The organism is uncultured Ruegeria sp. (assembly GCF_947504215.1).
GTDB lineage: Bacteria > Pseudomonadota > Alphaproteobacteria > Rhodobacterales > Rhodobacteraceae > Ruegeria.
Genome location: NZ_CANNGO010000001.1, coordinates 339284 through 396954 on the forward strand (window position 1 = coordinate 339284; position 57671 = coordinate 396954).

54 protein-coding genes and 2 tRNA genes (2 of these 56 running past the window's edge) are annotated in these 57671 nt (G+C 55.9%); 28 read left to right on the forward strand and 28 right to left on the reverse strand.

Annotated elements, in window-relative coordinates; all coding sequences use genetic code 11:
• The 10 genes from ribD to Q1B21_RS01730 all read right to left on the reverse strand — a co-directional run.
• Nucleotides 1-47, reverse strand: the beginning of a protein-coding gene (gene ribD, locus Q1B21_RS01685) for a bifunctional diaminohydroxyphosphoribosylaminopyrimidine deaminase/5-amino-6-(5-phosphoribosylamino)uracil reductase RibD (RefSeq protein ID WP_299885151.1). The gene continues 1054 nt to the left of window position 1, outside the view; only the first 47 of its 1101 coding nucleotides appear in the window; the start codon lies at nucleotides 45-47; its stop codon lies beyond the left edge, outside the window.
• Nucleotides 44-514 carry a transcriptional regulator NrdR gene (nrdR, locus tag Q1B21_RS01690; protein WP_117869416.1) on the reverse strand — a complete coding sequence of 157 codons (471 nt, stop codon included), beginning with the start codon at nucleotides 512-514 and terminating at the stop codon, nucleotides 44-46. Before nrdR ends, ribD begins: the two co-directional genes overlap by 4 nt.
• 120 nt (nucleotides 515-634) lie before the next feature.
• On the reverse strand, nucleotides 635-1048 hold the full coding sequence (locus Q1B21_RS01695) for a secondary thiamine-phosphate synthase enzyme YjbQ (protein ID WP_299885155.1): 414 nt from the start codon (nucleotides 1046-1048) through the stop codon (nucleotides 635-637).
• A 21-nt stretch (nucleotides 1049-1069) separates the two neighbouring features.
• Entirely contained in the window at nucleotides 1070-1471 is a 402-nt protein-coding gene (locus tag Q1B21_RS01700) for a hypothetical protein (protein ID WP_298932696.1), read from the reverse strand.
• A gap of 79 nt (nucleotides 1472-1550) precedes the next feature.
• The gene (locus tag Q1B21_RS01705; RefSeq protein WP_299885159.1) at nucleotides 1551-2138 is read right to left on the reverse strand and encodes a DUF4166 domain-containing protein; all 588 of its coding nucleotides are present in this window, start codon (nucleotides 2136-2138) and stop codon (nucleotides 1551-1553) included.
• Nucleotides 2089-2511 (reverse strand): thiol-disulfide oxidoreductase DCC family protein, encoded by a 423-nt coding sequence (locus Q1B21_RS01710; protein WP_299885162.1) that lies wholly within the window; start codon nucleotides 2509-2511, stop codon nucleotides 2089-2091. The genes Q1B21_RS01705 and Q1B21_RS01710 overlap by 50 nt, the downstream gene beginning before the upstream one ends.
• A 408-nt stretch (nucleotides 2512-2919) precedes the next feature.
• Nucleotides 2920-4908, reverse strand: coding sequence for an RNA polymerase sigma factor RpoD (gene rpoD / locus Q1B21_RS01715; protein ID WP_298932702.1), 1989 nt, complete (start codon nucleotides 4906-4908; stop codon nucleotides 2920-2922).
• 114 nt (nucleotides 4909-5022) lie between these two features.
• Nucleotides 5023-6972: a DNA primase gene (gene dnaG / locus Q1B21_RS01720; protein WP_299885166.1), complete on the reverse strand. Its 1950-nt coding sequence runs from the start codon at nucleotides 6970-6972 to the stop codon at nucleotides 5023-5025.
• A gap of 80 nt (nucleotides 6973-7052) precedes the next feature.
• Complete coding sequence (locus Q1B21_RS01725) at nucleotides 7053-7349, reverse strand: hypothetical protein (RefSeq protein ID WP_299885169.1); 297 nt, start codon at nucleotides 7347-7349, stop codon at nucleotides 7053-7055.
• Between the two features lie 124 nt (nucleotides 7350-7473).
• Complete coding sequence (locus Q1B21_RS01730; protein WP_299078152.1) at nucleotides 7474-8904, reverse strand: Glu/Leu/Phe/Val dehydrogenase; 1431 nt, start codon at nucleotides 8902-8904, stop codon at nucleotides 7474-7476.
• A gap of 404 nt (nucleotides 8905-9308) precedes the next feature.
• Here Q1B21_RS01730 and Q1B21_RS01735 point away from each other — a divergent pair, with 404 nt between their 5' ends.
• From Q1B21_RS01735 to Q1B21_RS01745, 3 genes are all read left to right on the forward strand, one after another.
• Nucleotides 9309-11111 (forward strand): pilus assembly protein TadG-related protein, encoded by a 1803-nt coding sequence (locus Q1B21_RS01735; protein WP_299885173.1) that lies wholly within the window; start codon nucleotides 9309-9311, stop codon nucleotides 11109-11111.
• Nucleotides 11108-11677: a TadE/TadG family type IV pilus assembly protein gene (locus tag Q1B21_RS01740; RefSeq protein WP_299885176.1), complete on the forward strand. Its 570-nt coding sequence runs from the start codon at nucleotides 11108-11110 to the stop codon at nucleotides 11675-11677. The genes Q1B21_RS01735 and Q1B21_RS01740 overlap by 4 nt, the downstream gene beginning before the upstream one ends.
• 82 nt (nucleotides 11678-11759) lie before the next feature.
• Complete coding sequence (locus Q1B21_RS01745; RefSeq protein ID WP_299885178.1) at nucleotides 11760-12251, forward strand: hypothetical protein; 492 nt, start codon at nucleotides 11760-11762, stop codon at nucleotides 12249-12251.
• Here the strand turns inward: Q1B21_RS01745 and Q1B21_RS01750 are convergent.
• Nucleotides 12248-12724 (reverse strand): hypothetical protein, encoded by a 477-nt coding sequence (locus tag Q1B21_RS01750; RefSeq protein WP_299885180.1) that lies wholly within the window; start codon nucleotides 12722-12724, stop codon nucleotides 12248-12250. The two genes, Q1B21_RS01745 and Q1B21_RS01750, sit on opposite strands and share 4 nt — an antisense overlap.
• 157 nt (nucleotides 12725-12881) lie before the next feature.
• Here Q1B21_RS01750 and Q1B21_RS01755 point away from each other — a divergent pair, with 157 nt between their 5' ends.
• Nucleotides 12882-13793 (forward strand): pirin family protein, encoded by a 912-nt coding sequence (locus Q1B21_RS01755; RefSeq protein ID WP_299885182.1) that lies wholly within the window; start codon nucleotides 12882-12884, stop codon nucleotides 13791-13793.
• A gap of 27 nt (nucleotides 13794-13820) precedes the next feature.
• Here the strand turns inward: Q1B21_RS01755 and Q1B21_RS01760 are convergent, their stop codons facing one another.
• On the reverse strand, nucleotides 13821-14408 hold the full coding sequence (locus Q1B21_RS01760) for a TetR/AcrR family transcriptional regulator (RefSeq protein ID WP_299885183.1): 588 nt from the start codon (nucleotides 14406-14408) through the stop codon (nucleotides 13821-13823).
• A 101-nt stretch (nucleotides 14409-14509) separates the two neighbouring features.
• Here Q1B21_RS01760 and Q1B21_RS01765 point away from each other — a divergent pair, with 101 nt between their 5' ends.
• From Q1B21_RS01765 to Q1B21_RS01830, 14 genes are all read left to right on the forward strand, one after another.
• Nucleotides 14510-14758: a hypothetical protein gene (locus Q1B21_RS01765; protein WP_299885184.1), complete on the forward strand. Its 249-nt coding sequence runs from the start codon at nucleotides 14510-14512 to the stop codon at nucleotides 14756-14758.
• A gap of 127 nt (nucleotides 14759-14885) precedes the next feature.
• Entirely contained in the window at nucleotides 14886-16172 is a 1287-nt protein-coding gene (locus Q1B21_RS01770) for a homoserine dehydrogenase (protein ID WP_299885185.1), read from the forward strand.
• 71 nt (nucleotides 16173-16243) lie between these two features.
• Nucleotides 16244-17227, forward strand: a complete 984-nt coding sequence (glpX, locus tag Q1B21_RS01775) for a class II fructose-bisphosphatase (protein WP_299078135.1) — start codon at nucleotides 16244-16246, stop codon at nucleotides 17225-17227.
• A gap of 92 nt (nucleotides 17228-17319) precedes the next feature.
• Nucleotides 17320-19062 carry a single-stranded-DNA-specific exonuclease RecJ gene (gene recJ, locus Q1B21_RS01780; protein WP_299885187.1) on the forward strand — a complete coding sequence of 581 codons (1743 nt, stop codon included), beginning with the start codon at nucleotides 17320-17322 and terminating at the stop codon, nucleotides 19060-19062.
• Between the two features lie 108 nt (nucleotides 19063-19170).
• Nucleotides 19171-19245, forward strand: a tRNA-Glu gene (locus tag Q1B21_RS01785).
• Between the two features lie 70 nt (nucleotides 19246-19315).
• Nucleotides 19316-19390: transfer RNA gene (locus tag Q1B21_RS01790), tRNA-Glu, on the forward strand.
• 236 nt (nucleotides 19391-19626) lie between these two features.
• Nucleotides 19627-21366: an ABC transporter substrate-binding protein gene (locus Q1B21_RS01795; RefSeq protein ID WP_298932728.1), complete on the forward strand. Its 1740-nt coding sequence runs from the start codon at nucleotides 19627-19629 to the stop codon at nucleotides 21364-21366.
• An 85-nt stretch (nucleotides 21367-21451) separates the two neighbouring features.
• Nucleotides 21452-22501 (forward strand): ABC transporter ATP-binding protein, encoded by a 1050-nt coding sequence (locus Q1B21_RS01800; protein WP_299078130.1) that lies wholly within the window; start codon nucleotides 21452-21454, stop codon nucleotides 22499-22501.
• A 1-nt stretch (nucleotide 22502) separates the two neighbouring features.
• Entirely contained in the window at nucleotides 22503-23579 is a 1077-nt protein-coding gene (locus tag Q1B21_RS01805; protein ID WP_299078127.1) for an ABC transporter ATP-binding protein, read from the forward strand.
• The gene (locus Q1B21_RS01810; protein ID WP_085821869.1) at nucleotides 23576-24439 is read left to right on the forward strand and encodes a carbohydrate ABC transporter permease; all 864 of its coding nucleotides are present in this window, start codon (nucleotides 23576-23578) and stop codon (nucleotides 24437-24439) included. Before Q1B21_RS01805 ends, Q1B21_RS01810 begins: the two co-directional genes overlap by 4 nt.
• Nucleotides 24436-25233, forward strand: a complete 798-nt coding sequence (locus Q1B21_RS01815) for a carbohydrate ABC transporter permease (protein WP_170346512.1) — start codon at nucleotides 24436-24438, stop codon at nucleotides 25231-25233. The genes Q1B21_RS01810 and Q1B21_RS01815 overlap by 4 nt, the downstream gene beginning before the upstream one ends.
• Nucleotides 25234-25241: 8 nt before the next feature.
• Complete coding sequence (locus Q1B21_RS01820) at nucleotides 25242-25649, forward strand: DUF2160 domain-containing protein (RefSeq protein WP_298932741.1); 408 nt, start codon at nucleotides 25242-25244, stop codon at nucleotides 25647-25649.
• A 68-nt stretch (nucleotides 25650-25717) separates the two neighbouring features.
• Complete coding sequence (locus Q1B21_RS01825; protein WP_298932743.1) at nucleotides 25718-26113, forward strand: BlaI/MecI/CopY family transcriptional regulator; 396 nt, start codon at nucleotides 25718-25720, stop codon at nucleotides 26111-26113.
• The gene (locus tag Q1B21_RS01830; protein WP_299885191.1) at nucleotides 26100-27197 is read left to right on the forward strand and encodes a M56 family metallopeptidase; all 1098 of its coding nucleotides are present in this window, start codon (nucleotides 26100-26102) and stop codon (nucleotides 27195-27197) included. Before Q1B21_RS01825 ends, Q1B21_RS01830 begins: the two co-directional genes overlap by 14 nt.
• Nucleotides 27198-27204: 7 nt before the next feature.
• Here Q1B21_RS01830 and Q1B21_RS01835 read toward each other — a convergent pair whose 3' ends face one another.
• The 12 genes from Q1B21_RS01835 to Q1B21_RS01890 form a co-directional block, all read right to left on the reverse strand.
• A complete protein-coding gene (locus Q1B21_RS01835; protein WP_299885193.1) occupies nucleotides 27205-28608 on the reverse strand; it encodes an MATE family efflux transporter in 1404 nt (467 codons plus the stop codon).
• Nucleotides 28609-28722: 114 nt separating this feature from the next.
• On the reverse strand, nucleotides 28723-29817 hold the full coding sequence (locus tag Q1B21_RS01840) for an alpha-hydroxy acid oxidase (RefSeq protein WP_298932750.1): 1095 nt from the start codon (nucleotides 29815-29817) through the stop codon (nucleotides 28723-28725).
• Nucleotides 29817-30371, reverse strand: coding sequence for a sulfopyruvate decarboxylase subunit beta (gene comE / locus Q1B21_RS01845; RefSeq protein ID WP_298932752.1), 555 nt, complete (start codon nucleotides 30369-30371; stop codon nucleotides 29817-29819). The genes Q1B21_RS01840 and comE overlap by 1 nt, the downstream gene beginning before the upstream one ends.
• Nucleotides 30368-30874: a sulfopyruvate decarboxylase subunit alpha gene (gene comD / locus Q1B21_RS01850; RefSeq protein WP_298932754.1), complete on the reverse strand. Its 507-nt coding sequence runs from the start codon at nucleotides 30872-30874 to the stop codon at nucleotides 30368-30370. Before comD ends, comE begins: the two co-directional genes overlap by 4 nt.
• A 48-nt stretch (nucleotides 30875-30922) precedes the next feature.
• Nucleotides 30923-31333 (reverse strand): universal stress protein, encoded by a 411-nt coding sequence (locus Q1B21_RS01855; RefSeq protein ID WP_298932756.1) that lies wholly within the window; start codon nucleotides 31331-31333, stop codon nucleotides 30923-30925.
• A 23-nt stretch (nucleotides 31334-31356) separates the two neighbouring features.
• Nucleotides 31357-32337 carry an alcohol dehydrogenase catalytic domain-containing protein gene (locus Q1B21_RS01860; protein ID WP_299885196.1) on the reverse strand — a complete coding sequence of 327 codons (981 nt, stop codon included), beginning with the start codon at nucleotides 32335-32337 and terminating at the stop codon, nucleotides 31357-31359.
• Complete coding sequence (locus Q1B21_RS01865) at nucleotides 32334-33095, reverse strand: SDR family oxidoreductase (protein WP_299885198.1); 762 nt, start codon at nucleotides 33093-33095, stop codon at nucleotides 32334-32336. Before Q1B21_RS01865 ends, Q1B21_RS01860 begins: the two co-directional genes overlap by 4 nt.
• On the reverse strand, nucleotides 33088-34395 hold the full coding sequence (gene hisD, locus Q1B21_RS01870) for a histidinol dehydrogenase (RefSeq protein ID WP_299885200.1): 1308 nt from the start codon (nucleotides 34393-34395) through the stop codon (nucleotides 33088-33090). Before hisD ends, Q1B21_RS01865 begins: the two co-directional genes overlap by 8 nt.
• 12 nt (nucleotides 34396-34407) lie before the next feature.
• Nucleotides 34408-35736, reverse strand: a complete 1329-nt coding sequence (locus Q1B21_RS01875; RefSeq protein ID WP_299078105.1) for a TRAP transporter large permease — start codon at nucleotides 35734-35736, stop codon at nucleotides 34408-34410.
• A gap of 11 nt (nucleotides 35737-35747) precedes the next feature.
• Nucleotides 35748-36260 carry a TRAP transporter small permease gene (locus tag Q1B21_RS01880; protein WP_298932765.1) on the reverse strand — a complete coding sequence of 171 codons (513 nt, stop codon included), beginning with the start codon at nucleotides 36258-36260 and terminating at the stop codon, nucleotides 35748-35750.
• Between the two features lie 113 nt (nucleotides 36261-36373).
• Nucleotides 36374-37519: a TRAP transporter substrate-binding protein gene (locus Q1B21_RS01885; RefSeq protein ID WP_298932767.1), complete on the reverse strand. Its 1146-nt coding sequence runs from the start codon at nucleotides 37517-37519 to the stop codon at nucleotides 36374-36376.
• A 23-nt stretch (nucleotides 37520-37542) separates the two neighbouring features.
• Nucleotides 37543-37740 (reverse strand): hypothetical protein, encoded by a 198-nt coding sequence (locus Q1B21_RS01890; RefSeq protein ID WP_298932769.1) that lies wholly within the window; start codon nucleotides 37738-37740, stop codon nucleotides 37543-37545.
• 135 nt (nucleotides 37741-37875) lie between these two features.
• Here Q1B21_RS01890 and Q1B21_RS01895 point away from each other — a divergent pair, with 135 nt between their 5' ends.
• From Q1B21_RS01895 to Q1B21_RS01915, 5 genes are all read left to right on the forward strand, one after another.
• Nucleotides 37876-38895, forward strand: a complete 1020-nt coding sequence (locus tag Q1B21_RS01895) for a LacI family DNA-binding transcriptional regulator (RefSeq protein ID WP_299885203.1) — start codon at nucleotides 37876-37878, stop codon at nucleotides 38893-38895.
• A gap of 270 nt (nucleotides 38896-39165) precedes the next feature.
• On the forward strand, nucleotides 39166-39951 hold the full coding sequence (locus Q1B21_RS01900; protein ID WP_299885205.1) for a family 16 glycosylhydrolase: 786 nt from the start codon (nucleotides 39166-39168) through the stop codon (nucleotides 39949-39951).
• Nucleotides 39952-40306: 355 nt separating this feature from the next.
• The gene (locus tag Q1B21_RS01905) at nucleotides 40307-41602 is read left to right on the forward strand and encodes an O-antigen ligase (protein WP_299885206.1); all 1296 of its coding nucleotides are present in this window, start codon (nucleotides 40307-40309) and stop codon (nucleotides 41600-41602) included.
• A gap of 64 nt (nucleotides 41603-41666) precedes the next feature.
• Complete coding sequence (locus tag Q1B21_RS01910) at nucleotides 41667-43883, forward strand: GumC family protein (RefSeq protein ID WP_299885208.1); 2217 nt, start codon at nucleotides 41667-41669, stop codon at nucleotides 43881-43883.
• Complete coding sequence (locus Q1B21_RS01915) at nucleotides 43876-45210, forward strand: polysaccharide biosynthesis/export family protein (RefSeq protein ID WP_299885210.1); 1335 nt, start codon at nucleotides 43876-43878, stop codon at nucleotides 45208-45210. The genes Q1B21_RS01910 and Q1B21_RS01915 overlap by 8 nt, the downstream gene beginning before the upstream one ends.
• Before the next feature lie 61 nt (nucleotides 45211-45271).
• Here the strand turns inward: Q1B21_RS01915 and Q1B21_RS01920 are convergent, their stop codons facing one another.
• Nucleotides 45272-46330: a glycosyltransferase gene (locus tag Q1B21_RS01920; protein WP_299885212.1), complete on the reverse strand. Its 1059-nt coding sequence runs from the start codon at nucleotides 46328-46330 to the stop codon at nucleotides 45272-45274.
• Nucleotides 46331-46937: 607 nt separating this feature from the next.
• On the opposite strand from Q1B21_RS01920, the gene Q1B21_RS01925 reads away from it, so the two are divergent.
• The gene (locus Q1B21_RS01925; protein ID WP_299885215.1) at nucleotides 46938-47654 is read left to right on the forward strand and encodes a sugar transferase; all 717 of its coding nucleotides are present in this window, start codon (nucleotides 46938-46940) and stop codon (nucleotides 47652-47654) included.
• A 148-nt stretch (nucleotides 47655-47802) separates the two neighbouring features.
• Nucleotides 47803-49029: a glycosyltransferase gene (locus tag Q1B21_RS01930; protein WP_299885218.1), complete on the forward strand. Its 1227-nt coding sequence runs from the start codon at nucleotides 47803-47805 to the stop codon at nucleotides 49027-49029.
• A 17-nt stretch (nucleotides 49030-49046) separates the two neighbouring features.
• Here the strand turns inward: Q1B21_RS01930 and Q1B21_RS01935 are convergent, their stop codons facing one another.
• The 3 genes from Q1B21_RS01935 to Q1B21_RS01945 form a co-directional block, all read right to left on the reverse strand.
• Entirely contained in the window at nucleotides 49047-50030 is a 984-nt protein-coding gene (locus tag Q1B21_RS01935; RefSeq protein WP_299885221.1) for a glycosyltransferase family 2 protein, read from the reverse strand.
• Nucleotides 50031-50205: 175 nt separating this feature from the next.
• Entirely contained in the window at nucleotides 50206-50454 is a 249-nt protein-coding gene (locus Q1B21_RS01940) for a hypothetical protein (RefSeq protein ID WP_299885224.1), read from the reverse strand.
• A 204-nt stretch (nucleotides 50455-50658) separates the two neighbouring features.
• Nucleotides 50659-53844 (reverse strand): glycosyltransferase, encoded by a 3186-nt coding sequence (locus tag Q1B21_RS01945; protein ID WP_299885227.1) that lies wholly within the window; start codon nucleotides 53842-53844, stop codon nucleotides 50659-50661.
• Nucleotides 53845-54198: 354 nt separating this feature from the next.
• Here Q1B21_RS01945 and Q1B21_RS01950 point away from each other — a divergent pair, with 354 nt between their 5' ends.
• From Q1B21_RS01950 to Q1B21_RS01960, 3 genes are all read left to right on the forward strand, one after another.
• Complete coding sequence (locus Q1B21_RS01950) at nucleotides 54199-55719, forward strand: lipopolysaccharide biosynthesis protein (protein ID WP_299885230.1); 1521 nt, start codon at nucleotides 54199-54201, stop codon at nucleotides 55717-55719.
• A gap of 70 nt (nucleotides 55720-55789) precedes the next feature.
• Complete coding sequence (locus Q1B21_RS01955; RefSeq protein WP_299885233.1) at nucleotides 55790-56533, forward strand: sulfotransferase family 2 domain-containing protein; 744 nt, start codon at nucleotides 55790-55792, stop codon at nucleotides 56531-56533.
• A gap of 79 nt (nucleotides 56534-56612) precedes the next feature.
• Nucleotides 56613-57671: the 5' portion of a glycosyltransferase gene (locus Q1B21_RS01960; protein ID WP_299885236.1), read on the forward strand. 30 nt of this gene lie beyond the right edge of the window; 1059 of the gene's 1089 nt are visible here — the first part of the coding sequence; the start codon lies at nucleotides 56613-56615; its stop codon lies off the right edge, out of view.

The window sequence follows — 57671 nt, forward strand, 5'->3', positions numbered from 1 at the left end:
CCCAAAGACAAGGCCAACGCCATAAATCGCTTATCTGTGTCGCTCACTCGTCCGTCGAAGGCTGCGGCGGGCGCAGTTCGTGGACAAACTCCTCGAAATCATCGGCCGCCTGGAAATTCTTGTATACGCTCGCAAAGCGAACATAGGCAACGGTATCGATCCGCGCCAGAGCTTCCATGACGATTTCTCCGATCTTGTTGGAGGGAATATCGGTATCCCCCATGCTTTCCAATCGGCGCACGATGCCCGAGATCATCTGATCGATCCGTTCAGGATCCACCGGACGCTTTTGCATCGAGATGCGGATCGAGCGTTCCAGCTTGTCCCGATCAAAATCTTCCCGTTTACCGTTGGTTTTGATAACGACCAAGTCGCGCAGTTGAACGCGCTCATATGTCGTGAACCGGCCCCCACAGGCCGGGCAGAACCTGCGCCGACGGATCGCGACGTGATCCTCTGCCGGGCGTGAATCCTTGACCTGAGTATCGATGTTTCCGCAAAACGGGCAGCGCATCCGCCGTCTCCTCGTCCCTTGTTCGGCCTCTTTTTGTAAGCGCTACGGCTTACTTATCCACAACTATAGGGCAGCCGCTAGGATTTGGGTAGTCGGAATTTTGCACCGCTAAATAAAGTGTCAGCCCAGATGGGCCGCAACCAAGCGTGTATGGGGTGAAGCGCGATGTTCGGCCAGGTAAATCCCCTGCCATGTGCCAAGAAGTGGGCGCCCTTGAGACACTGGTATCGACAGTGACACGGGCATCAAAGCGGCTTTGATATGCGCCGGCATATCGTCTGGTCCTTCATAGGTGTGCCGCAGATACGCCATGGACGGGTGGTCAGACGGGGGAACAAGCCTATCGAAAAACGCCCGCAGATCGGTTTGCACTTCCGGATCGGCATTCTCTTGTATCAGCAAGGAACAGGACGTGTGGCGAACGAACAGGGTCAACACGCCATCCGTCGCCACTAAATTTGACCACCGAACTATCTCATCAGTGAATTCATACAGACCCGGCCCCTGCGTTTGAATTGTGAATTCTGCCTGCAATGCGAACCTCCCATGCGCTCCTTAGCGGAGAAACGGACGAATGTTACAGCGGCCATTGGCGCCTTGAACCGACATGCTGTAGCCCACCGGGAAGCCAACCGTGATGAAGCTGCTTTGCTGAGGAACGCCCCCAGCCGGGGGTTTAAGTGAAAACTGCACCGCTGTTCTGCGCCCAGTCGTCACGCTAGGTCCATATCCGCGCAACACATAGATGCGCTGCTGCCATCCTGCCCCCAACTTGCGTCGGGCAAAATCCGCCGCGGCGCACCAATATCCATCTGTATCTTGACGCGCCCTAGGAATAACTTCGAATTCTGTGCTGTTTATCGGCTCGGTCCGATATCCGTTTGGTGCGGCATCAGCAGTCGCAGGAATGCTGAACGCAAAGGCAGCGAGAGTGGCGCTTACAATAATCTGTTTCATAGCTATCATCTTCCCTAATTGCGTGTGCCTAAGACGTTAGATCACGGATTAACCCTGCATAGTGGGGATCACAATCAATTCAGCTTTGACCCGATGCTCCGTGAACTGGCGTGAGCCAGCCTTGATATCGGATCAACAATCCCAGACCGGGCGCCTCTGCCGCAACATCAAACCTAAAACGCCCGCGATCGTCCTGCCATTCAATTGTATCGGAACGAGGCAAAAGAAACTTCGGGACTGGAAGTCCCAGTATGGTCAATCGGTGAATCGAAATTCCAAGCCGCCGCCCGTCGAAAGACGGTTGCAACCATATCGACATCGGGCCGAAATCTTCGCGGACGCATCCTGTGTCGTGATCATATGTCAGGCTGGATTGCATCCTATGGCCATTGAAATCGCGTACCCAGTACCATCTCTGACCGTCCCCACTGATCGTGACCTGAACGGGTGTGTTTCTGCCCGCCGGGGGAAATCGACCCAGACGCAACGCCATGGCAACCAGCCTTCCTTGACCGCGTTCAATCCGACAACGCCCGGTGAAGCACCCTCCAGTACTGTGCAGGGTACACACTGCTGTTGGCAATTCCGTCGCAGCCGGCAGAGCAGTTAGAAATGGATCACTCACTCTGAAACCCCTGCGGTGCAAAACGCGATCGCATATCTGCATCCGGCACAAAGCAGAGCTCAGCGCGCCCAAAAATCGCGTATCTGTTTCGGGCAATCGCGTTATAGAACGGATCTTTCAACATGGCAGGAAGAAACCGGCAAAGTGACAACACTGGCCACGCCATCGGCAATTGCTGCATAGCTGCAGCGAATGCGTCCAGGCGCTGGTAGACCTTACCGTCGACAAAAACCAGGTTGGTCTGAAAATCTCGCGTCGGCAGTCCAAGCTGCCGAAACAGATACTGACCCAACGGTGACTGCGCCGTCGCAAACTGAAACCGCCGCGATCGATCCCGCTTGAGCATGAATTGAAAAAACCTCGAACACAAAACGCATTCGCCATCAAAAACAATCAGGTTTTTCCCATCGAACATCTCTGGACTCGTACCACATTCCATATCCCTGACATCCCTGCCGAGAAGAATTTTTTTCAGGATGTCATGCGGTACTGACAACGGCAATGCGACAAGAAAGAACCACAAGGAATGTGTGAATACAGTCAGAAGCCGTTGGTTAGGCGTTGAAGTTTCAACGTCGGCCTAGTCCAGTCGAAATGGCCCTTGTGGCGCGACAGGAGTTGTCGAAGAGAGGAAGCGCCCTGCCTGAAACCAGGGTCATTAGCAATTTCTACCTCGCCCCGGCCCGTCCCATAAGTGGACAAGCCGAACATAGAAACGGAGCAATTCAGGTTCTTTTGATTTCCTGCCAAGGTTTTTGGCAATGCCGCCAAATTGCTGTTTCCTAAAACAAAAAAAAGGCGCCTCAATCCGAGGCGCCTTTTTCTATTGATCCAGGAACGACCGCAGTTTGCGCGATCTGCTGGGATGTTTTAGTTTTCGCAGCGCTTTCGCTTCGATCTGACGGATCCGTTCACGGGTCACGCTGAACTGTTGGCCCACCTCTTCCAGTGTGTGGTCGGTGTTCATACCAATGCCGAACCGCATCCGCAGAACCCGTTCCTCGCGTGGGGTGAGCGAGGCCAGAACCCGAGTCGTGGTTTCCTTGAGGTTCTCCTGAATGGCGCTGTCGAGCGGCAGCACGGCATTCTTGTCCTCGATGAAATCGCCAAGCTGGCTGTCTTCCTCGTCGCCGATGGGCGTTTCCAGAGAGATCGGTTCCTTAGCGATTTTCATCACCTTGCGAACCTTCTCAAGCGGCATCTGCAGCTTTTCAGCCAGTTCTTCTGGCGTCGGCTCACGGCCAATCTCATGCAGCATCTGACGACCGGTGCGGACCAGCTTGTTGATCGTCTCGATCATATGGACCGGAATACGGATGGTCCGGGCCTGATCCGCGATAGACCGCGTGATCGCCTGACGGATCCACCAAGTCGCATAGGTCGAGAACTTGTACCCACGACGGTATTCGAACTTGTCGACCGCCTTCATCAATCCGATGTTACCTTCCTGAATAAGATCAAGGAATTGCAGGCCACGGTTCGTGTACTTTTTGGCAATCGAGATCACCAGACGAAGGTTAGCTTCGACCATCTCTTTCTTGGCCTGACGGGCCTCTTTTTCGCCCTTCTGAACCTGCTGCACGATGCGGCGGAATTCAGGGATGTCCAGGCCGATATACTGACCAACCTGAGCCATATCGTTGCGCAGTTCTTCAACCTTATCGGTCGAGCGTTCGATGAACATCTGCCAGCCGCGTCCCGGCTTTTCAGCCATCTCAGCCAGCCAATTCGGGTCCAATTCGCGTCCACGATAGGCATCGATGAACTCACGCCGGTTAATACGGGCCTGATCGGCCAATTTCACCATCGAACTGTCCAACGACATGATGCGGCGGTTGATACCATAAAGCTGGTCGATCAACGCTTCGATCCGGTTGTTGTGAAGATGAAGTCCGTTCACCAACTCAACGATTTCAGCGCGCAGTTTCTGATAGGTCTCTTCGTCTTTCGCGCTGAACGTGTCGTCTTCGTTCAGAGTGGCCGAAATCCGGCTGTCCTGCATTTCAGAAAGCATCGCAAAATCGGTCGAGATCCGTTCCAAAGTGGTCAGAACCTGATCCTTCAGCGCGGCTTCCATCGCAGCGAGCGACATGTTGGCCTGTTCGTCTTCGTCATCATCGTCGTCCTGAGCAATCGGATTTCCATCCGCATCTAACTCTGGCCCGGTGTCCTTTTCAGGCTTTGCCGCCGAAACGGCCGATGTGTCGACAACCGGCTCTTCAACGTCGCCGTCTTCGTCCATCTGGTTGCCAAACGTTGTTTCCAGATCGATGACGTCACGCAGCAGAATATCTTCGGACAGCAATTCGTCGTGCCAGATCGTAATCGCCTGGAAGGTCAGCGGGCTTTCGCACAGCCCCAGGATCATTGTGTTTCGACCTGCTTCGATCCGCTTGGCGATGGCAATTTCGCCCTCGCGGCTCAGCAGTTCGACGCTGCCCATCTCACGCAGATACATGCGGACGGGGTCGTCTGTACGGTCGAGCTTTTCCGTCTGCGAACCAGCCAGGGTTACTTCGCGATTCGTATCGGTGGTGACCAGATCGGTCGAGCCTTTCTGCTCTTCCTCTTCGGCCTCTTCGTCTTCGATGATATTAATGCCCATTTCGGACAGCATCGACATTACATCTTCTATCTGTTCCGAGCTGACCTGATCAGGCGGCAGAACCTGATTGAGCTGGTCGTAGGTTATGTAACCTTTCTCGCGGGCCTCGGCGATCATCTTCTTGACGTTGGCCTGGCTCATGTCCAGCGAGATTTCCTGTTCCTGCTCGTCGGATTTGCGGTCTTCGTTCGTATCCTTGGCGGCCATTCAATGCTCCTGCAGGGATGGGTGATTCGTTAGAGCCGAATCATTAGCGCGTTGAAGTGATTCGGCCACCCGTTTACCTGTTTTTCTTTTCCAGTGCCTTACGAAAACATCACTTTAACGACGTTTCCGCTCGAAATTGATACCTGATGTGATCGCCTTGAACGCGTCTTTCTCGTCGCGGTTGATTCGCGCACCGTTATCCGCGATGTCGAAAACGGCCTTGTCTTCGTTCTGGCTACGGCTTGCTCGGTTGCGCTCTTCGGCGGCCTGAGCCAACCGATAGGTCAACGCTTCGTCTGCCAGATCGGACAGTTCCTCTTCGGCTTCGGCAATCTCGGCATCCAACCCCCGGAGCGCTTTGATTTTCGCGAGTTCTTCGGCCAGAGTCATCTCGGCCTTTTCAACGTCGCCTGGTTTGAACACACAGGGGATGACTGCCACATGGCGAAGGCTCAGCAAGTTTTCAAGGGCTTCGGCCCCCAAAGTTTCGACGATTTGGTCCTCAAGGTTTTTCGGGTCATCGATCGCATGCCGCAAGATGGCCTGGCGCAGGGCCGCATGATCAGGATCATGGCAATCCATGTCCTCAAGCTGATGTTCAAATTGCACCACGACCTGCGGGTTCAGGATAGAGATTGCCAAAATGGCTGCCTCCCGCATCTGAATATCCGCATTCTCAGAAGACGCCAGGAAAGACGCACGGGCCCCAGGCGTGGCGGGTTGTTTCGGCGGTGTCCACTTCCCGCGCGGCTGCCACGGTTTGTTGTGCGACTGCCGTTGGGGCCGGAACAATTGCCAACGCAGGTCTTTAATTTCCTGCCCATAATGGGATCGGATTGATGGGTCGCGGATCAGCTTGATTTTGTCACGCAGAGCCTTGTCCAAAGCTGCCTTGCGTTCAGGGCTGTCAAAGACCCTGTCTTCAGTCTCTCGCTGCCACAAAAGCTTGACCATTGGAACGGCACTGTCCAGCACTGTTTGGACGGCCTTCGAACCCTCAGCGCGCAGCAGATCGTCCGGATCCTTGCCTTCCGGCATTAGCGCAAAGCGCAGCGATTTCCCGGCCTCAATCAAAGGCAGAGCAAGATCGACGGCGCGCATCGCGGCGCGCAGACCCGCCGTATCACCATCCAGCGCAATAATCGGCTCGTCTGAAATCCGCCAAAGCAATTGTAGCTGATGCTCGGTTATTGCGGTTCCCAAAGGCGCGACTGACGCGCCAAAGCCAGCCTCGGCCAGCGCGATGACGTCCATATACCCTTCGGCCACAATCAGCGGCTGCCCTTTGCCTGCCGCCTGCCGGGCTGGTCCCTGATTGTATAGGCTACGCCCCTTGTCGAACAATTCGGTTTCAGGCGAGTTCAGGTATTTCGCATTGTCATTTGGGTCCATTGCCCGACCGCCAAAGGCAATGCACCGACCACGCGCATCGCGGATCGGGTACATGATACGGTTTCGGAAAGTGTCATAGGGTTTCTTCCCCTTGTTCGAAGGCTTGGCCAGCCCTGCCCCAAGGATCAGGTCCTCGTCGACATTCTTGCCGCGCAGATGATCCCACAGACCTTGCCAGCCATCCGGCGCGAATCCGATTTCCCAGCGATCCAACGCCTCCGCATCCAGACCCCGGCGCGACAGATAGTCCCGCGCATCCGCCCCTGCTCCAGTTTTCAGTTGAAGCCGGAAAAACTGCACCGCCTGCTCCATCACTTCGGCAAGCTGCGTTCGGCGGTCTTGTTTTTCCTGTGCTTTGGGGTCACGAGCAGGCATCGGCATGCCAGCCTCGCGCGTCAAAATCTCTACGGCTTCGATGAACGAGACATTCTCGGTCTCTTTCACAAAGCTGATCGCATCCCCTTTGGCGTGGCATCCGAAGCAGTAATAGAAGCCCTTTTGGTCATCAACATGGAACGACGCGGTCTTTTCTTGGTGAAACGGGCAAGGCGCCCACATGTCACCTTTGCCCTGGTTCGATTTCCGCGCATCCCACATGACTTTGCGCCCAACGACCTGAGACAGGCTGAGCCGGGTGCGCAATTCATCCAGAAATCCAGGGGGCAGTGACATGGGTCAAACCTGACAGAAACGGAAACGCGCGCCAAGGGGATGACGCGCGGTTGTCCACAAAGAAATGACGTCGTTGTGGATTACTGCTGCAGACACAACTCCAACCAAGCCGCACCCAGATCTTTTTTGCGCACATCGCGCATCTTTTGTTCGTAGACCCAGGGCGTGATCAACGGAACAGCGGCATTGTAGCTCTCGGGCCATGTCGGCTCCGTATCAGAAACCGCCTTTGGCACGTCGCGTTCTTTGACTCTGTCCAGCCGTGCTTGCTGAACTGCGGCGACCACGTCAGCCTGATACTGGCAGCTTTGTTCCTTAGTCTCGGCGGCAGCCAGAGGGGTGGCCAGCACGGCGGCAGCGATGGCAATACGCAACATTGGGATCTCCCGGAATCGTTTCTTGGCACAGCTTACCCGGGCAAGGCGTGGCCTTCCATCGTCCTTTTTACGAGACGGCAAAGGTTGGGCAATCCAGCATAGCGGGAATGCCCAACTTAAAAGCTCAAAGCCCTTTGGCGCGGTAGCTGCTTGAGACCCGATCAATCGCCACGATATACGCTGCAGTTCGCAGATCCTCAACGTCGTCACGGCTATGCCAAACTTCGCGCATCGACTGGTATGCAATGCGCATGGTGTCATCCAGGCCAGAGCGGACCAGTTCAAGCTCATCAGCACCTTTTAGGTACTTCGACTTGAAGTTTGGTGACATTGTCCAGGCATCTCCAAGGTAGCGGTCCAACCGCTCCAATTCACTGACGATCAGTTCATGCCGAGCTTCTTCCTGACGGCGCTGCATGCGGCCAAACCGGATATGGCTAAGGTTTTTGACCCATTCAAAGTACGACACGGTCACACCGCCGGCATTGGCATACATATCCGGAATGATAACCGTGCCTTTTTTCCGAAGCACTTCATCAGCACCCGCCGTCACCGGGCCGTTCGCTGCCTCAATGATCAGAGGTGCCTTTATGCGATCCGCGTTATCCAGGTTGATCACGCCCTCCAAAGCAGCTGGGATCAAGATGTCGCACTCTTCCTCCAACACTGCGGCTCCCTCGGCGGAATGCGTCGCATCCGGGTAGTCACTGACGCCACCATGTTTGACGATCCACTGCCGCACCGCTTCGACATCAATGCCTTCGGGATTATACAGCGCGCCATCCCATTCGATGATGCCAACGATGATCGCGCCGTCTTCTTCACTCAGGAATTTGGCGGCGTGATACCCCACGTTGCCAAGACCCTGAACGACAATGCGCTTGCCATCCAGCTTACCGGACAGGCCAGCCTTGGCGATATCTTCCGGGTGACGGAAGAACTCGCGCAGCGCATATTGGACTCCACGCCCGGTTGCCTCGACCCGCCCTGCGATGCCACCTGCATTCAATGGCTTGCCCGTTACGCAAGCACGGGCATTGATATCGGTCGTGTTCATCCGTGCGTATTGGTCTGCCATCCAGGCCATTTCACGCTCACCCGTACCCATGTCTGGAGCTGGGACGTTTTGCGACGGGTTGATCAGGTCACGCTTCGCGAGTTCATAGGCAAAGCGCCGGGTGATCTGCTCCAATTCGTGTTCTTCGTATTGCCGGGGGTCAATGCAGAGCCCACCTTTCGACCCCCCGAACGGAGTTTCAACCAAAGCGCATTTATAAGTCATCAACGCAGCAAGCGCTTCAACTTCGTCCTGGTTCACGGCCATTGCATAGCGAATACCGCCCTTGACCGGCTCCATATGTTCAGAGTGGACAGATCGATAACCAGTGAACGTGTGGATCTCACCGCGCAGGCGGACACCAAAACGAACAGTGTAAGTGGCGTTGCAGACTCGGATTTTTTGTTCCAGCCCAGGCGGCAAATCCATCAGGGACGCCGCCCTGTTGAACATCAGATCAACACTTTCACGAAAGCTAGGTTCTTTAGTGCCGGTCATAAAATCCTCCGTGCCGGTAACTGACAAATGTCATGACGTTTTGTCGCACCACTGAACAAATGCTGCAATCTTCAAATGTACATTTTTTAATCATTTTATGAACGAGGTCTTACCAAAATCATCCCTGAGTCGTTTTTTACTCGCCCGACGGGCATTGTTCCCGGAGGCGAAACAAACCCAATCCTCCACCAAGAACTACGGCCAATTTTCATTCAATAATAGCACCATAGTGGCGACACTGCCCAAATCTTGCCACGATCAAAGTCTAAATAGTTAAACTTGCCAAGAACTGGGATCAGTGCGCCTGACCGGTAGAGGGACAAGTTATGAAAAATTTCGTTTGTAAGTTAAAATTGACAAAAACTAAGCAAGCGGACAGCTGTCGGCCCATATCGGACTCCTTCGTGAAATCCGAAGAAGGTCTTATGACTATCCTGGTTCTTTTTCTGATCATGATCATCTTCACTGTAGGCGGATTTGCCGTCGATATCATGCGCTTCGATCATGAGCGCGCCAGACTTCAGTATTCTCTCGACCGGGCCGTTCTGGCAGCCGCCGACCTCGAACAGGATCTTTGCCCCGCGGTTGTGATAAGAGATTATCTCGAGAAGGAGGGGCTGGCTGACTATCTGGTCGGAGAACCAATCGTTACTCCGGACCTCTGCGGCTCGCAGGCCGTCACCGTCCAAGGCTACCGTCGTGTTGAAGCAAGCGCCAAAATGGACGTGAAGATGCACTTCATGCAGTGGTGGGAAGTTGACTCGATCGCAACCTCGGTGGTCAGCGTCGCGGAAGAAGCTATTGGTAACGTTGAGATTTCAATGGTTCTCGACGTGTCCGGATCGATGAACAGCAACAACCGCCTGACCACACTCAAATTGGCAGCTCAGAATTTCGTGCAAGAGATGGTCGACAAAACCGAAGACGGCAAGCTGTCTATCTCGATCGTCCCTTACGCCACGCAAGTGTCTTTGCCAGACACGCTGATGGCCGAATTGCCCACGACAGGCACAAACCCTCATGCAAACTGCATAAACTTCGAGGACACTGAGTTTTCGACAAGCAGTTTTGATCGGAACTTGATCCGCGAACGGACGTTGCATTTCACCCATTGGGGCGACTATGACCGGCGTCCCGACAACACTCTTGTTTATAGTGAAATTTGCGAGAGTGATACGAATCGTGAGGTTATGGTTCACCAAAAAGACGCCAACATTCTAAAGCAGAAGATTGCTGATTTCCAAGCTGGCGGAAACACTTCTATCGACTTGGGTGTCAAGTGGGGGCTTACCCTGCTGGACGAAAGCTTTAGACCCGTCGTCGCCTCGCTCGCTGCAAAAGGCGATGTACCTGCCGAGTTCGCGACACGCCCTTCTAACGTTGCAAGCGGCGACACCATGAAAGTCATGGTTCTTATGACAGATGGCGCCAACACCTCGCAGTACTGGGTAAATGATCCTCACCGTGCTGGTAAGTCCGGTATCTGGTGGAATGACGACGAAGGCGTGGATGGCGAGTATGTTTCATACGCCCAACTTGTAGATGGTAAAATCTACACTGGAAATAACGCCCGGTACTACTGGCCCAATGTTGATATTTGGGAGTGGGATAGTGATCTCAACTTCTATTGGGCGCGCGATCAACTTCAACCCGCAGGGTATGGCAGCACTTTTGTTGATCCGAGCACTATGACTGTTATCGAAGAAGCAGATGCTGAAGTGTCAACCGACGGCTACGAACGAGGTTTCATTCAGTACCGCTGCCTTTCATTTACCGACGGGATTTGCAGCGCATTCGACTATAGTACGTCCCGCCTTGTTAAATATGCTGACATGACGCCACCGGTTACGCCATCCGAGCACCTCACGTGGCCGAGCCTTTGGGAAAGCACCACCCGATACCAAATCTATGAAGATTTCCGCGATTATTATGGTTCGACCTTCGCATACAACTGGTACTACGATGCCGTATCCTCAAGCGGGCGCTCGACCAAAGACCCGCGCGTTACCGCCATGTGCGCCTACGCGAGGGACGTGAAGAAGGTCGTGATCTTTACGATTGCTCTGGAAGCACCGAGCGCTGGCAAGGCAATCCTTAAGACGTGCAAAAGTGATGATGGCGCCTACTATGAAGCGACCGTGGGCAACCTTCCGGATGTCTTTGCGTCGATCGGTTCAAGCATCCGCAACCTGAGGCTGACCCAATGATGAAACGCTTGACCAAAAAGTTACGCCTGTTTCGTCGCGACGAAGAAGGCATGGCAACCATTGAATTCATAATGTGGTTCCCGATTTTCATGATGACCACCTACTCAGGCGTCGAGTTGGGCATTGTCGCCTATAACCATGCGAACCTGGAGCGCGCGCTTGATGAAACGATCCAGGATGTTCGGATGAACCACATCGCGAAGTATGACGCGAGTGACGGCGCGATTTGGACGCACACGCTTCTCAAGCAGATCATTTGCGACAAAGCTGGGGCGCTTCCGGATTGCAACGACAATCTGGCTCTGGAGATGAAGTCGATTGATCCCCGATCCAACAATCCTGTGTTGAACGCCAATCCATTTTGTGTCGATACCCCGGAAGACGTGCGGGGCAAAGACGATCAGATATTCACTCCAGGAAGCTCTAATGAGTTGATGATCATCCGAGCCTGCATCGAAATCTATCCGCTTTTCAATGGCACTACGCTTGGGAAACTGGCGGCCCGGGATCCCGATGGCCAGTATGAACTGCATGCAACAACGGTGTTTGTCCATGAACCGGCTTAAGCGCATACCTTTCACATCTTCTTCAGGGTTTTTCGGTCGATTTTTCCGAAAGCAAGACGGCGTTGTGAGCATTGAGGCCATTATGGTTTTTCCGTTGCTCTTCTGGTCCATGTGGACGTCGTACACGTATTTTGACGGCTATCGTCAGAGTGCGCGAAACCTGAAGGCGGCCTATGCCATCGCGGATATCCTTTCCCGCGAGAAAAACGAAGTGAATGCCCAGTATATAACCACGATGTATGATCTGCAAAAGTTCATGATTGCAGATCGGTCGGCGGTTTCAATGCGCGTTTCGTTTGTAAGGTGGGATCAGCCCGATGAACGTCACTATGTCTTGTGGTCGTGTGAGCGCGGAGAAAACTACGAAGAACTAACCGATGCGACCGTTCTGGACTACAAAGATCGTATTCCGGTTATGGCTGACAACGCGACAATGATCTTGGTGGAAACCACAGACCACTACACGCGTCCGTTCAAGATTGGTTTTGGCGACAACGAGTTTTCGATTGAAAAATTCATCTTCACCCAGCCGCGCGGATATCACCAAATCGCTGAGGCACCTGCGGGCTGCTAGCCCCCTGCCCGCTCGACCAGCATCGCAGTCAGCATTTCTGACATGAACTTGGCTTCTGAGGCGGCTGTAACACCGCCCACGCCAATGCGATGACCCATCCGCCACCACAAGCCCGGAGCCCACGTGTTTGGGCCCTTGGTTCGAGTGCGAACCAGAAATCCGTTTGACGGTTTGAAGGCAAAAACACCACGATCAACGGATTCAATATCGGCAACCTCGGCAATTACACACCCGGTGGCGGTGCGCAATTCCGAACGCGTCAGTTCGATGCGATCAAGCGTCGACTGCCACATACGAAGCGCCAACCACAGCGTGGCGGCACCAACGCCCAAAAGAAAGACCTGCCAAACCAGTTCGGGCGGTGAGGCAAGTGCGACGTAAATCACCAAGGCACCAACAGTGGTCAGCATTCCGACCCCAGCCCATCGTCTGGGCGATGACGCCTGGACCGTCGCCAGCACTTCGTCTTGCATTGATGCCTCCTGTTTGCCTGGCCTTCACCTAACTGCTTTTTTTCGTGAACAACAGGCCCCATAAACCCTGACAATTTTGCACAGGCATGGTGTGTCTCCGCAAATTGACCGTGATGACAAAGAGAATAAGTGCAGGTCAAACAAATAGGAGGCCGACATGTCCTTACGACCCACATTGGAAACCCGACGCGCCGTACCCACGATGGAGGGAGCTGGCGTAAAACTACATCGCGCATTTGGGTTTCAGGATCCGTCGGAACTTGATCCATTTCTTCTATTTGATGACTTCCGCAATGAACGGCCACAAGACTACCAAGCTGGTTTTCCCTGGCATCCACACCGGGGTATCGAGACGATTACCTATGTATTGTCCGGCACGGTCGAGCATTCAGATTCGCTGGGCAACAGCGGCACGCTGGGCGCTGGAGATGTGCAATGGATGACAGCCGGGTCGGGCATTCTGCATCAGGAAATGCCCCACGGAAACACCTCCGGCCAGATGCATGGATTTCAGCTATGGGGCAACCTGCCCTCGGATCAGAAAATGACGGCGCCAAGGTATCAGGATGTGCAAGGCAAGGACATCCCCGAGATCACGGACGACGATGGAACAACCGTGCGGGTGATAGTGGGAGAGTTCTGGGGGAAAACCGGGCCGGTCGATGGTATCGCCGCGGATCCTCAATACCTGGACATTCACATCCCGGCGGGCGTCAAGAAAACCTTTCGCATCGATACCTATCGCCGCGCCTTCGCATATGTGTTCCAGGGTCAGGCCGCCTTTGCCGATGCCTCTCAGCCCTCTGGGGTTTTGTTGGAAAAAGAGGTTGCCGGGCAAGAGGTCAACATCCGCGACATGTCAGGAGACAGAACGCTAGTCCGCTTTGGCACCGGGGATGAGATTACCGTTCAGGCCGGCCCGGAGGGCACGCGCTTTTTGTTGATCTCTGGCGCTCCGATTGATGAGCCGGTCGCCTGGCACGGCCCAATCGTCATGAATACCCAAGCGGAACTGGAACAAGCGTTTCGGGAACTGCGCAATGGATCTTTTATTCGGCCAGCACACTGACGAAACAACGGCTTGATCCAAAGTGGATCAGGCCGTCACTGACCGTCGCACCATATCCCAATAGGCTTGCTCGACCTCGTCCAGCGACAATCGTCCACCGGATCGGTACCAGGTCATCACGCCGTTCAGCATGGCGATCACCGCCAAAGTGGCGATCTTGGTATCTGCAATCGAAAACAGCCCGGATTGCTGCCCTTGGTGCAGAATGCCTTCAAGCTCGTTTTCGTACTTCCGGCGCAAATCCTCGATCTCGGCAAAATTGTCCGGAGTTAGATTGCGAAGCTCCATGTAGGCGATAAAAACTTCGTCTGGGCGTTCAAGATGAAAACGTATGTGAAACCCGACAAAACGGCGCAACGCATCCTGTGCATCACCGCCCTGCCCCAATGCGTCATAGGCCGCCAGCAATTCCCGCATGTGATCGCGCATCAACCGATACAACAGGCTCTGTTTGTCGGGTGTGTAATTGTACAGGGCACCTGCCTGCACACCTACGTCCTTCGCAATCTGGCGCATTGAGACCGCAGCATAGCCGTGACGCGCAAAAAGCCTGATAGCGGCTTCGCGAATTCGCGGGCCTGTTATGTCGGAATGTGAACCTTGGGTGCGTGCCATTCGGTGACCGTATCTGAACACATGTTCAAATAGAACCCCGCTTGAACCAACCCTACAAAACGTGCATCACAGTTGGACGATGGACTTTGAAAGGGTTCACCATGAAATCCCTGCCTCTTCTGGCCTTACTGCTGGTCTGCGCCGGATGCGCCGACATACCCGAGCTTGACGGCAGCGAACCGAAATCTTTGAAATCTGCCGCCTATCCGCGCCTTATTCCGTTGCAGGAGATTATTGAAACCCCCGCTGACCCGGTCAGCGAAGCCGCTGAGGTTGAACAGGATTTGACAGCCCGCAGCGAAGCGTTGGCAAAAAAGGCCCAAGCGCTGCAAAATGCACAAACCAATTAAAGATCAGGGTTTCGAAGCCTCAACCGACCGGTGACGGATTGAACCCTTGCGCCGAACCGGCTAAGGCAGCGCTGAACGGACAACGCGTCCGAATTCAGAGAAATTCGAGCGGAAAGGAACCCACGGAATGACACAGGCGCTGCGGCTAGGAATTGCGGGCTTGGGAACGGTCGGCGTGGGTGTCGTCAGGATCGTCCGACGCCAAGCAGCGCTGCTGCACGCCCGCACGGGCCGCCCGATTGAGATTGTGGCCGTTTCCGCGCGGGACCCGAACAAAGATCGCGGTGTCAGCTTGTCCGAATATGCATGGGAAACCGACCCAGTTGCTTTGGCAAACCGCGATGATATCGACGTGTTCGTCGAATTGATGGGGGGCGAAAACGGCCCCGCCAAAGCATCGGTCGAAGCAGCGTTGTCAAGCGGCAAGGATGTGGTAACCGCAAACAAGGCTTTGCTGGCGATCCACGGTCAGGATCTGGCGGAAAAGGCCGAAGCTTCAGGTCGCGTTATCCGGTTCGAAGCGGCGGTGGCCGGTGGTATCCCCGTAATCAAGGCGCTGACCGAAGGGTTGGCCGGAAACGACATCACCCGCGTCATGGGCGTTATGAACGGCACGTGCAATTACATTCTGACCCGGATGCAAGCGCAGGAACTGGGCTATAACGCGCTGTTCGACGAATGCGCGCAGCTGGGGTATCTCGAAGCGGATCCCAACCTTGATGTGGGCGGTATTGACGCTGCGCATAAGCTGGCACTTTTGTCGTCGATCGCCTTTGGCACAAAACCCAATTTTGACGGGATTGAGATCGAAGGCATCCAGCAGATCAGCTTGGATGACATCCATCAGGCGGCTGATATGGGTTATCGGATCAAGCTGTTGGGGGTTGCGCAGCGCACAGCGCGTGGCCTGGAACAACGGATGCAACCGTGTCTGGTGCCCAGCGACTCGCCCCTTGGGCAGCTTGAAGGCGGTACGAACATGGTCGTGATCGAAGGCGACGCGGTCGAGCAGGTGGTTCTACGCGGCCCTGGCGCTGGCGAAGGCCCGACCGCAAGCGCTGTGATGGGTGATGTGTGTGATCTGGCACGTGGCTTGCAGATTCCAACATTCGGGCGCCCTGCTGCGTCACTGGAAGAGGCGACGCCTGCGCGTACCGGCCTACCGGCCCCTTACTACCTGCGCCTCGCGTTGCTGGACAAGCCCGGGGCGCTGGCCAAGGTTGCCGCGATTCTGGGCGATGCGGGCGTGTCGATTGACCGAATGCGCCAATACGCACATTCCGAAAATACCGCCCCGGTATTGATTGTGACACACAAAACCACCCGAACCACACTGGATCACGCGCTTGAAGGCCTGCACGCGACCGATGTGGTGTCGGGCGAACCCGTTGCACTTCGGATCGAACAGGTCTGACCCCTTGCAGCCTGCGCCATCTGCAGGCTATGCCAGACATAACGTCTTTGCTGACCAAAGGATTACATCGCATGACCGCTGCCAAAATTGATTTCAACGACCGCTTGCTGTCTCTGGGCCTTGCGCGGGTCGCAGAGCAGGCTGCGCTTGCCTCAGCCTCTCTGGTCGGGCGCGGTGACGAAAAAGCTGCGGATCAGGCCGCCGTGAACGCGATGCGTGAGCAGTTGAACCTGCTGGATATTGCGGGTGTCGTCGTCATCGGTGAAGGAGAACGGGACGAAGCGCCGATGCTGTATATTGGCGAAGAGGTTGGAACCGGAAACGGTCCTGGCGTCGATATCGCGTTGGATCCGCTTGAAGGCACCACTCTCACCGCAAAGGATATGCCCAACGCGCTGACCGTGATTGCCATGGGGCCGCGCGGTTCCATGCTGCACGCGCCCGATGTTTACATGGACAAACTGGCCGTCGGTCCGGGCTATCCGGACGGCGTTGTCAATCTGGACATGAGCCCGCGCGAGCGGGTCGAAGCGCTGGCCAAAGCCAAAAACTGCGCGCCTGCAGACATCACGGTCTGCATTCTGGAACGCCCGCGCCACGAAGCGATGATCGCCGAAGTGCGCGAGACAGGCGCTGCTATCCGGTTGATCACGGACGGCGACGTTGCCGGTGTGATGCATTGCGCCGAAAGCGAAGAAACCGGAATCGATATGTATATGGGCCAGGGTGGCGCGCCCGAAGGCGTGTTGGCCGCGGCGGCTCTGAAATGTATGGGCGGGCAGATTTTTGGCCGTCTGCTGTTTCGCAACGATGACGAACGTGGCCGTGCAGCCAAGGCTGGCATCACCGATCTAAACCGCGTGTATACGCGGGATGAAATGGTGACCGCTGACGTGATCTTTGCCGCGACCGGCGTCACCGGTGGGTCGCTGCTGCCACGTATCAAGCGCGAGCCCGGCTGGGTTGAAACCACAACGCTGCTTATGCGTTCTAAGACCGGATCGGTGCGCCGCATGTCTTACCGCACGCCAATGTGGTCACACACTGACGCATAGTGGCTTGCGCCACTGCCTTCGGCGAGAGTATTTGTAAAAAGATGAAAAGGCCGGGCCCGTAAGGTCCCGGCCTTATCGTATAGGGGGTAGCGATGGGCTTTCTTGGAGTTGAACAGTCATTATCCGGTCGGCGCTGGATTGGGCCCACGCCCGAGGTTGAGCGGGCGACGGATATGCTGGCGCAACAGGCCGACCTGCCGCGTGCGGTCTGTCAGGTGCTTGCCCAGCGCGGGGTGCCGCCAATGGAAGCACAAAGCTTTCTGGAGCCCAAGCTGAAAGAACTCCTGCCTGACCCGCGCAATCTGAAAGACATGGAGATTGCGGCAGCCCGGTTTCTGCATGCTGCTCACCAAAAGCAAAGCATCGCAGTTTTTGCGGATTACGACGTGGACGGTGGCAGTTCCGCCGCCTTGTTATTGGTTTGGTTGCGCCAGATGGGCATGCAGGCGACCCTTTATGTGCCCGACCGGATCGACGAAGGCTATGGTCCGAATGTACCGGCTATGCAAGCGCTGGCAAAGTCGCATGACCTGATCATTTGCGTGGACTGCGGCACGCTGAGTCACGAGCCGATCGCCGCGGTCAAAGGAGCCGATGTCATCGTTCTGGATCACCATCTTGGGGGAGAAACCCTGCCCGACTGCGTGGCGGTAGTGAACCCTAACCGTCAGGATGAAAGCGGCGATCTGGGATATCTTTGCGCGGCAGGCGTGGTCTTCTTAATGCTTGTCGAAGCTGGCCGTCAGATGCGTGAGGCCGGGACCAAAGGCCCTGATTTGATCTCTCTGCTTGATCTCGTGGCGCTTGCGACTGTCGCGGATGTCGCGCCTTTGATCGGTGCCAATCGAGCACTGGTGCGGCAGGGGCTGAAGGTGATGGCCGCGCGCAAACGACCGGGGCTGATGGCTCTGTCAGATGTGGCAAGAATGGATTCCGCCCCAAACAGTTATCACTTAGGCTTTCTTCTGGGGCCGAGGGTGAACGCCGGCGGACGAATTGGTCAGGCCGAACTTGGCGCACGGCTGCTAAGCACCGAGTCCATGAGCGAGGCTGAAGCCCTGGCCGAGCGTTTGGACGAATTGAACTCTGAACGCCGGGATATCGAAAACGCGGTGCGAGCCGCCGCGCTGGAACAAGCCGAAGATCGTGGGCTGGATGCGCCGCTTGTCTGGGCCGCCGGTGAAGGCTGGCATCCCGGCGTCGTTGGGATCGTTGCCTCACGCCTGAAAGAAACCGCAAACCGCCCCGCCATCGTCATCGGACTTGATGGGGATGAGGGCAAAGGCTCGGGTCGATCCGTCTCGGGTGTCGATCTCGGCGCGTCGATCCAAAGGTTGGCCGCCGAAGGGTTACTGGTGAAAGGCGGTGGCCACAAAATGGCGGCGGGTCTGACAGTAAAGCGTGACCAGTTGGAACCGGCCATGGAACGACTGAGCGTGCTGTTGGCCAAGCAAGGCGCTGGACAAGGGGGACTAGCGGATTTGAAGCTGGACGGTACCCTGATGCCCGATTCAGCGACGGTTGATTTGATCGAACAGATTGAAAAGGCTGGCCCTTTCGGAGCCAGCGCCCCGGCGCCCCGCTACGTTCTGCCTGATCTTCAGGTGCGATTTGCCAAGCGCGTGGGCGAGTCTCATTTGAAACTGTCCTTGTCTGACGGCATGAGCAGTGGGCTTGATGCGATAGCCTTTGGTGCGTTTGATGGGCCGATCGGACAACGGCTGTCAAATCACGGCGGTGCGCGGTTCCATTTTGCGGGTCGGCTCGAGATCAATTCATGGGGCGGTCGGCAAAATGTACAGCTGCGTCTCGAGGACGCGGCAGAGGCCAGTTAACCCTTGTTTCAGGCCTCGTGCTGCATGCCAAAAAACTTTCACATCCCTGCACTTTTCGGCTTGCGGGGGTCCGAGTGAAACCGTAAAAGGCCCACCACAAGCCAGCGTGGCCCGTTCGTCTATCGGTTAGGACGCCAGGTTTTCAACCTGGAAAGAGGGGTTCGATTCCCCTACGGGCTACCAGCTTGTATTTTTATATATTTTCCAGCGTCTTATTGATGGTTGATCAACCGTCTTGCTGGTTTGCCAATGTGGCCCGTTCGTCTATCGGTTAGGACGCCAGGTTTTCAACCTGGAAAGAGGGGTTCGATTCCCCTACGGGCTACCATTCCACCCTAAATCCGAAGAACTCTTTAAATCAAACCGCTTACCAAACGTGTAACGCGCCTTGTTCAGGGATGCCCAGACACCCAAACCTGACGGGAAATGACGCTGAATTTGGCTAGCGAAAACCAGTGAGATTTCATTTACTAAATTTTTAGTTTGACACGCAGGCAGAAAATCGCTGATGTTGTTCGTCATCCGGTCTGCGCCGGGTAACCATAATTTTTTGGGAGGAAACAGATGCGGAGACATCTACTTTCCGCAGTGGCGGCGGCTGCCGTCATTGCGGGGCATGGTCCTGTTTGGGCCGACGAAGCCGCAGCACAGCGCTGGATCGACGACGAATTCCAGCCATCGACACTGTCGAAAGACGAACAGATGGCGGAAATGCAATGGTTCATCGAAGCTGCTCAGCCTTACAATGGCATGGAAATCAACGTTCTGTCCGAAGGCATTCCAACCCACTCCTACGAATCCGAGGTTCTGACCAAAGCGTTCGAGGAAATCACGGGTATCAAGGTCAATCACCAGATCCTCGGTGAGGGCGAAGTGGTTCAGGCTGTTCAGACTCAGCTTCAGACAGGTCGGAACCTGTATGATGGCTATGTCAATGACAGCGACTTGATCGGCACGCACTCGCGTCTTCAACTGGCCTATCCGCTGACCGACATGATGGGTGGTGACTGGGCGGCGTCGACTTCGCCGACGCTGGATCTGGATGACTTCATGGGCATTCAGTTCACCACCGGCCCGGACGGCAAGCTGTATCAACTGCCCGACCAGCAGTTCGCCAACCTCTACTGGTTCCGCAAGGACTGGTTCGATGATGAGGCCAACAAAGCCGCCTTCAAGGAAAAGTACGGCTATGATCTGGGTGTTCCAGTCAACTGGTCTGCTTACGAAGACATCGCCGATTTCTTCACCAACGACGTGAAAGAAGTCGACGGCACCACGATCTATGGCCACATGGATTACGGCAAGCGCGCGCCTGACCTGGGCTGGCGTATGACCGACGCCTGGCTGTCGATGGCTGGTGCTGGCGATGTGGGCGAACCCAACGGTATCCCGGTCGACGAATGGGGCATCCGTATGGAAGCTGGCACCTGTAACCCGGTCGGTGCTTCGGTATCGCGCGGCGGTGCCGCTAACGGCCCGGCTGCGGTCTATGCGATCCGTAAGTGGGACGAATGGCTGCGGAACTACGCTCCTCCGGGTGCGGCGTCTTATGACTTTTACCAGTCTCTGCCTGCGCTGAGCCAGGGCAACGTAGCCCAGCAGATCTTCTGGTACACCGCCTTTACCGCCGACATGGTGAAGCCGAAGTCCGAAGGCAACAACACCGTGGATGACGAAGGCACGCCGCTGTGGCGAATGGCGCCCAGCCCGCACGGCCCTTATTGGGAAGAAGGCCAAAAGGTTGGGTATCAGGACGTGGGTTCCTGGACCTTCCTGAAATCGACCCCTGCGGATCGTGCGCAGGCGGCTTGGCTCTACGCTCAGTTCGTGACGTCCAAAACTGTCGATGTGAAGAAGTCCCATGTGGGTCTGACCTTCATCCGCGACAGCTCGGTCAACCACGAGTCGTTCACCGAGCGCGCACCCAAACTGGGTGGTCTGGTCGAGTTCTACCGCTCGCCTGATCGTGTGGCATGGTCGCCGACCGGCATCAACGTGCCGGACTATCCGAAGCTGGCCCAGATCTGGTGGCAGCAGATCGGTGACGTGAACTCGGGCGCGTTCACCCCGCAAGAGGCGATGGACCGTCTGGCTGAAGAGATGGACATCACCATGGCCCGTATGCAAGCCGCGGATGAAAGTGCCGGTGTCTACGGTGGCTGCGGCCCCCGCCTGAACGAGCCGCAGGATGCGTCCTTCTGGCTGGAAAAAGCAGGCTCGCCCAAGGCCAAGCTGGAGAACGAAAAGCCGCAAGGCCAGACCGTCAACTATGACGAACTGGTGCAGCGCTGGCAGTCCCAGTAAGCCGCAAAAACAGGGGATGCCGTCTCAGGCATCCCCATCCAAGACTAAAACAGCGCTTGGCGCTGCGGGATCGGAACCCACAGACATGATCGAATTACAAGACGCGACCAAACGGGTCGGCAACGTCATCCATATCAAACCCACGTCCCTGACTTTGCACACCGGTCACTTCAACGTGCTGCTGGGGGCCACCGGCTCAGGCAAGACCTCTTTGATCAAAATGATGGCCGGGCTTGACCCGATCGCCTCGGGTAAGGTCCTGATGGATGGACAGGACGTAACGAGGCTGAACACACAGAAACGCAAAATCAGCCTCGTGCACCAGTTCTTTGTGAATTACCCGCATATGAGTGTTTTCGACAACATCGCCTCGCCGCTTCGCGTGGCAGGCATGGCGCAAAGCGAAGTTGAAGGTCGAGTCGAAGAGGCCGCCGACCTGCTGCAACTGCGCCCGATGTTGCTCCGCCGCCCGCATGAACTGTCGGGTGGCCAACAACAACGCACCGCGCTGGCGCGTGCGATTGCCAAGGAAAGCCGCGCAGTGTTCCTGGACGAACCGCTCGCGAACCTGGACTACAAACTGCGCGAGGAACTGCGTGAGCAATTGCCGGATCTGTTTGCCGGGCGCGGCGCTGTGGTAGTCTACGCTACCTCAGAACCCGAGGAGGCGCTGCTGTTGGGAGGCCATACCGCCCTGATGGAGGACGGCAACGTAACCCAGTTTGGCCCGACGGCTGATATCTACCGCAACCCAGAAAACATCGCTGCTGCACGGGTGTTCTCGGACCCGCCAATCAACGTGGCGCAGATCACTGTCTCTGGTGAACAGGCGCAACTGGCCGGCGGCGGCGGTTGGTCTGTCAGCGATATCGCCGACGGCGATTACATGGTCGCTGTCCGCCCGCATCGGGTGACACCGTTCCGCACCTCGGATGCAGATGTGGAACTGACAGGCCGCGTAATCGTGACCGAGCTGTCGGGCTCGGATTCCAGCGCGCATTTCCAGCATGGCAATGACGCATGGGTTTCTTTGGCCGCTGGTGTGCACCCTTATGAGGTGGGCGAAGATCACAGTTTCTACATGAACCCGGCACATTGCCGGTATTTCGGCCAAGACGGCCAAAGGGTGGCCTGACATGGCTCAGATCAAGCTTTCAAACCTTCGCCACAGCTATATGCCTTCACCGAAAGGTCGCGAGGATTATGCGCTAAAGGAAATCGACGTGACTTGGCGTGATGGCGGTGCGTATGCGTTGCTGGGCCCCTCGGGCTGTGGAAAATCCACGCTGCTCAACATCATCTCGGGTCTGCTAACGCCGTCCGAGGGGCAGATTCTGTTCGATGATCGCGATGTGACCACCCTGCCCCCCGATCAGCGCAACATCGCGCAGGTTTTTCAATTCCCTGTGATCTACGACACGATGACCGTGGGCGAAAACCTTGCATTTCCTCTAAAAAACAGGGGCGTGAATGCGAGCACGATCAAACGCCGTGTTGATGAGATCGCCGAGATGCTGGATGTGACGGATATGCTGGGCACTAAGGCCTCGGGTCTGAGCCCAGACAACAAACAGAAAATCTCGATGGGTCGCGGTCTGGTTCGAGATGACGTAAACGCAGTGATGTTCGACGAGCCTCTGACCGTGATCGACCCGCATCTGAAATGGAAACTGCGGTCCAAGCTGAAAGAGTTGCACCAGCGTGTCAAAGCCACGATGATCTACGTGACCCACGACCAGACCGAGGCGCTAACCTTCGCAGATGAAGTGGTCGTGATGCAGGACGGTGAAGTTGTGCAGATCGGCACGCCCGTCGAACTGTTCGAACGGCCGCAGCACACATTTGTCGGCCATTTCATCGGCTCTCCTGGTATGAACGTCCTACCCTGCGAAGCCATAGGTGATCGCGCGGTTTTCGAGGGGCATGAGGTAGCGCTAGAGGGACCCACTAAAGGCGATGGAGGTCGCACAGATCTGGGTATCCGCCCTGAATATGTGGGCTTTGGTGATACCGGCATTCCGGCGCACGTCACCAAGGTCTCTGATATTGGCCGCCACTATGTGGTCAGCGCCATGGTCGGCAATATTGCCCTGAAGGCGGTAACCGAACACAGCGTCCCCGAGCCTGGATCACAAGTGTTCCTGCAATTCAAACCCGAACAATCGCGCGTGTACCGCGACGGCTGGATCGCGACCGAGGAGCGAGCCCAATGAGAACGGAAAATCAACGAGCCTGGTTCTTTGTCCTGCCAGTTTTGGCGCTGGTCGCGTTCAACGCACTGGTGCCGATGATGACGGTGGTCAACTATTCGGTGCAGGAAACCTTTGGCAACAACCAGTTCTTCTGGGAAGGGCTTGGTTGGTTTGAACAAATCCTGCGCTCTGATCGCTTCCAAGCCGCTTTGGGACGGCAGTTCCTGTTTACCTTCATGATCCTGATCATCGAGGTCCCTTTGGGCATCATCGTCGCCCTTTCCATGCCGCGCAAAGGCTTTTGGGTGCCGGTCTGTCTGGTTCTGATGGCCCTGCCGATGCTGATCCCGTGGAACGTGGTGGGGTCGATGTGGAACATATTTACCCTGCCCAAGATCGGCCTGCTTGGATACTTCCTAAATGACGTTCTGGGCATCAATTATGACATGACCCAACAGCCTCTGTCGGCCTGGATCACCGTCATTGTGATGGATGTCTGGCACTGGACGTCGCTGGTGGTGCTGCTGTGCTATGCGGGCCTCGTGTCGATCCCGGACGCCTATTACCAGGCGGCCAAGATCGACGGTGCCAGCCCTTGGTCGGTGTTCCGCTATATCCAACTGCCCAAGATGAAGACAGTTCTGACCATCGCAATCCTTTTGCGGTTCATGGACAGCTTCAACATCTATACCGAGCCGTTTGTTCTGACCGGCGGTGGCCCTGGCAACTCGACCACCTTGTTGTCGATCGACCTGGTGAAGATCGCGTTGGGACAGTTCGACCTTGGCCCTGCGGCGGCGATGAGTCTGATCTATTTCGCCATCACATTACTTGTGTCGTGGCTCTTCTACACTCTGATGACAAAGGATGACGCAGAATGAAAAAGCGTTCCCTCATCCCGATCCTGTACATCGCGTTCCTGATGCTGCCGATCTATTGGCTGGTGGCGATGTCCTTCAAGACCACGAACGAGATTCTGTCGGGCTTTTCCCTGTTTCCTCAGACCTTTACGCTGGAGAATTACATCACAATCTTCACCGATCCGACCTGGTATTGGGGCTACATCAACTCAATCACCTATGTGACGCTGAACACGGTGCTTTCGGTCTGTGTCGCCCTTCCCGCGGCCTATGCGTTCTCGCGCTATCGGTTCCTGGGCGACAAGCAGCTGTTCTTCTGGCTGCTGACCAACCGGATGGCCCCAGCGGCGGTATTTGCCCTGCCGTTCTTTCAGCTCTATTCCTCGATCGGTCTGTTCGACACCTATCTGGCCGTGGCTCTGGCGCACACATTGTTCAACGTGCCGCTTGCCGTTTGGATCTTGGAGGGCTTCATGCGCGGCATTCCAAAGGAACTGGATGAAACCGCCTATGTCGACGGCTACTCTTTCCCGCGGTTTTTCGTGACGATCTTCCTGCCCAACATCAAGGCCGGGGTCGGCGTGGCGGCCTTTTTCTGCTTCATGTTCTCATGGGTGGAAATGCTGCTGGCGAAAACCCTGACGGCGGTCGAGGCCAAACCCATTGCTGCTGTGATGACCCGCACCGCCTCCAGCGCTGGGTATGAGTTGGGCTTGCTGGCCGCCGCTGGCACGCTAACCATTATCCCCGGCGCCATCGTCATTTGGTTTGTCCGCAACTACATCGCGCGTGGTTTCGCGATGGGACGCGTGTGAGGTTCAATATGCGCAAACTTTTATTTACCCTACCACTACTCCTACCCTCCTCTGCTGTGGCGCAGGCCGCAGCCGGATGGGGCAGTGTTGGCCAGCAAGAAGAAAAGGGATTTTCCTGGACGGCCCCGCTGTGGCCTGATTTCTGGATGGCATGGACACCTGCGACACTGGCTGTGTTTGTTGGCATCTTCTCCGCCATCGCCGTGATTGGCATTCTAGAGGTCACCCGATTTCGGGACGGGATCGAACGCCGCGGAATCCTTGGCCTGACAACCACCTTAGGAGACAGGTTATTCATTACTCTGCTGGGCTCGGTCTACATCTTCCTGGCTTGGCTTGGGTTTGTGGGACAGCCGGTTTGGATACCGCTTTTCCTGTCAATCGGTTGGGGCGTTTTTGTTTTCCGGAAAGTTTAGGCTTTGCGTAACCGCGAAAGGATGCTTGTTTAGCGGGCATACTAAGTAAAATGGTGACACCGAAACCGATGCGTAAGAAAAAGACGACAAATCTGCTGACCGAGGTTGAACTTGAGTTCATGAACGAACTCTGGGCCCTCGGACAAGGCTCGGTTCGTGATGTCCTTGACCGCCTGCCGCCAGAGCGCAATCTGGCCTATACGTCAGGTGCCACAATCCTGCGCATTCTCGACGAAAAAGGCTTTGTCGAAAGTCGCAAGCACGGCAAAACGCTGATCTACAGGCCCCTTCTGGAAAAAGACAGGTATCAGGCACGATCGCTTCAAAACCTGTCCCGTACATTGTTCGATGACACGCCCGCCACGCTCGTGGCGCGACTGGTGGATGACGCGGGGCTGAGTGAAGATGATCTTGAGGAAATTCGAGCACTGGTAGAGAGGAGACTGCAAAATGACAGCGGTTAAACCGGTTCTCGACGCGTATCTTGAATTGAACATCGTGCTGGGGCTTTCGGCCGTGATCTGGCTGGCGGCGCGCGCCCTTCTGGCCCGCACATCCCTGCGATACGGATTTGTGGCGCAGCTTCGCACGCTTAAAGCCTTGTGTATCTGCGTGTTGATCAGCCCGCTATTGGCCCTTGCTGTTTCCGCGCTTGCCGCGTTTGCATGGCCCGGCCACGCAGTTGGTTTGGGCGATATCGCGGTGTCAGCATATTTGCGGGGCGAAATCGCAATGCCCGCAACTCAGTTCGAGGCACTGCTCAACACCCGCGAACGATGGGTCGATCTCGTCCTGTCCGGACATAATACAGCTGTGACTGTCACGCTGGCACTTCTGGCCGCTGTCGCCAGCCTGTTTGCTGCCCGCGCGATCCGCGACGCGCTGGCGATCCGAAATGCCGTCGCCAACAGTTTTCTTTGGCGTCGGTCCGCCAAGGTGGACATTCGCCTGTCAGATCGCATCACCATTCCCTTTGCGGTGCGCGGATTGCGCCGTCGCCATGTGGTACTGCCCAGCCACCTTCTGGACACCCCGCGCGAGTTGCGGTTCGCCTTGGCGCATGAGTTTCAACATATCCGCGCCGGTGACGTTGAGTGGGAGCTAGGTTTCGAAATCCTGCGCCCGCTGCTGTTCTGGAATCCGGCGTACATGATGCTCAAATATCAGTTCGGTCGGTTGCGCGAATTGGCCTGCGACCAGTCAGTGGTCGCCCGCAAACGCATTGACGCCCGCGAATATACGACCTGCCTGCTGGATTATTGTGCCCGCACTGTCACGATGGGTCGCCCGCGCGTTTTGAATGTGGCTTTGGTCACCGGGGGCAAAGCCAAGCGCGTCCTACAGCAGCGTGTTATTGCCTTGACGGACGCCCCACCTGTCTCGGCCCCTTTACCGGCCTTGTTCCTGGGGCTGACGTTGACGTTCGCCACGCTTCTTGCGCTGAGTGCCGCGTCGCTGCAACAGGCAGAGGATTGGAGCCATGATCGCCTGATGTTGTCGACAGTTGTGAATCTTGAACGGTTGGAGGCCCGTAATCAGGGCAATTGACATGTGGTCACCAGCCACGACGACCAAACAGAGACAGAATTCGCTTTTGGTCGGCAAACGGTTCGATTTCCGTAGGCCGCTCCAATCGTGACACGACACGCGCGACCAAAACCCAGCTTATGGCGGCGAATATGACGCCTCCGAAAGCCTGCCCAAGAAGGACACCGGACGCCCCTGCCAGATAAGATCCGATGGTCGCGAACACCCAGGTTCCAATCGTGTGACGCCCCCAATTTATCCACGTGGAATAAACGGGATACCCAAGATTGTTAAAGCTGGCATTCGTGACAAAAATGACGCCGTTGAAAAAGGCGGCAAGCGCCAAAGGGCCACAGAACAGATAGATCAGAATCCGGGTTTCACCCTGCGCTGCGAACAGATCCGCGATTGGGCCGCGCAACAGGAACAAGATCGCGGCCATCCCAAGCACATAGATGGCTGTAAACTTGATCCCAGCAAAGAAAGCCTCGCGGACCCGGTCGAATTTTTCGGCCCCGAAATTTTGCCCGATGATTGGCCCTATCGCGCCCGACAGGGCAAAAATGACGGAAAACGCCACGGGCAGCAGGCGTCCGATGACGGCCATTCCAGCCACCGCATCCGTGCCATAGTGAGCGATCTCGCGTACCACGATGGCGTTTCCGATGGGCGTGGCCACGTTGGTCAGGACGGCCGGTATCGCAATCGCCCGGACAGGTCGCAGGTCTGTTGCGACCTGCTTGAGGGACGGACGAGCGAACCCGCGGTGGACCCGCAATGCAGGCCATAACGCCGCCGCCAACATACAAATCCGCGCAAGAACCGACGCGATGGCGGCACCATCCAGGCCTAGTCCAACAGCAAAGATCAAAATAGGGTCCAGCACAGCGTTCACCACGCCACCGTAGATGGTCGCCATCATAGATCGGCGCGCGTCACCATGCGCCCGCAATACAGCCATGGACACCATCGCAAGCGACATCACCCACATGGTTGGTAAGATGATCGATACATACCGCGTGCCCAGTCTAAGCACCTCGCCTTCAGCGCCCAGAAGGGACAATAGGAAACTGATGTTCATCAAGACCAGAGCCGACGTGATCACCCCGACAATCAGCCCCAAAATAGCGACGCTCGAGGCATAGTGACCCGCCTGCCTTGACCTGCCAGCCCCAAGCTCGCGCGCGACAAGCGCCCCAGCTGAAATGGACAGGCCAATGTTGATGGCGTTGGTAAAGAATAACAGCGTTCCGGCGTAACCTACAGCCGCCGCCAGCGCGTCGTTCCCCAACATCGAGATAAAGACCATATCCACGAAGTCGACGGCGAAGATAGCCATCAGGCCAATACTGGTGGTCAGCGACATGCGCGTCACGTGGCGCATCAGGCTCCCACTTAGAAACACGGCCTCATGTTTTGACTCGTCTGCCATGGCCTGGGCCGCTCCTTCGCGCGCGCGCTGCATCTGTCACCGACAACCATCGCAGTATCCGAAGCACTCTGCGATTGGTTTTTTACGGGTTTTGAAGCGTTTATTGCTGTTCGATCAAACAGCAGCAACGGATGTTACGCCGATCTGCGCCATTGCGATGCTGATCTCGTCGCTAAGAACGTCCCAAAGCTGCTGAAGCCCCGCTTCGCCTTCTGCCGCTATCGCGAATTGCATAATACGACCAAAGAACACAAAATCTGCGCCTTGGGCAATTGACTTCAGCACATCTTCACCAGATCGCAGACCGCTGTCGTAAAAAACTGGAAAGTCATCGCCCACGGATTTTCGGATATCAGACAGGGCCGAAAACGGTGCCGGTGCGCTATCCAGCTGTCGCGAGCCGTGGCTGGAGACCTGGATTGCATCCACGCCTGCGGTTTTCAGGGCAACGGCGTCTTCGGCATCAAGAACACCTTTCACTACAAGATTTCCCGACCACTTATCTCGCAGCCGCGCCAATGTTTCCCAATCGGCCTTAGCGCGACTTTCGGTTCGGTCGAACGCGTAGCCGTTCATTAGAAAATTGGCCATTTGCGGCTTACCATGAAGCAACGTGCTCAGAGACCAGCGGGGGTGCAACGCGAAATCCAGGAACTGCTTTGGGCCCAACCGGAAAGGCATTCGAAATCCGTGGCGTAGTTCGCGCGGGCGGCGTCCAACTTCGGGGACATCCACCGTGAGTACAAGCGTCTCATACCCGGCAGCCTTGGCACGATCTACAAGCTTGAATGTACCCGCGCCATCGCCGCTGAAATACAGCTGGAACCACGCGTTGCCCTGCGCCGTTTCGATCATCTCTTCCATGGGGGTTGAGGCAACGGTCGACACGCCCAGCGGCACAGAATACCGCGCGGCAAGGCGCGCCAGCATCAGATCTGCCCCTGGTGCCGAGAGATTGCACATACCCATAGGAGCAATGCCAAAAGGAAGCTTGGTGGCTTTCCCAAATACTGTGCTGACCAGTGACCTTTTGCTGACATCCCGAAGGATGCGTGGGCGTAGAGTTATGGCGTCCAGCGCAGCGCGATTACGCGCCGCGCCCATTTCTGCCCCGGCTGAGCCATCGATATAATCGAACACCATCCACGGCAAACGCCGCCGCGCCAGGCGGCGAGCGTCTTCTGCGCAGTGGATAGCGCTTGATGCCATTACGCCTGAACGGCCTTCATGAACCGGTCACGGATGACCACCGGATCCATAGTGATGACGGGCATCTTGGCATTACCGCTTTCGCATTTGCTGACGATGATGGTCATCTGCTTGGCGTCCAGCGCGTCTTGCAGCACGCGACCCGTATCTTCGGCTGCGCATTCGATTACACGCTCGCACCCGGCGGCCTCGGCCATTTTGGTCAGCGAGGTTTTCTGTCCGGCATAGGTCGGCTGGTCGCCAGTCGAACCGTAAGAGCCATTGTCGATGATCAACAGAATGTAGTTGTCAGCCACGTTGTTGGCGATGGTAGGCAGCGTGCCGAGGTTGGTCAGGATCGAGCCATCGCCGTCGATGACAATAACCGGTTTCGGTTGTGACAGGGCAAGACCCAGACCGATGCTCGACGCCAATCCCATGGTGCCCAACATGTAGAAGTTGGTGGGTTGATCGTCGATCGCGTGCAATTCCTGGCTGGGGATGCCGATGTTACAGACAACCAGTTGATCACGCAGGATCGGGGCGATTTCCTTCAGAATTTCAGATCGGATCATTGGTCGCCGTAGCCTCCCCAGAAATTGGCATCGGTCAGAATTGCGACCGGTTTGTTGCACATGAACGTATATTTCAGGATCGCGTCCAACTCCTCGACATCCGCCTTATGGTGGAAGTGGTAGGTCGGGATATTCATTTGCGCCAACAGTGCCTTGGTGTGCACCGCCATCTCGACCTGACAGGCCACTGGTTCCCGCAGTTCACCGCGATAAGAGATCAGCATGGGCAGCGGCATACGGTAGTACTGGATCAATGTTGCCAGCGTGTTGATGGTCACGCCGATGGCAGTGTTTTGCATGATGATGGCCGGGCGCTTGCCGCCCATCCATGCACCGGCGCACAAGCCCATCCCCTCGTCTTCCTTGTTGGACGGGATGTGAAAAATATCATCATGCGCATCGATTTCTTCGATCACGCCAGCCAGCTGTTTGCACGGTACGGTGGTGACGAACGAGATATCATTCGCAACCAGATCGTCGGTGATCTTTTTGTCTATGTTCATTTCCGATCAGTCAGTCCTGTTTGGGGCGCCTGGGGCGCGATTGAGAGTTCAGATCCTGCGATGCACATGCACGGCGCAGGTTGCGTGGCGGACGACCCGCGACGCGGTCGAGCCCAGAAAATAGTCGCTGAGACCCGGCTTATGCGAGCCGATGACAATGCAATCAACACCATTGGTATCTGCATAATCGATGATCGTACGCGCGGTGTGACCTTTCACAATTTCCGAATTCACACCTTCGAGACCCTCGACCTTAGCCAGCAGTTGCCGGCGTGCGCGTTCAAAACCTTCGGCGACGGCAGACTTATCAAGATAGGCGCTGACCGATCCCTGTGGCATCTCGTAAACATGCAAGGCCATTATCTGGGCCCCGTCTTCAGACAGGGCACGGGCAACTTCCAGGGTGTGCTGAGAAATACCATGGTCCAGCGCCATCGGAACAAGAACTTTTTTGTACATGACTGCCTCCAATTCTGCAGGGATTACTCCCAGGGGTTTAGGATTACTTTCGGTGCGGCAACAGCACCTATTCGCAGATCGCGAAAAGCTTGCGCACCTTCTGACAACCCACGCATTTCAGTCCAATTCAGCGCCCCAAGTCGACCGTCAAAGATGGCCTGTGCGGTGTCGCGGAAGTCTTGGGACGTATAGGTATAGGTACCAATAAACGTAATCTCTTGCAGGGTCATTCGCCGAACGTCCAACCCGCCAGTGTCTTCGCCCAGACCGACATGTGCCATGACGCCGCCGGGTTTGGTGTGGGCCGAAGCCACTGCGCGGGTCGCGGCATATCCCACCGCGTCAATCACCAGTGAAAACTCTCCGGTCGGGATTTCCACCACATTGAACGAACCCAGTGCGCGCAGATAGTCGCTGCGCAGCGCATTCGGCTCAGCAACGGTCACGTCATCGACATCCATTGCCCCAAGGGCCAGCGCGGCGGCCAGCCCTATCGCGCCGCCGCCGATCACCAGCGCGCGTCGATTGGTGGCGGGGTGCAGGGCTTCGATCGCCAAACGCACGGCATGCCAACTGACGGCCAATGGCTCGGCCAGTGCGGCTTTGGCCAGCGGGACATCTTCGGGTACCTCGACCAGATTGCTGTCTGGTATTGAAACGAACTGCGCAAAAGCGCCTTCTCTGGGTGGCATCGAGATAATCTGACGATTGGAACAGAGGTTTTCGCGTTTTGATACGCATGCAGGGCATGTGCCACAGGTTACCAACGGGTTGATCGTTACGCGCGTACCATCCCGAGGGCCACTGGAAACAATACCGGCTGCTTCGTGGCCCAGGATCAGCGGCGCGGGTCGCCGTTCATCATGCCCAAGATAGGCGTGCATGTCCGATCCACAGATACCGGATGCCTCGACGCGTACCAGGCATTCTCCGATACCGGGGACAGCATCAGGGACATCCGCAAACGACAAATGTTCGACACCGTTGTAGACCAGCGCTTTCATTTCGCGGTGAACCCTCCGTCGACCATTAGAACCTGACCCGTCACATAATCCGATGCTATTGAACACAAAAACAAGATCGGGCCGTCGATATCTTCCATGCGCCCGTTTCGCTGGATGCACGTCTGTTTTGCGTTACGGGTGGCGCGTTCGGGGTCATCGAACACGGCCTGCGTCAACTCGGTTGGAAAGAACCCCGGCCCAATCGCGTTGGCGGTGATCCCATGCGGCGACCATGCTTCGGCCATTGCCCGGGTCAATTGCCCAATGCCAGCCTTTGTCGCGCCATAGGCAATTCCGTTGGGAAAGGCGCGCGTTGTCTGCAATGAAGCAAAGTTGACAATCCGCCCCCACCCTCGGGTTTTCATCGCGGGCACCATAGCCCGGCTTAGAAAGAACGGAGCGCTGAGGTTAAGCCCCATCGTGGCATCCCATCCCTCATCCGTTACATCGTCTGCCGCTTCCCGGGTATTCACCCCCGCCGCGTGGACGATAATGTCCGGTGGTCCGAATTTGGCTGAAACCTCAGCAACGAGTGCATCCGTATTTGACCGATCAGCAACATCTCCCGTGACGGAAGAAGCGTTACCGCCAATTTCGGCGCACAGCTGTTCAAGCGCATCAACCCGACGCGCCACACCAACAACTTGCGCCCCAGCCGCCGCCAAAACCTTCGCCACGCGCCGCCCCAAACCCGAGCTTGCACCAGTTACGCAAGCGACCCGGCCCGTTAGATCAAATAACGTACGTGGGTCATCCATCGGCTGTCAGGTCAAACTGTTCGTCCGGGAAGTACTTGGCAAGACGCACATCAGCTGCCCTAGCGTGACCCTCCATCCCTTCAAGGCGCGAGATGCGCGCCGTCGCCACAGCAATAGATTTCGATCCTTCGCGCGTTGCGCGCTGCCAGGTGACGATTTTCATGTATTTGTGAACGCTCAGTCCACCTGTGTAGCTGGCCGCACCTGATGTCGGCAGTACATGGTTGGTGCCTGTGGCCTTGTCGCCGTAAGAAACGGTGGTTTCCTCACCCAGAAACAGCGATCCATAGCAAGTAAGTCGCCCAAGCCACCAATCCAGATCCTCGGCCTGAACCGTCAGGTGTTCGGGCGCGTACTCATCCGAACACGCCGCCATTTCTTCGCGATCCGAACAGACAATGACCTCGGCATAGTCGCGCCACGCCGCAAAGGCGTTTTCGCGGTTCAGTTCGGGCAAATCGTCGATCAGGGTCGGAACCAAGGACATGACTTTTTCAGCCAATCCCCGATCATCCGTCACCAGCCAGACTGGCGAGTTGTATCCATGTTCGGCCTGACTGACCAGATCCGTGGCCACCACGTGCGCATCTGACGAGGAATCCGCGAGGATCAAACTGTCGGTCGGACCCGCAATCATATCGATCCCGACCGTGCCATAGAGGATGCGCTTGGCCTCGGCCACGAATTGGTTGCCCGGTCCGACAAGGATATTTGCGCGCGGCAGACCAAAGAGACCATAGGTCATCGCGGCAACACCCTGTACACCGCCCATAGCCAGAATGCTGTCAGCCCCGCAAATATGCGCGGCATAGACAATCGCAGGCGCGACGCCTTCACCGGGACGTGGCGGAGAACAAGCCGTGATGTGGCGACATCCGGCCACCTTGGCCGTTGTCACCGTCATGATCGCACTTGCGATGTGGCTATAGCGACCACCCGGAACATAGCACCCTGCCGCGTCGACCGGGATGGCTTTTTGACCAGCCACAAAGCCCGGAACGATTTCCATCTCAACATCGGACACAGTCGCCTTCTGCGTCTCTGCAAACCGGCGCACATTGTCGTGGGCAAAGCGGATATCAGCTTTCAGCTTTTCCGGAACCAACGCGCAGGCGGCTTCGATTTCTTCGGCGGTCATCAGAACATTGCCGTCGAATTTGTCGAACTTCACCGCATATTCAAGGGCTTTGGCATCCCCCCCCCCTTCGATGTCAGCCAGGATGGTCTTGACCGTCTCATGCACCTCGGAAGCATGGGTTTGCGGGGTAAGAGTTGCCTTTTTAAGGTAGTCACGCGGCATATTCAGCAAGTCCTATTGATAGATTTCAGGAAGCAACGTTGTCGAAACCGCGGGAACATACGCGATCAATAGGACAACGAACAGCATGGTCAAAACAAAGGGTACGGCACGGGCGGCGATCTTCAAGATGGATTCGCCAGTGATCCCGGACACCACGAAAAGGTTCAATCCCAGCGGAGGCGTGATAAACCCAACACCCAAAGCGGTAATCATCATGATGCAGAACTGTATTTCGTTCATTCCGATATTGTCCGCCAAAGGCTTCAGGATCGGCGCAAGGATCACGATGTTTGGTGTCGTCTCCATCACACAGCCAGCGGCAATCAGGATACCGATCATCAGCAGGATCAAGACATAGGGATCATCCGTCAGCGCCGTGATCGAAGCGACGAACCCTTGGGGCACACCCATGATCGCCAGCGCCTCGGCCAAGGGGGCTGAGAAGGCAATAATCGGCAGGATCACACCGTTCACCTTGGCCGAGCTGACCAACATCGAGGGGAAGTCGGCCAGGGTTAGCGTGCGCAGGATGAAACCCATGATAATCGTAACGACCACGGCGGTTGCACCCGCCTCGGTCGGGGTCAGGCGACCCGAAAAGATGCCATAGAAGATGATGCCAGGAACGATAAAGGCATACCAGCCGGATTTGAGCGCTTTGCCTAGATTGACCAACCACTCACCAAAGGTCATCACACCACCGCCTTCGTACAGGTAAATGCGGTTCACGATCAGGTTGGTTATCAGGATCGATATTAGAATGGCCAAGCCGGGAATGAGGGCCGCCAGGAATAATGTCGAAGCGGATATACCCAGAACCAGACCAATGATGATGTAGGCGATGGATGGCGGAATAAGAATGCCGGTACAGGCCCCCGCCGCCACCAAAGCACAGGCATACGGGCGCGGATAGCCGCTTTCGACCAGCCGATTTATGGTCATGCGACCCACAGCTGCAGCACCAGCAGCGTCCGAGCCAGAAATCGCCGCGAACATGCCGCAAACCAGAACAGTTGCAGAGCCAAAGCCACCCTTGGTGAAGCAAGTCAGCGCCTCGGCCACATCAAGGAATTTTCGCGATAAGCCCGTTCGGACCAGCACGTCGCCGGTCAGGATGAACAGCGGGACGGCTGTTAGGGCAAAGGCGTCGATGCCGGTAAACAGGCTTTCGCCAACCAGGCTTAGTGGCAGATCGCCCGACATGACCAGCATGACGATCGCGGCAGTACCAATTGCAGCCCAAACCGGAACTGCCATCGCGATCAGACCAACAAAGAGAATGACAGGCAGGTAAAAATCCCAGCCCAGTTCGACGGATTGATTGAGGGAACCCCAGAGCATTCTGTTTCTCCTCAGTCAAACAGCTTGTCGCCTTCGAAAACGGGGGTGCCGTCACGAAGGGATTTCAAGTCGCGTAGGAAGGATTGGATCAGTCGCCAGATCATCAGCGCAAAACCGGTGGGCACTGCCATCAGGAACCAGACCTTGGACACACGCAGACCATCCGTCACCGATCCGAACTTGGCCGAGACATGTACAGCTTCGTAGGACCAATAAAGCGCGATGACGGCCACTATGAACATCACCAGATCACCGAAGATGTATAACAGCGCCTTGGGGCGGGGTCCGAGGTAGTGCATGATCACGTCAATACGGATGTGGGCGCGTTCTTTGACGGCTGCTGCCGCACCGATCCACGCAAGGTAGATAAAGGAATAGCGGACTATTTCCTCACCCCAGATCGACGAAAACGCAAATATCTCTCGTCTCAGGACCTCGATGGCCATCGTGATGACGAGCATCACGTAAAACACCAGCAGCAGCCAGCGTTCGGCATTGCGATCTACGTTTTGAAGAATGGTCATCTTATCCCTCGGTGATAGAGCAGCCAGGCCGAAACCTTCTGTTTACGGGCCTTTGCGGCCTGGCTAACTGTGGAAAATGCGGACGCCCTACTAAGGCGTCCGCCAGTGAGGCGTTAGGCGTCGTGGACGTAGTACTTGCCCTGAGTTCCGGCCGCTTCGACCAGTTTCTCAAAGTTGTCCATCGACCCAGCCAGTTCCATTTTGAACGGGTCCCATTCAGAATTCTGGTACCCACCGGCATCCTGCCATTCGGCCAGCTGATCGCTGCTGAGTGAGTGGAATTCGACCCCAGCCTTGTTCAATTCGGCCATGGCATAAGCCCGCGCCGATGGAACTTTGGACAGGTTCTGGTGGCTGGTCATTTCCGCGCCCCACATGATGCCTTCCTGAACATCAGCAGGCATCGAGTTGAACCATTCAAGGTTACAGGAATAAACCTGACTGTCAGGCACCGCCTGCGTGAAGGTCACGTGGCTAAGTATGTCCTTGAAGCCGAACACATAGAGCGCACCCACTGACGGATCGAGCGCGTCAGCAACACCCTGCTTGATCGCAGAAGGCGTCTCGCCCCAGGCGACCGGAGTCGGATTTGCGCCAGCCATCCGGTAATACTGCTGCAACATCTTGGAACCCGGCACACGGAATTTCACACCGCTCATGTCTGAGGGGGTGATGATAGCGTTGCCGCCCTGACGAACCGCGACAACACGGGGGTCGATCACCACGTAGAACAACGCCTTGAACCCAGCTGCTTCGACCTTCGGGTGAACTTCGTTTTTCCAGGTGTCTGAATGAACCAGGTTGGTGAATCGCTGGTTCGATCCACACAGGTACGGCATGTTGATCAGGTCGACCGTCGACGCAAAAGGGGCAAAGTTCGACAGCGAATGCTGCGCTGCCTGAATTGTGCCACCCTGCACTTTTTGCACCAGCGATCCGCCCGCACCCAACTGACCACCTGGGGCCAGCTTGACGTAGACCTTGCCATTCGTTGCGTTCTGGATGTTTTCTTTCAGATCCAGTTGCATGATCGGATAACTGCGCGATGCACCTAGCACGTAGGCCGTCGCAATGGTCATAACGTGATCAGCGGCCTTCTCTCTCTCGCTCTCTTCCTTGGCGGTTTGCGCTGCCGCTTCTGATGACCACAAAACGCCTCCGGCCCCAGCGACAAGCGCTGCGGTGAATGCCCCGCCGGCACTGAGTTTTAGGAAATTGCGGCGCTCTGTGGACGCAAGCTCTTTTCTGTCATTGTTCATGTATTGCCCTCCCTTAGGAAAATTCAGCGTTCGTCTGAACCGCCTTCTGCGGCTTTGCGATCCGCCTCCTTTTTCAGAATTGCGACAACGAACAAGATCGAGGCCGCGAACAGAACCAACATTTCCCCTACGTCTCCAAGAAACGCGCTGCTTGCAAAGGCACCCAGAGCCACATTCGCAAAATAAATGACAAATACGATTATGGATGCAGCAAGGAACACGTTCTGATCTCCCAGTAGAATCGGCTCTACCCTATTTGTAAGCGCTTACATTCTAATTGCAAGCGCTTACATTGCTACTTTCATATGCCCTATGAAACAGTTAGACTTAAGTGAAAGCGAATTGTGAGTTCGGTAATGTCAAAACTTCGGTCGGCTCCGACCTTGGACGATGTAGCCAGAAAGGCCGGCGTTTCGACGGCGACGGTGTCGAGGTGCCTCAACGACCCCGAGCGCGTAGTCACTGCAACGCGCGAACGTGTGATGTCTGCCGTAACCACCTTAGGGTATACACCGAATTTTGCCGCGCGCGTGATGGCTGCGAAACGTTCCTTCACAATAGGCGCCATCATCCCAACCATGGAAAACGCGATTTTCGCCAGAGGTTTACAAGCCTTTCAGGAGGAAATTCACCGGCAAGGTTACACTCTGCTTGTCTCGAGTTCGGCCTACCGGCCCGAAGACGAAGAAGAACAAATTCGCACCCTTGTGGCACGCGGTGCTGATGGGCTTTTGTTGATCGGCCACGATCGTGCCCCGCGTATTTTCGATTTCCTTGAACAGCGCAAAATGCCCACCGTTGTGGCGTGGTCATTCATCCCTGAGAAGGACACGCCTTCGATCGGATTCAACAACAGACAGGCAATGAAAGCTTTGGCGGCCAAAGTGATAAAGCTTGGGCATACCCGGTTGGCGGCAATTTCAGGCATCAGACAGGGAAATGATCGGGCCCGGCTTAGAATTGAAGGTATAAAGGACGCCATGGAAATGAATAATCTGCCGCCCGATAGTCTGCCGATCATCGAGACATCGTATGAAATCGAAAACGGCGCCGAGGCATTTGCCAACCTTATGTCCCAAACAGAACGACCCACGGCGGTCTTGTGCGGCAACGACGTTCTAGCAGTCGGCGCGGTCCGGCAAGCGCAGGACATGGGAATTCGGGTGCCAGATGACGTCTCTGTAACCGGGTTCGACGATATCGAACTTGCCCGGATCATCAATCCGCCATTGACCACCGTGCATGTTCCGCATCGCGAAATGGGTCGAAAGGCGGCACAGGCGTTGATCGAAATGATCGAGACAGGGTCGGCGGGGCAGTCCCTCGAACTGCCAACCGAAATCGTGAGCCGACAGTCGCTTGATCGAGCAAATTGAATCGAAGACCTGACGAGTAAGGTGCCGACTTTGGGACGCTAAAAAGCAACCCTTTGGTATGCGAACAGCGAGAGGCACGGGCCTCCCCCTTTTTTTGACACCGCGACGATAGGCTCCCCCTAGCTTTGGCCCGACGGCGTTCACGCCATGGCAAGCAAAGGCATTCTCGGCGGATCGTCGCGTATCGGTTGAATGCTGTTGGTCTGTTTTCCCGCAAGGAACTAGCCTTACCGGCGAAGACTCATTTCCTCGATAGGAAAAGGACCATTCATGATGAAGTGCCGCGCAAATCGGTGGCTTTCTGCATTAACCCTGATGGCATCTGCTGTGTTTCCCAGCGGTGCCCTGTCGCAGAATGGAGGCTCGTTTTTCGAGCCATTTGACACCCTGTCTCAGAACCGATGGTTTGTCTCCAACGGTTGGGCCAATGGAGATCACCAAAGCTGCCTGTGGCATAGAAACCGGGTTGAAGTTGAGGACGGCAAGCTTTTGTTGTCCCTGACGGGTCATTCCAAACAGGATCGCGATTTCAGTTGCGGCGAGATACAAACACAGGACCGGCTGGGATACGGCACGTTTGAGGCGCGGATGAAGGTTCCCTACGCGCGCGGTATGAACGCCAATATGTTCACGTTCATAGGGGCCCCGCAGGACCGGCCACATAACGAAATCGATTTTGAGTTCATTGCCCGAAACGAGCCAACGCTCCAGACAAACTTCCATTTCAAAGGCGATAGTGACAATGCCAAACTGCAATCCATGCCAGACGACGAGGTATTTCGAACTTATTCCTTCATTTGGGAACCTGGCCGGATACGCTGGTACATTGACGGTAAACTGCAGCGAGATCTAAGCGGTGACGCGTTGCCGAACGAGCCTCAAAAAATGTACATTAGCATATGGTCGACCGATACACTGGTCAGCTGGATGGGCGAATTTTCAGCGAATTCCGCACCGCAGGTTCTGGAAGTCGACTGGGCGGCGTACACCAAACTGGGCGAAAGGTGCGCGTTTGAACAATCTGTGCTTTGCGAAGACGGGATCGATGTGCCTTGATCACCAATCGTGCACAATACAGGCAGTCGGAGGCGCGCTGGAAAAGCGCGTGTCATCCGTTAAATGCCACCAAATATGGGGCCGCTTGTGTAGGTTCAGAACCGGAAAACCAAGCCAAACTAGGTCATTGCGCTTGCGCAAATCTTGATCGTTTCCCGTATGAGCACCTTAGCTTGGGTCCGTATCACTTGTTTTCGAGAGGCTACATGCGGCATTCTGGGAGGCAAGACAGCGCCTTTTGGTGCCCAAAGTCTCGCCCCGCGAAAGACTGTCGTATCGCAGACACGACATGCGGTGCGCTTGTATGTCTGATCGTCGGACCCCTCGAAAAGGACAACCGAAGGGCTCTATTCGAATGAACGTGAAGCTGGCTTCGATCATCGATCCCGCACAAAACACGGCATATGTTGTGCCCGCTGTTGCGCTGTCGATGATCGTTTTCGCCTATTCGGTAAATTTCGGACCTCTTTCAATCCTCGCCTTTTATGGAGTCTGGCTTCTTCCCTTTGCGCTCGCACCGCGCGTTTTGTTGGGGCGTCCCGGCGCGGTTGTTCTGCTTTTGCTATTACCGTTTTTCTTTCTTCTTTCCACGTTATGGAGCGATGTGCCGTCCGCCACATTGCGCGCATCCATTCAATACGGGATCACCTTCTTCGCCGGTTTGGTCGCCGCGAGGATAACGTCGCCGGGCAACCTGGCGCTGGGGGGGACAATCGGATGTCTGCTTGTCCTGCTCTACTCCGCTGTGAACTGGGGGTATTCCTACGACTACATTGACGGTGATTTTGCATTTAACGGCGCGTTTTCCTCGAAGAACCAGTTGGGATACTTTGCGACCCTTGCGATCATCTTCTCTTTGTCTCTTGTCGGGGTCTTCAGAGCGCCTCGGATGCTGTTGCCGATGATCGCGGTCACGGCGGCAACTGGATTCGGCATGCTTTGGATGTCGGATTCCGCCACCTCGCTGTTGTCGGCTCTGGTGGCATTTTCTGCCGTGTTTTTTGTCGGCCTCGTCATGCTTCTCGCCCCTTGGCTACGGCGGGCCACGGTCGTTTTGGCGCTGGCCGGTATTGCCGCACTGGTATTGGCCGCGCAACATCTGGGTGCATTCGATGCTGTTCTTGCGGCATTTGGTAAGGACACGACCCTGACGGGCCGCACCTATCTTTGGAACCAAGCGTTCGAAATCGGCGCGAATCAACGAGTACTGGGGCTGGGGTACAACGCGTTCTGGGTTCCCGGACGCCCCGAGGCCGAGGCGCTGTGGGATACTTTTTATATTACCGCGCGGTCCGGATTTCATTTCCACAACGCGCTGATTGAAACATATGTGGGAACCGGTTTGGTTGGGCTTGGGTTTGTAACAACAATCTGTGTGCTGTTGGTCGTCATGCCGCTCAGCGCTGTGTTCGGCCGGGGCAATGTCGGATCGCTGATGTTTTTCTCAGGCCTCGCCGTCTTGTTCCTGGTTCGGTCGGTGGCTGAGGTTGATTTTGTGACACCACATACAGTCGGATCTTTTCTGGTCGCCTTCATTCTGTTGCGTTTGTTTGATCACAACCGAAACGTGCGGCACGCGGCATTCCTTTCCAGGCCAACGCCGTCAGCACAGCGTCCGTCGTTAAGCGCTGCAACGGGTGTCTTCGAATGATGGCCCGGTCACGTCAACGCCCTATCAGCATCCATTTGCCTCACGCCATCACGGAGTTCCGGATATGAATGAACCTGTGAAAGAAAGGCGCATTACCTGGACCAAAGACAATGCGCATCTGCTTGCCGGATACCGGGACGAGCCGCGCGTTGATATGGGCGCCATGATGAGGGCCGTAAGACGCCAAATCCCTTTAGCGTTGGCATGTGCCTTTGTCGGCATCACAATCGCTGTGCTCATGATCCTTGGATCTGTACCTCGCTATACAGCTGTCGAAACCATTTTGCTGGATGAAGAGCGCGGCGAATTGCTCAATGAGGTTTCTCCGCTGCCAAATGCTGTCCGTTCGGACACCGCTGTGCAGAGCGAAATCGAAATCATCAAATCCCGCGCGCTTGCCTTTCAGGTCGTCGATCTGTTGCAGCTTGATCAGGACGCCGATTTCCTGTCTCCGCCGCTTGGACTGACAGAGAAAGCCAACCGGTTGATCTCGTCGGTGACCCGTCCTTTGGCGCGCCTCTTGACGCCGGACCCTCCTGCAAACCCGGAGAACGAAGGGGACAGCGAGGGGAACACCAATACAGAAGACACCCCTATTCCTAATTTCAACTTCGAGGTGACAGACCGCGACCGCGCCGTTCGGATATTGCGCGACCGCTTGTCTGTCTCACGGTCTGGCCGGAGCCTTGTGATCGAAATCGGGTTCTCAGACTTTGATCCCGCGCGCGCGGCCTCAATCGCGCGTGGTTACGGCCTAGCTTATGAAGGCTTTCAACTAGTGACGACAAACGAAGTTGCGGCCAAGGCCGAAGCCTGGCTGCGCGAACGCCTTGAGGTTTTGGAACAGAAGGCGATTGATGCGGCCTCGGCCCTGCAGGCATTCCGCGCTGAAAACGATCTGGTGCAAGTGCGCGGTGATCTTCTGACGGAACAGCAGCAATCGGAACTGGCCAGTGAACTTGTCAACGCATCCGCCGCTGCAGCCGAGGCGGAAGCGTATCTGGAAAGCCTGGTCTCCTTGTCGGAACGCGCAGCGAATGATGCCGATTTCATCGCGGTTCCATTTGTCGAAGGCCTTGTTGACGGCGCAAGTGAAACAGTTCGACGGGAGTATCTGGATGCCAGTCAAAGCTATCGTCAGATTGTCGACCAATTCGGAGAGGAGCACCCTCAGGCGCAACAACTGAACACCCGCATTCAAATTCTGGCCGATACCCTGAAGGCAGAGCTGGAACAGGCGACACAAACCGCCCGTGTGGCTCACAATATGGCTTTGGGTCGCGAGCAATCGCTGCGGTCGGATCTTGCTGCGTTGACGGGCACATCCGATGTGAACGTGGCCCTTCGCGGCAGGTTACAGCAACTAGAAGCTATCTCGGAAACCTATGCACAGGTCTATCGCGACTATCTTGCCCGGCTGGAAGTCACGATGCAGCAGCAGAATTTCCCAATTGCATCGATCAAAATCATCTCTCCTGCGGAATTGCCCAAGGATCCATCCAGCCCTCGGAAAAAGGCGATGTTGTTCACCGGAGCCTTGCTGGGCGGATTGTTGGGCGCATTGGCCGGTGCTGCGCGGGAGTTGACCCCAAAACCTGCTCGGACCGTCTCTGAACTGAGGCAAGGGGCCGGAGTGACCTGCCTTGGTATGCTGCCGGACCCCAAGACCTTGGGAGACGCTGCGGCGGCTAACGCACATGCCCGTACAGTTGAGAGGCTGGCGCAGGTTTGCGAAGCCAACAGTCAGTCAGGCTCTGGCTTGCTGATCGGTATGGCTCCTTTGACGCCTGATCTACAGAAAACACAGGACTTGCCGTTGGAACTGGCCAATCGACTGTCTCGCGCGGGCACCCACAAAGTTTTGGTTGTTTACGAAGGCGTATCACAGGGCTTGTTGCCTGCGGCCACACCAAATGGTGTGGAAACCGCCAGCATGCAAAGCATCATGGACCACATGCGCGAAAATGCGGCAAGCGGTTCTGATGACACCGCACAAGACATTCTCACAAGCGATCTGCGCGCACAGTTCAGTTATGTGTTGGTGGCGTTGAACCCGCTGAGCCATGCGGAGCAATCTGATCCCCACGCCTGGGCATACGACATGACCGTCCTGCGCATCCCATGGGGCAAAATCCTGCCAAGCTTTGTCTCGGACGCGCTGCTTGATCATCCCAAGTTCAGCGATGCTTTGGCGACAACAATTCTAGAAGACGCAAACCTGACAAAGGCACGGCGATACATGAGCCCCGGCAGCTATGAGGAGGTCAAGATCAATGCTTAGAGACGTTCTACCTCAAACTCTGCATCGCATCAGAAGCAGCTTTTCTGTTTCCCTTGCCGTTGTCGTTCTATTGTCAGGCAACGCAGCCGCCCAATCAACATCTGATACCGGGGCGATAAGCGCTGAAACTCTTGGACCGCAACAAACGCTGGAAATCCGCATCGGCAAGTGGGATCCGGTCGACGAAGTATTCTTGCCTTGGGACGCAGTGGCCGGAACCTACCTGATTAGTGCATCTGGCGCGGTCGCGTTGCCTCTTGTCGGCAGCGTGCAGGCCGCCGGAATGACACCTGATGAACTTGGCGCTGACTTGGCCGGGCGCATTCAGGACCGTATGGGTTTGCGCAGCGACTTACAGGTCATCGTAACAATTGCCGAATATGCACCGATTTACATACTCGGCGACGTCAAATCCCCGGGCGCGTATTCGCATGTACCCGGTATGACGGTGCTTCAGGCTCTCAGCCTTTCGGGCGGTATAGACGATGCGTCGTCAGCATTAGTGAGGGGCGAACGCAACGCGCTGAGCGCCCTCGGCAGCTACAGGGTGATGGAGCTTGAGCTTATGCGCCGTCTGGCGAGGCTCGCGCGATTGGAAGCTGAGGAAGCCGGAACAGAGTTCGTAGCGCCACAAGAGCTAACGTCGTCCCCTTTGGGTGCCGAACTGATCGAGCAAGAGCGCAAGATCATGGCGTCCGAACAATCCGCCTTCGCATCCAACCTTGCACAAATCGAAGAATTGGAAGCCTTGCTTCTGGAGCGGATCACACGGCTTCAACAACAAATCGAAGTGCGGCAAAGACAGCTGAGTTTACTAAGTGAAGAACTGGATAACGCCTCCAGCCTTGTGGAGCGCGGTCTGTCTACGGTTACGCGGGAAAGCAATCTGCAGCGCGCGGTGACGGATCAGCAAGTGCGGTTGCTCGAAGTTGAAACGGCCCAACTGAGCGCTGAGCAAAGGCTCAGCGAAACGCGCCGCGACCGGTTGGACTTGACCAACCAGCGTGACCGAGAAAGGGTCCAGGGTATTCAAGAGCAGCGTGCGGCCACCTCCGAACTTCGCGTGAAAATGGAGACCGAAGCGGCGCTTTTTGCCGAAGCCGAGCGCACGGGTAACGGTCTGGTCGAGCTTTCGATGCTCGCATCGTTGACCATGCAGGTCACCCGAACCAGCACCGAGGGGCCCACTACGTTTTTGGTCGAGCGCAACGATCAGATTCAGGGCGGAGATGTCTTAGAGGTTATCCTGTCCTCTCCGACTGCCAATGATGCGATCCCGGTGCGTCGACTGACAACTGAAGAATCTGAAAATCCACAGTCGAACTAGACCGCTGTGCCCGCCTCAGCCGAACCAAAGCTTTACCCGCCTCCGTCTTGAGGGGGCGGTCTTACGAAACGGGGCGGTCCAATACTTCAACCAGCCTGTCAATTTGACGTTCGGGGTTCATCTCGGGACGTTTGGAGTATTCAAGGGCAAGTTTGGACAGTTTGGAATAGATCTGTTCGTCACACCACAGGCCGCGCACTGCCGCTACCCAATCTCCAACTGGTGCGTCCGGTTCCAACAAAATACCACCAGGACCAACGGCTTCAGGCAACCCACCAATTTTCGATGCCACAACCGGGATGCCACTAACCTGCGCCTCGGCCGCTATGCGACCAAACGCTTCTTCCCATTGGCTGGGTGCAAGAACGATACGGGCATTTTTGTAAACAGACCGCATATCATCGGTCGAGGCGCGCAAGGTGACATTCGAAAGCCTCGACAGGTTGTTCTGAAGATCGGCTTCCTGCTCGGGGCTCAGGCCCCAACCGCGCACAAAGACAAAGGGGATTTCAGGGCAAGCCTCGGCCACTTTCAGCGCGATATCGACACCCTTGTTCGGATGTGGGTTTATAAAGGTCACGTTCTCACCGGTCGAGCTAACTCGGTACTTCTCGGCTTCGATCATTGGATGAATGACATCGGCGGATATACCTTGTGTCTCTGCAAACCGTTGCGCCGTAAAATGCGAATTGGCAATGAAGCCCGTGTTGGGCACTTGCTCCAGCGACCCTCCCAGATCCTCGGTTTCGACGTTGCGCAGATAGATGAAGGTACGCGTTGCATTTCGGTCAATTGACTGTGCCAATGGCACCGGGAGCCTCGATTGAAAAATCGCAACATCAGCTTTGAAATCGGTCACAACACGGTGCACGACATCCTGTGCAAACCAGGCCCGAAACACGAGATACCCAAGACTTTCATCGCTGACATAGCCGCGCCTTGCTAATTTCAACAACAGCCTGCTGCGCAGACCTAACCACCCCTCTCCTGTCAGACCACTCAACACGCCAACAGTGTGACCGCGCGCGCTTAGGCGCTGTACCAACTCATGTGTACTGGCCTGAGCGCCGCCATACATTTGAGGTAAGTAGGGATGAGCACTTCCAAACAGTATGCGCATGTCGGGATCACCTCGAATTCGACAATTTGGAATTGAAACCGGCCGAGTTTTCGTGTCGCGCGTACTTACAGTACGTTGCGACCGCCCAGGCAACCTGCGCCCTGCGTATGCTAGAGCCAAACAGGGCCGTGTCTAAATCACCAACCGCTGGGGTCAACGGGCTAGGTTGGTTTTCAAATGATCCTATCGCCATTGGTCGGCAGCACCGTTTCGTGTTTAACGTGAATCTTCAGTCAGCGAGTCAGTCTTTGAATTGCGTACCGGAGATTGTTGGGGAGGTGTTTATCTATTGCCTTCGATTCGGGCATGTGTGGCATCATCCGTCAAAAGTTAAGCGATGAAAATGTGTGGTTGTGCGGAAATCCGGCGAAAGTCCAAGCAACCATAGGCGGTGCTTTGCTTGAATCGCCACCGGCGTTTGCAATCGCAGCATTTGTCATATCCATCTAACCACAGTGTGTCAGAATACAGTAACGAGTGGCGTAAATTGTACACGGATCACTTTCGCCGGCACCGGTTGGTGTTTTACGGCGATTGTCTTTGCAACTTTAGGTGGCAGCGGTGCTTATACAAGGTGCCGGTTCTTAAGACATAGGGATGAAGTGGGATGAAACCGATCGAGACAGAAATGGCATCCGCCGAAGGCATTATGTCGCCCGTGTCGCGACCGCGTCATGTTGTATGGACCCATCAGGCCCCGCAGGAAGAGCCCGCGGGTGGATGGACAAAACGAACGCTCGACATCGCGATCGCCGTTACCATGCTTGTAATACTGTCACCGCTCATGGCGGGGCTAGCACTTTTGGTTTGTATAACGTCCCCGGGGCCAGTTCTGTATCGGCACCGCCGGGTTGGGTACCGAAGCCAGCCCTTTTCCTGTCTCAAGTTCAGAACTATGGCGGTGGATGGTGATGACCTTCTGCAAAGGCATCTTCAAAGCGATCCAATTGCCCGCACTGAGTGGGACAAAAACCAGAAACTGCGCGATGACCCACGCGTCACGCCAGTAGGGCACGTCCTGCGAAAACTCAGCCTTGATGAATTGCCGCAGCTTTACAACGTCCTGCGCGGGGACATGAGCCTTGTTGGCCCCCGCCCCGTTCTGAGTGAGGAGTTGCGCCGCTACGGGCCATCCAGCCGCTACTACCTGCGCGCACGCCCAGGCATTACTGGTCTGTGGCAAGTAAATGGTCGGAACACCACATCCTACAAGCGCCGGGTGGCCTATGATCGCGCCTATGTGACCAAGGTCAGCACTGTTACAGACATCGCTATTCTTGCCCAGACTTTACCAGCCGCGATGCGTTCTGACGAGACATCGTAACAACGTGCAAAAGCCTTGCCACAGTCGGTAAACGTGCCCAACTCAATCACAGACGGGCTTGTAGGTGAGCGATAGGATCATGGCAAACATCGCAACGTCGGTACCGCACTCAGCGCAAACCAGGCCCGGCTCCCTGGTATCTGTCGTGATGTCAAACTTCAATGGGTCCGCCCACCTTGAAGCAGCGATAATCTCGGTTCTGAATCAATCTCATTCAGAGCTGGAACTGATTGTGGTTGATGACGCATCAGAAGACAGCAGTTTGGAGATCATCCAGCGACTTGCCGCATCAGACCCCCGCCTCAGATCAATCGCCTTAGACACAAATCGAGGCCCCGCCGGGGCGAGAAACGCCGGGCTGGAAGCCGCCAAGGGGCAATGGATAGCAATTGTCGATGCCGACGATCTGATCCACCCGCAGCGGATCGAGCGCATGCTGGCTGCAGCCCAAGGCATGGGGGCGGATGCAGTAGCAGATGATTTGCTATGTTTCGGATCCCCACGTACGGCGGGTAAGACCTTGCTGGAGGCCAGCCACATCGAACAGCCGCAACCTATAGCGGTGGCTGACTTAGTCAGCAGTGACTCGGCTATCGCTGGCTTTACTTCATTTGGATATTTGAAGCCATTGATCCGTAAGGGAAAAATGCGTTTCCTCAGATACGACGAAGATCTTCGTTTGGGCGAAGATTTCGACCTGTATTTCCGACTGTTAATCGCGGGTGCAAATTTCGTTTTACTGCCGGACCCGACCTACCTTTACCGGCGCCATTCGGGCTCCGTGTCCCACCGCCTTGCGGTGTCATCCTTGCAACGCCTTTTACACGCGCACACAAAAATAGCCAAACTGGCCGCCAATATGGCTCCTAAAGACGCTGAGCTTATTGTCTTGCTCAACCAGCGCAGGGCGCGGCTTGAAAGAGCAATGATGTATCAGAGCCTTGTGAGCGATACTAAGTCTGCAAAGGTGTGGCATGTTATTCGACGGCTTGGGCGTCGCCCGGCGCTGTTGTTTGATCTGACAAACAGCCTTATCGACCGTTGGCGCCCTGCTGGATTTGTCAGGCACAACCGATCGACCGGAAGCCCCAAAACCATTGTGCTGGCCTCTCCGGATCAGATTGATCTGATCGACGCACCTCCAACTGTAGTACGCGTCCCGGTCAATCCATCAGGCTGGGTGGCACGCCGCATCATGGCTAGCAAACTCGCGAAACTGGCCAGTACTGGACCCGTCGATGTTATTGCTGACGGCCCCGCGGGGCTGGATGGTTTGGGTTACCTACCAAACTGGCGCTCCACGCGCCTTGCGCTTAGCAAGAAAGATGTAGGCACGGCCAAGGTTCCTAGGCATGTGGTTTTGGACGTCACCTAGACTTATCTGCATCTCGACTATTCGACCGATAGCAGCAGCCGTGATCCCTTCTCAGGTGCTGCTTCCTCCGCCGTTTTACTAAGCTTCAGCTTATCGCGCAGGATCTGCAGTGCTACAGGCCAAGCGCGATCGCGCGCGCTGATCAGATAGCGTACCGCGGCCCACACCCCCTTCTCACGCCGCAGATCAAGAGATATCCGGTGATCCCGTTTCCGCCGAGTGTCCCGCAGATGTTGCTGCATGGCGCGAGTCAGATCTAAAGACTGCGGCCTGCTGTCCAGATGCGCATGAAGCGCGATATGCAGCTGCGCTAATTCGGACGCGCCATGACGTGCGCTGAGAGAATTCGAACGCACAACCGCCGCGTATCCCGGTCGGCGTGTCAATTGCATCCGCGCTCCTGCCAGCAGCATCCGCACGTAAAGATCGTAATCTTCGCCAAGCCGCAAAGAAGGATCATACCGCAATTTGTTCTGTTCTAAAAAATCTCGGGAAAGAACGGGTTTCAGAAACCCTAACTCACCGCGTGACATCCCGTGATTGCGAAGGTTGCCCCGTACAAACTCTGCTGCGCCAAGCGGTGCAAATTTTGGGTCGATAACTGACCAATCCTGTTCTGTCGCCTCCGACAAGTTTTCCGGTGTCACGAATGCGATATTGTCCGCGACCATTTCGCAGTTCTTGACAGACAACAGGTGCGCAAGCCGCCGGGGCAGAAATACATCATCAGAATCCAGCACAGCCACATAGTCTGAGGTTGCAACATCTAGCGCTCTATTACGCGCTGCGGCGGGCCCGTGGTTGGTCTCTTGTTGGATAAGGTGAACACGCGGGTCGCGCTTGGCTTCGTCTGCAACGACGCCACATGTGGCGTCCCGCGACGCATCGTCGACAACAATAACCTCAGCCGTTTCCGGCTGGGCCAAAGCCGAACGGATCGCACGGGATACCGTATCCTGAGCATTAAATGCGGCGATAATGACGGTGACGCTGGCAGACATCAGACCTGGCTAAGCTTACGTGACTTCGATGGGCTGTCCCCAAACGGCGTAAAGCACAAGGTGCCTTCATCCAAGTGAAACCAAACCGGTGACATCACTTCAGCGTGCCATCGCCTGCGATGCTACGGAATTGAGCCGTTTTTCATCAGTGTGCCCTAAGAAACCGTGGCCAGAATTATGCATCCGACTTTGGGGACACTTGCGCGGGCGGCACGGTTGGTGCGCGATCATCTGCCGCTTGGGTTTTGCGCTTTCTGTCAACCGCCAACAGCGCAACAACAAGGACGTAGACCAGTTGCAGCAACACAGTGACCGCGATGACAAACAGAACCAGCTGAGCCGAGCTGAATCCAGCCGCATATCCAATCACTGCTGACACAAGAACAGACAGAAAAAGTCCTGCAACAAAAATCGGTAACTGCATCGTTTCCCCTATTGGCGGAGGCTCAATTTAACGCCCCATTCCCCCACCATTTGATGCAGAGTACAGCAAAAACACCCCGGACGACCACTCAATTCTAGGCCCTGTTGTGGCAAAAATGTAAACAATCAAGCGGGGGTTGCGAAACAGTTGCGCTAACGCTGCCGTCATAGCGTGGACAACCAGTCCCGTTCAGGTCGAAGCCACCTAAGCCTTTTCGCTGGCCTCGCCATAGACCGTGATATCTTGAACCCCAATCAAAGACGCGATAGTTCCGCAATGTAGCGCGCCACGCAGCAGGTTTGCATTGCGCCGCGCGGCACTTGGCGCAGTTATCAGCGCGAAAAAAACACAGTAAATCACCTTGGCAACCGCGAGTGGCAGAGCCCTCAGGCGCACGCTACCTCGGCCGTGCTGGCGCAACAGACTTCCATGTGTCTGCCCCATTCGGAACCGTCGCCGCATCAGCCACGACATGGTTGCTCGCGACGGCGTTACCGGCTCTTCAAGCTGAGCATGCGGGGCGAATGCAATTCGGGCGCCATGTTCAACAGCTTCTTTGAAGAACGCAGTATCTTCGCCCCCTGATACGCCCCGATCCAAATCGAAACGTCGGCCCGCCAGAGCATCGCTACCGAGATCCATAATGACGTTGCAGCTATGACCCGCAATTGGTCGGCCATCAGCCCCGAGTTCTGGTGTTGTGTCGTGAATGCGCAGCGCGCGCATCCAACGTGGTGCCTCTGGTCCATACCCTGCGCGAACTGGCCCGACCACAACGTCTGCATCGGCATCTGCTAGGCGCACAACAAGATCACTGAGCCAGTTCGGCGGAGCCAGCTCATCGTCATCGATGAACGCAAAGGCACGCAAACCTTGGAGTTCAGCCTCCTCCAGTGCAGCATTGCGTGCAATCGCGATATTTCCGGCAGGCGCAAATCGGTAGATCACTTGGTGACGTGAGGCCGCAGCGAATTCATCGACAATGCTGCGTGCGCTGGGTGACGCATCATTATCAACAACAATGATCGATAGTTTCGTGCCATTTGGAAGGTTCTGATGTTCAAGCGTTGTTAACGTATCCATCAGGCTAGTACGTTGATACGTACAAACGCCAACAGCAATATGCTCCAAAGGGATCGCGGGTTTCTGAGTGTTGGAAATTGGAACATCGCCGAACTGAACATCCGATGGGCGCAATAACAGCTGCTTCCAGAAGCCAGCCGACCAACCCAGATGCATAACAATCGCAATCGGACCAGCACCCAGCGCTGAACCCTCAAGCTTTGTAGCGGCAAATGTCGCGCCCGAGATCAGACAGGCTGAGATCCAAATCACTGCAGGCAATGCAAAGATTGGGGCGATTGGGGCCAGAGCTGCCAGCCCTAACAGTGGAGCGATACCGATCATCGCAGCCTGCCTCAGCCGCGGCATCTGACGGTGCTTCAACATCGTCCGCGCCCTGCCCCCGCCAAAATTGAAGTATTGACGGAACAATGCGGTGATGGTGCTCCGTGGAAAGTATTCAAGCCGCGTGTTTGACGTCAGCCAAATCCGATGCCCCGACTGCGTCAGGCGCCTATCCAGTTCGGCATCCTCATTGTGCGAAAACCGCGGATCATACCCGCCGACTGACCTGAAAGCATCAAGACGCATAAGCGCGTGATGCCCATGATCGACGAACCGCCCGAAGCCGCCGGTTCGATGCGCCGACCCGCCGTTTCCAAGACGAGCGTTCTGCGTCACGGCGATGGCGTGCTGTATCAGGGTCGCACCAACTGCGTGCATTGGGACGACGACGCTGGCCGCCTTGGTCCGGCCCGCCTCAGCCAGCAAGATATCAATGTAGTCGACCGGGTAGTCGGAGTGCGCGTCTAGGCGGACCAACCAGTCCATACCCTCACCATACCGGGCACAGGCCGCGTTCACTCCGGCACTCTGATATCGGGCGGGGTTGTCCAGCAGCCGTATGTCATAGTGTGGCAAGGCTGCGATTTTGTCCCTGACAATGTCTTGCGTCCCGTCCGTTGAGCCGCCATCAGCGATCACCAAACGCGTATGCGCTGCCTGTTCGCGTCTGCGTTTAAGAAAGACTGTCAGCCCATCTACAACACCCGCGATATGCTCAGCTTCGTTAAAGGTCGGAATGACAATCAGCACCGCATCTTGCGCTGTATTGATGCTTTCTGACGCTTTGAATGGCTGCTTTTCAGTGATTGCCGCAACAAGGTCGCACGCATCCTGCCGGGTGACCTGCCAAACGTCTGGTGGTACAGCGTGTTGCATTTGGTGCAAATGATCCACGATCTCAGGTGACACTTGCTCCATTGCCGAGATGACCGACGCGTCATCTGCTTTTTCCAGTATCAGACCAATGCCAAGTTCGCCTAAAAGGCGCGCTGTTTCTGTTCCGGCAAGTGCGACGGGCGGCACGCCGTTCAGTCCACTTTCATATAGGCGGTTTGGCAAAAGCCAATCCGAATTGCCGCCGGAATCGTAGCGGTCAATCATCCAGGCAAGATCCACGTCCCGATAGATCGCAGCAAGATCATTCGGGTAGGAGTATGGACCTTCGAACACCAAATCCGGGTTACCCTCAACAACATCATGGAAGTCGGGCAATTCATCAAGCGCGGGACGTCCGCGCAACACAATCTTATAGCGTCCCGGATTGGCTCTTGTGAGGGTATCCAGGCATCGCAGAGAAAAGCGACACCTTAGAATTCCGAACCAACCGATGCGAAGCACAGCTTGAACTGCTCCCGTTGATCGACCGCTGGTTTCAGATGGGCCGTCGCTCTGCGCAACCACCTTATTTTCAACCAAGAGGATCGGAGCCGTGCTGTGCTGGACTGGAACAAAGTACTCTCGCTGAAAGGCCGGAGAAGAAACGACAATTTGATCCACCTTCTGGCACAGTCGGCGTTCAATCCAGCGCATTACCCGCGCCTTGATTGATTGGCCAACCATAAGGCGATGAATATCGAGGACCTCGTAGACCAATGAGACCGGCCGAGTTGATCGCAAAACCCGAAGCAACGGTACTGCAAGCGCCAACATCTCAAGGTTCCTGCAGAGGATCGCATCCACAGGTGGTACGTTTCTGACAATCGCGTGCAGCCGAAGACGAAGTTTCAGAACCAAAAAGACGCGTTGCAACATCTTGCCATTATGGGTCTGGCCCAGCACCAAAGCATCTTCGGACAAGGGCCCCGAGCGTCGTCGGAATCCGACAACACTGACGTCGGCACCGCCTGTTCTAAGCATATCGACCCGGCGCCAAATGGCGGCGTCATCCAGATCATGCGCCAGATACAAAACGTGCCGTTTCACACCAGAGCAGTTGCCTTGCTCAAAGGTTACTTCAGTCCCGCTTGTATTGTCCGTGGGCATCGATCGAACATCTCATCGCAGATATGCTTACGCTTTTGTGCCGCAGCTGGGTTGACGTTGCGAGGCTTGTCTAAAACGCGCTCCCGAACCGGCAAAACCGAGCCGTCACCCGCTTTAGAATGAGCGAAAAATCGTCCATAAGATGAATCAGTCAGCAAGTCACAAATCAAATACGCATCAGTTTTGGATGCCCAAGTCTTGCATCATGTTTGTTACGTATAGAACGTTTTCCGCCATTGAGGGCACCCGTTTGGCGGGAAGTTGCTGAAAAAGATGCTGCGCGTGCAAATGGCGGGCACACCTCCCCGCTCCATGCAATTCTTGCGACGTCAAATTGGCAGAAAGTCCTAAAGCATGGCTCAACGTGATCCTCATGAGGTGGTGGAAACCGTCGCCCATGACACCTACGGCGGAACCGTCGTTCAAGGTGGCGTCTACGCCGCACTGAGCCAACTGGTGATGGTCGGGTGTCAGTTCGGGTCGGTTCTCATCCTGTCGCGACTGCTCAAGCCCGCTGATTTCGGCCTGATTGCTATGATCGGCCCGGTCATTGCATTTCTGACGCTGTTCAAGGAAATGGGTCTGCTACAGGCGGTCATCCAGAAACGGACTCTGACATATGGACAGCTTAACTCGTTGTTTTGGATCAATTTGGGCGTCAGCCTGACACTAACAATCTTGCTGATTCTTCTGGCACCGCTGATTGCTGATTTCTACAAAGAACCCGAATTGACATGGCTGGTCAGAATCATGGCCCTGAACATGGTCGTCACAGCGCTTGGGGCGCAGCACTTTGCCCTGCTCAATCGCAATATGGGCTTTGGTCGAATTGCGATCAACGCGAGCATTATCGCCGTGTTTTCTTTGGTTGTTTCGATCCTTTGGGCGTTGGTCTCACCAACACCCTGGGCGCTTGTTGCCGGCACGCTGGCCGGCGGCGTTCTCGGCGCTCTGTTGGTGTGGGCTTGGGTCCCTTGGCACCCATCGCGCCCTAGCATCGCCGCTGGGACTGCCGATCTTTTGGGCTTTGGCGCCGGAGTGACGGGGTTCAAGCTGGCGAATTTCCTGTCACGCAACCTCGACAGCATCTTGATTGGGCGCGTCTGGGGTGGTTCGGCGCTTGGGTTCTATGATCGGGCGTACAAACTGATCCTGTTTCCGTTGAACCGTGTGGCTCAGCCATTGTCGCAGGTTATGGTACCCGTTCTGTCACGGATGCAGGACGAACCGCACCGTTACACCCACGCGTTTTTTCGCGTCTTCGGGCTGATGCAGCTTGCCATCCTGCCCGGCGTCGCCGCGTTGACGGGAATGGCGGACACAGCCGTTCCGTTTTTGCTCGGCGCGCAATGGACGGAAAGCGCCCCGATCTTCGCAGCTTTGGGCATTGCCGCCTTGGCGCAACCGTTGGCAAACCCAACCGGGTGGCTATTTGTCAGTCAGGGGCGCACCACCGAAATGGCATGGTGGGGCTTTGCGTCTGCGACTGTCACCTGTGCAGCATTCGTCTGGGGGGTGCAATTCGGCGTCCGTGAGTTTGCGATGGCTTATGCCGCAGTCACGATGCTGAAACTGTTTCCCCTTTGGCTGCTTGTAACCCGCAAAGGACCAGTTGGCCGGGATAGCATCCTGCGGCGAATTCTGCCGGTATTCTGTGCCGGCCTCGTTTGTTACGTGATCATTTTGGTTACGCAAGCCTCATTGCCCAATCACGCGTTTGCAAAGCTCCTTGCCGGAACCACGATAAGCTATGCCGCGTTTGCAGTCTTTTTGACCTTCAGTGCCTATGGCCGCGACACCCTGGGCGAGGTGAAAGGGTTGGCAGTTAAAGCCTTGCAGCAAATGAAAAAACGCGGGGACAAGAGGCCCGCATGATGTATTCTATGAAACCCACTGCACCACGCTTTTGTGCCGGTTGCGCAGCCCGGATGCCGGAGGCTACGCGATGCAGACGCTGACGCGGATTAGCACCGAGATAGGTTGGCGTATGATGCCCAGCCGAATGATTGATCGCTTACAGCCCAAGCCCGACCCGCAGCTTGAAGATGTCTATCTGAGGCGCGGCCTTATCCTAATACACATACCTAAGAATGCCGGTACGTCTGTCGAAGACGCTTTGTTTGGGTACCGCGTGCGGCACAGGACGTGGAACGATGTAAAGTCGGAATGTCCAAGGGCATGGCAACAGCTACCCAAGATCGCGATCCTTAGGGACCCTGTGGACCGGTTTTTGTCTGCCTATGACTATCTGAAATCCGGTGGACGCAACGCACAAGACCGACAGTTCGGATCCAGAATGATCGGGACGCAACCGGTCGATGACTTCCTGAACCGGCTTTGGACACAAAAAGCCTTTCGCAAAACGACCATGAGGTTTTTCCATTTTCGACCTCAATCGGACTACATCTGTGACGGTGATACCGTGATGGTCGATGCGTTGATCCCATTTCACAAGATGGCCGAGGGGCTGACTAAGTTGACTGGCGTGCCCTCGGGGCTGCTATTGCATGCGAACAAGACCACCGGATCACGAACGCAAAAGTCCGACCTGTCACAATCTGGTGTCGACAAGATCCAACATCTTTACGCGTCGGATGTCGAACTACATTCGGATGCTTGCAAAACTTGGTGCGCAACCTTGCCAATCCAGCCTCTCGTAACCCGGCCAACAGACGGGGCAGATCATTGATGAATCAGCATACCGGCCTCGCCCGTCACCACAATTCAAAGCGCGCAGTATGCCTGCGCCCATTTGCAAGGGTATGAAAATGCGAATTCTATTTGCGGGTGGAAATGGCTGGTTGCCCGAAGCCAGCGGCGGCACCCAGAACAGCACCGATCATTTGATCCGCGAGAGCATTGCCCAAGGTCATGAATGCGCCGTGTATTGCGGCTTTTCTGGTCGTGGGTTCTTTGGGTTTCGGATGAGAGCCCAGCGCAAGATCACCGGTCGCCCGTTCAGTATCGACCACAGTCAGGGTTACGAGGTCATGCGCACCTGGGAACCCGTGGACCCGGCCCGAATTTCCGCAGCCGTCGATCGTTTCCGACCCGATGTCGTGGTCATCCAAACTCGACATTCAGCCCGCTTGGGTATGGAGTTTGCAGAATTCGGCCTGCCTGTTGTTCTATATCTGCGCAACGTTGAGTTTGACGAAAACGAAGGGGATGTAAGTATGATCCCTGGCGCAAGTTTCATCGCCAATTCAAACTTTACAGCGGGGGCCTACCACGACGCCTACAGGATCGATTGCGCGGTGATTACGCCAACCATCAATTTTGAAGAATATAGATGCGACACCACCAGAGAATTCGCGACGCTTATCAACATACATCCAAAAAAAGGGTATGAGGTTGCGCGCGAAATGGCGCGTGCCTGCCCGGATATTCCGTTCCTGTTTGTCGAGGCCTGGACACTTTGGGACGGTCTTTTCAAACAAATCATGGCCGAAATTGCCGAGCTGCCCAACGTCACGTTCATGAGCCGAACGTCAGATATGTCGAAGGTCTATGGGCGTACAAAGGTACTGCTGGCGCCAAGCCAGTGGGAAGAAGCCTGGGGCCGCGTTGCGTCCGAGGCCCATTGCAGTGGTATCCCCGTGATCGGTTCGAACCGAGGGGGGCTGAGTCAGGCCATCGGACCCGGCGGCATCGTTCTGCCCCATGATGCACCGACCGAGGAGTGGGTCGATGCGCTGCGCAAGCTGTGGTCGAACGAAGATGCCTACAACGATCTGTCAAAAACAGCATTGGACTACGCCAAACGCCCCGAACTCGATTTCAAACGCCAGCATGAGGCGTTCCTGTCGGTACTTAACAGGGCTGTT

Coding starts and splice junctions, on each gene's coding strand:
- Q1B21_RS01750 (WP_299885180.1), bottom strand. CDS start 12,724: ATGCAAGACGAAGTGCTGGCGACGGTCCAGGCGTCATCGCCCAGACGA.
- Q1B21_RS01920 (WP_299885212.1), bottom strand. CDS start 46,330: ATGCGCATACTGTTTGGAAGTGCTCATCCCTACTTACCTCAAATGTAT.
- Q1B21_RS01895 (WP_299885203.1), top strand. CDS start 37,876: ATGTCAAAACTTCGGTCGGCTCCGACCTTGGACGATGTAGCCAGAAAG.
- comD (WP_298932754.1), bottom strand. CDS start 30,874: ATGAACATAGACAAAAAGATCACCGACGATCTGGTTGCGAATGATATC.
- Q1B21_RS01915 (WP_299885210.1), top strand. CDS start 43,876: ATGCTTAGAGACGTTCTACCTCAAACTCTGCATCGCATCAGAAGCAGC.
- Q1B21_RS01940 (WP_299885224.1), bottom strand. CDS start 50,454: ATGCAGTTACCGATTTTTGTTGCAGGACTTTTTCTGTCTGTTCTTGTG.
- Q1B21_RS01730 (WP_299078152.1), bottom strand. CDS start 8,904: ATGACCGGCACTAAAGAACCTAGCTTTCGTGAAAGTGTTGATCTGATG.
- Q1B21_RS01840 (WP_298932750.1), bottom strand. CDS start 29,817: ATGGCATCAAGCGCTATCCACTGCGCAGAAGACGCTCGCCGCCTGGCG.
- Q1B21_RS01945 (WP_299885227.1), bottom strand. CDS start 53,844: ATGCCCACGGACAATACAAGCGGGACTGAAGTAACCTTTGAGCAAGGC.
- Q1B21_RS01830 (WP_299885191.1), top strand. CDS start 26,100: ATGACAGCGGTTAAACCGGTTCTCGACGCGTATCTTGAATTGAACATC.
- Q1B21_RS01875 (WP_299078105.1), bottom strand. CDS start 35,736: ATGCTCTGGGGTTCCCTCAATCAATCCGTCGAACTGGGCTGGGATTTT.
- recJ (WP_299885187.1), top strand. CDS start 17,320: ATGGGCTTTCTTGGAGTTGAACAGTCATTATCCGGTCGGCGCTGGATT.
- Q1B21_RS01745 (WP_299885178.1), top strand. CDS start 11,760: ATGGTTTTTCCGTTGCTCTTCTGGTCCATGTGGACGTCGTACACGTAT.
- Q1B21_RS01910 (WP_299885208.1), top strand. CDS start 41,667: ATGAATGAACCTGTGAAAGAAAGGCGCATTACCTGGACCAAAGACAAT.
- Q1B21_RS01815 (WP_170346512.1), top strand. CDS start 24,436: ATGAAAAAGCGTTCCCTCATCCCGATCCTGTACATCGCGTTCCTGATG.
- Q1B21_RS01925 (WP_299885215.1), top strand. CDS start 46,938: ATGAAACCGATCGAGACAGAAATGGCATCCGCCGAAGGCATTATGTCG.
- nrdR (WP_117869416.1), bottom strand. CDS start 514: ATGCGCTGCCCGTTTTGCGGAAACATCGATACTCAGGTCAAGGATTCA.
- Q1B21_RS01760 (WP_299885183.1), bottom strand. CDS start 14,408: ATGGCACGCACCCAAGGTTCACATTCCGACATAACAGGCCCGCGAATT.
- Q1B21_RS01800 (WP_299078130.1), top strand. CDS start 21,452: ATGATCGAATTACAAGACGCGACCAAACGGGTCGGCAACGTCATCCAT.
- Q1B21_RS01865 (WP_299885198.1), bottom strand. CDS start 33,095: ATGGATGACCCACGTACGTTATTTGATCTAACGGGCCGGGTCGCTTGC.
- Q1B21_RS01810 (WP_085821869.1), top strand. CDS start 23,576: ATGAGAACGGAAAATCAACGAGCCTGGTTCTTTGTCCTGCCAGTTTTG.
- Q1B21_RS01935 (WP_299885221.1), bottom strand. CDS start 50,030: ATGTCTGCCAGCGTCACCGTCATTATCGCCGCATTTAATGCTCAGGAT.
- hisD (WP_299885200.1), bottom strand. CDS start 34,395: ATGCCGCGTGACTACCTTAAAAAGGCAACTCTTACCCCGCAAACCCAT.
- Q1B21_RS01855 (WP_298932756.1), bottom strand. CDS start 31,333: ATGTACAAAAAAGTTCTTGTTCCGATGGCGCTGGACCATGGTATTTCT.
- Q1B21_RS01880 (WP_298932765.1), bottom strand. CDS start 36,260: ATGACCATTCTTCAAAACGTAGATCGCAATGCCGAACGCTGGCTGCTG.
- dnaG (WP_299885166.1), bottom strand. CDS start 6,972: ATGTCACTGCCCCCTGGATTTCTGGATGAATTGCGCACCCGGCTCAGC.
- Q1B21_RS01725 (WP_299885169.1), bottom strand. CDS start 7,349: ATGTTGCGTATTGCCATCGCTGCCGCCGTGCTGGCCACCCCTCTGGCT.
- Q1B21_RS01835 (WP_299885193.1), bottom strand. CDS start 28,608: ATGGCAGACGAGTCAAAACATGAGGCCGTGTTTCTAAGTGGGAGCCTG.
- Q1B21_RS01860 (WP_299885196.1), bottom strand. CDS start 32,337: ATGAAAGCGCTGGTCTACAACGGTGTCGAACATTTGTCGTTTGCGGAT.
- Q1B21_RS01825 (WP_298932743.1), top strand. CDS start 25,718: ATGCGTAAGAAAAAGACGACAAATCTGCTGACCGAGGTTGAACTTGAG.
- Q1B21_RS01900 (WP_299885205.1), top strand. CDS start 39,166: ATGATGAAGTGCCGCGCAAATCGGTGGCTTTCTGCATTAACCCTGATG.
- Q1B21_RS01905 (WP_299885206.1), top strand. CDS start 40,307: ATGAACGTGAAGCTGGCTTCGATCATCGATCCCGCACAAAACACGGCA.
- Q1B21_RS01740 (WP_299885176.1), top strand. CDS start 11,108: ATGATGAAACGCTTGACCAAAAAGTTACGCCTGTTTCGTCGCGACGAA.
- Q1B21_RS01705 (WP_299885159.1), bottom strand. CDS start 2,138: ATGCAGATATGCGATCGCGTTTTGCACCGCAGGGGTTTCAGAGTGAGT.
- glpX (WP_299078135.1), top strand. CDS start 16,244: ATGACCGCTGCCAAAATTGATTTCAACGACCGCTTGCTGTCTCTGGGC.
- Q1B21_RS01755 (WP_299885182.1), top strand. CDS start 12,882: ATGTCCTTACGACCCACATTGGAAACCCGACGCGCCGTACCCACGATG.
- Q1B21_RS01950 (WP_299885230.1), top strand. CDS start 54,199: ATGGCTCAACGTGATCCTCATGAGGTGGTGGAAACCGTCGCCCATGAC.
- Q1B21_RS01795 (WP_298932728.1), top strand. CDS start 19,627: ATGCGGAGACATCTACTTTCCGCAGTGGCGGCGGCTGCCGTCATTGCG.
- Q1B21_RS01805 (WP_299078127.1), top strand. CDS start 22,503: ATGGCTCAGATCAAGCTTTCAAACCTTCGCCACAGCTATATGCCTTCA.
- Q1B21_RS01770 (WP_299885185.1), top strand. CDS start 14,886: ATGACACAGGCGCTGCGGCTAGGAATTGCGGGCTTGGGAACGGTCGGC.
- Q1B21_RS01930 (WP_299885218.1), top strand. CDS start 47,803: ATGTCAAACTTCAATGGGTCCGCCCACCTTGAAGCAGCGATAATCTCG.
- Q1B21_RS01765 (WP_299885184.1), top strand. CDS start 14,510: ATGAAATCCCTGCCTCTTCTGGCCTTACTGCTGGTCTGCGCCGGATGC.
- Q1B21_RS01955 (WP_299885233.1), top strand. CDS start 55,790: ATGCAGACGCTGACGCGGATTAGCACCGAGATAGGTTGGCGTATGATG.
- Q1B21_RS01820 (WP_298932741.1), top strand. CDS start 25,242: ATGCGCAAACTTTTATTTACCCTACCACTACTCCTACCCTCCTCTGCT.
- Q1B21_RS01700 (WP_298932696.1), bottom strand. CDS start 1,471: ATGAAACAGATTATTGTAAGCGCCACTCTCGCTGCCTTTGCGTTCAGC.
- Q1B21_RS01885 (WP_298932767.1), bottom strand. CDS start 37,519: ATGAACAATGACAGAAAAGAGCTTGCGTCCACAGAGCGCCGCAATTTC.
- comE (WP_298932752.1), bottom strand. CDS start 30,371: ATGATCCGATCTGAAATTCTGAAGGAAATCGCCCCGATCCTGCGTGAT.
- rpoD (WP_298932702.1), bottom strand. CDS start 4,908: ATGGCCGCCAAGGATACGAACGAAGACCGCAAATCCGACGAGCAGGAA.
- Q1B21_RS01710 (WP_299885162.1), bottom strand. CDS start 2,511: ATGTTCGATGGGAAAAACCTGATTGTTTTTGATGGCGAATGCGTTTTG.